This is a genomic window from Leifsonia sp. Soil_N53, assembly GCF_057655165.1.
This window is the reverse complement of sequence record NZ_JBDGMM010000060.1, coordinates 1-56169: the sequence shown is the minus strand read 5'-3', so window position 1 is coordinate 56169 and position 56169 is coordinate 1. Positions and strand designations below refer to the sequence as shown.

The following is a 56169-nucleotide window of genomic DNA, read 5'->3' as shown; positions in this document are numbered from 1 at the left end:
GGCGGCACCGCCCAGTGGCCGTTCGGCGCGCTGCTCCCCGAGGCCAACTCCCCCACCTTCTGGCACGCCTGGGGCGGGATGCAGCCCGCCGCCCTCACCGCGGCCGCGCGACAGCTCCACGACGGCGGCCTGCAGAACGCCGCGAACAGCGACCTCGCGAGCTTCACCCCGCAGCTGCTCGCCAGCGGCGGCCCCGACAACGGCTGGACGCCCACCCCCGCCGACCAGTCGCAGATCGCCTACGGCGTGGACTCCCGAGTGGAGGGCCTGGTCGCGGCGTCCGACGCCACCGGCTCCACCGGCCTCGCCACCCTGGCCGGGGCTCAGGCCGCCTGGTATTTCGGCGCCAACCCGGCCGGCGTGCCGGTCTACGACCCGGCGACCGGCGTCTGCGTGGACGGCATCGGCGGGGACGGCAGCGTCAACCGCAACTGCGGAGCCGAGTCGACCATCCACATCGAGCTGAGCATGCTCGCGCTGGACGCCCACCCGGTGATCAAGCGCGCCGCCCTGGCGCTGACGCACACCGCGGCGACCGACGGCCTCCAGGTCGTGGAGGCGGAGAAGGGCGCGCTCACCGGACCGGCGACAGTCGTCACCCCGCCCTCCGCCTGGACGGGCTCCGCCAACTGGTCGGGAGGCGCCTACGTCTCCGCGTCGACCGGCGCGACCGTGACGCTGACCCTCCCGGCCGGACACCCCGCCGCGCGGATCCTGCCGATCGAGGACCTCGGCCCCGACGGCACGCCGACCAGCGGCTCGGGAACGACCGCGTGGACCGCGACCACGGGCCAGCGCACCGTTCAGCTCGGCAGCAGCCGGAACGTGCGCCCCGGCGCGCAGGGCATCGCGCCCACTCCGGTGTTCCTGCTGCCGCAGACCCTCCCGGTCACCGCCCCCGCCGACGCCGGCACCGTCACCGCGCGGGTGAACGGCCGGGCCCGCCTCGACGCCGTGCTCGTGCAGCCGGTGATCTCGCACCTGGGCCTGACCGGCAGCAGCCGCCTCGACGTCTACGTCAACGCCACCTCCTCGACCGTGCCGCAGCACCTCAGCGACTCGGGACGGGTGCTCGCGACGCGCTACGACGCCACCGGACGCCAGGTGGGCGCGCCGATCCCGCTGAACGGGAACGGCACCGTCACGGTCGTCGCCGGCGGCTTCACCACGGTGGTGCCGCGATGACGCCGACGGATGTCACGATCAACGACGTCGCGCGGGCGGCGGGCGTGAGCAAGGGGCTGGTCTCCCTCGCCCTCAACGGCAAGCCCGGCGTGGCGGTGGAGACCCGCGACCGCATCCTCTCGGCCGCCCGGGAGCTCGGCTTCACGCCGAACCCGAGCGCCCGCGGTCTCACCACCCGGCGCGCCTACGCCCTCGGCCTGATCCTGCGCAGAGCGGCGCGCACCATCGAGGTGGACCCGTTCTTCGCGGCGTTCATCGCCGGCGTGGAGACCGTGCTCGCCGAGCGCGGCCAGGTGCTGGTGCTGACGGTCGTGCCCGACCACGAGGCCGAGGCGCGCGCCTACGAGCGGCTCGCCGTGGACAAGCGCGTGGACGGCTTCCTGCTCACCGACCTCCTGGCCGACGACCACCGCATCGGCCTCGTGCAGCGGTTCGGCTCGCAGGCCGTCTCGCTGGGCGAGCCTATCGGCGGGAGCCCGTTCCCGGTCATCACCCGCGACTACGACGCGGGCATCGACGAGCTCGTCGCCCATCTGGTCGGGCTCGGGCACACCCGCATCGCGCACGTGTCCGGCGACGAGCGGATGCTGCACGGCCTCCGCCGACGCGAGCGCTTCGAGCAGGCGATCCGGGCGGCCGGCCTCAGCCCGATCATCGTCCCCACCGACTTCTCGCCCGAACAGGGCGCGGAGGCCACCAAGGCGCTCCTCGACTCCGCGGAGCCGCCGACAGCCATCGTCTACGGCAACGACCCGATGGCGATCGCGGGGATGGGAGTCGCCCACGAGCGACGGCTCCGCCTCCCCCACGACTTGTCCATCACAGGGCTCGACGGCTCCCAGATCGGGACCTACATCTATCCGAGCCTGACGACCCTGGACAACGACCCGGCCGGCTGGGGCATCGCCGCCGCCACCGCACTGCTGCGGCTGGTGGAAGACGGCGAGCCTGCCGATGTCGCCCTGCCCCCCGCCCGACTGGTGGTGCGCGCCTCGACGGCCGCGCCATCGCGTCACTGAAATCACGAGAAAGAGCATTGATCATGCGTAAAAGCATCACCGGCTTCCGCAGACTCGCGGTCGCCGTCATCAGCGCCGGCGTCGTCGCCGGCACCCTGGCCGCGTGCGGCGCCAGCGGCGGAGGCGGACAGACCGACGCCATGAAGGCGCACGGCCCGATCACCATCTGGTACTCGAACAACGCCCAGGAGGTGCAGTGGGGCAAGGCCATGGTGTCCTCCTGGAACTCCGCGCACCCGAACGAGAAGATCAAGGCCCAGGAGGTCCCGGCCGGCAAGAGCACCGAGGAGGTCATCGGCGCCGCCATCACCGCGGGCACCACGCCGTGCCTGGTGTTCAACAACCTCCCGGCCGCGACCGGTCAGTGGGAGAAGCAGGGCGGCCTGGTCGACCTGTCGAAGTTCTCCGACGGCAACTCCTACATCGAGGGGCGCAGCGGCGCGGCGGCCGACCAGTACAAGTCCCCGAACGGCGACTACTTCCAGATGCCGTGGAAGCAGAACCCGGTGATGATCTTCTACAACAAGGCCATCTTCCAGAAGGCCGGGATCGACCCGAACAACCCGGACCTGTCGACCTATGACAAGTTCCTGGCCGCCGCCCAGAAGATCAAGTCGTCCGGCGCCGCGCCGTACGCGATCTACCCGGCCCCGACCAGCGAGTTCTTCCAGCCGAACTTCGACTACCTGCCCCTGCTGGCCGCCCAGACCGGCGGCAAGACGTTCATCGAGAACGGCAAGTCCACCATCACCAGCCAGGACTCGCTCGACGTGGCCAACTTCTGGAAGACCATCTACTCCGACGGCCTCGCCGGCAAGGAGCAGTACCAGGGCGACGCCTTCGCTGACGGCAAGGCGGCCATGGCCATCGTCGGCCCGTGGGCGATCGCGTACTACGGCGACAAGGTGCAGTGGGGCTCGGTGCCCGTCCCGACCAAGGACGGCAAGGCCGCCGACCAGACGTACACCTTCCCCGACGCCAAGAACATCGGCATGTACACGTCCTGCAAGAACCAGGGCACGGCCTGGGACGTCATCAAGTTCGCGACCTCCAAGGCCCAGGACGGCAAGCTGCTCGACGTCTCCGGCCAGATGCCGATCCGCTCCAACGTCGCGAGCGTGTACTCGAGCTACTTCGACTCGCACCCGGCCTACAAGCAGTTCGGCGACCAGAGCGAGCGCACCGCGGACGACCCGACCGGCGTGAACACGATCGGCCAGCTGCAGGCTCTGCGCGACGCCTACTCCAAGGCGGTGATCAACGGCTCCGGCACGGTCGAGGACGCCTTCAAGGCCGCATCGCAGAAGATCGATCAGCTCCAGAGCCAGAAGTAGCCATGAGCACGATCTCCGCACCCCCGGCGGCGGGCACCACGCCCGCCGCCGGGCCGGCCCGGCGGCGCCGGCCGCTGCTGCGGCGCATCCTCGGCACCAACCCGCTCGGCTGGCTGTTCGCCGCGCCGTACCTGGTCTTCGTCCTGGTGATCTTCGCGTACCCGCTGGTGTACGCGATCTACATCTCGTTCTTCGACTACTTCTTCGCGGCCCCCGGGGCACAGGTCAGCCAGCCCTTCGTCGGGTTCCAGAACTACGTGCAGGCCTTCACCGACCCGGCCGTGCTGCAGTCGTTCGCCAATGTCGGGATCTTCCTGATCATCAACGTGCCGCTCACCGTGGTGCTGTCGCTGGTGCTGGCGAGCGGGCTCAACAGCATCACCCGGTTCCGCACCTTCCTGCGCGTGAGCTACTACGTGCCGTACGTCACGGCGAGCGTCGCGATCATCGGCGTCTGGCTGTTCCTGTTCAACAGCACGGGACTCGTGAACCAGATCCTCGGCCCGCTCGCGCCGAACCCGTCGTGGTTCGTGAACCCGGTGCTCGCCATGCCGACCATCGCCATCTACGTGACCTGGAAGCAGCTCGGCCTCTACATCCTGCTGTACCTCGCCGCGCTGCAGGGCGTGCCGCGCGAGCTGTACGAGTCGGCCGCCACCGACGGCGCCGGGCGGATCCGCCAGTTCCTCTCCGTCACCGTCCCCGGCGTGCGCCCGGCCACCGTGCTCGTGCTGCTGCTCGCCACCATCACCGGGGCCAACCTGTTCACCGAGCCGTACCTCCTCACCGGAGGCGGCGGACCGGACGGGCACTCCACCTCGCCGGTGCTCCTCATCTACCAGCAGGGCATCCAGCAGGGTCACCCGGGCTACGCCTCAGCCATCGGCGTCGTCCTCGTGATCCTGGTGCTGATCATCGGCTGGCTGCAGAACCGATTCGCCGGAGGACGCGACTGATGACCACTCTCAAGACCGCACCGCGCAAGCGCCGCCGCGACATGGGCGCGGCCACCCGGCTCAGCCGGCCGCAGGCGATCCTGCAGGGCATTGTGCTGACGCTCGGCGCCATCGCCTTCCTGTTCCCCTTTTACTACATGCTGATCGGGTCGCTGCAGGCGGCGCCCGACACGACTGTGGCGGGCGCGTTCCCGAACCCGGCCAACCTCACGCTGCACAACTACGCGGCGATCGACTCCCGGATCAACCTCTGGACAGGACTCGTCAACTCGGGCATCTTCACCGGCGGCGTGCTGCTGTTCACCGTCGTGTTCGGGGTGCTCGCCGGCTACGCGCTGTCGATCCTGCAGTGGCGCGGGCGCGGGGTGACCTTCGGGCTGGCGCTGCTGGTGCAGACCATCCCGTTCCAGCTCCTGATGATCCCGCTCTACGTGCTCATCGCGCGCAACTACGGCCTGGCCGACAGCTATCTGGGGATGATCCTGCCGTTCGCCATCAACTCGGCGGCGGTGCTCATCTTCCGGCAGTACTTCCTGCAGCTTCCGCGCGAGCTGTTCGACGCCGCCCGCGTGGACGGCGCCGGAGAGTTCACGCTGCTGTGGCGGGTCGCCCTGCCCCTGGTGCGCCCGGCGCTCGTGACCGTTCTGCTGCTGACCTTCATCGGCCCCTGGAACGAGTTCCTCTGGCCGTTCCTGATCACGAAGGAGGCGAGCCTGCAGCCGCTGGCCGTCTCGCTGGCCAACTACATCAGCACGGTCGCGGCCTCCACCTCCAACCCGTACGGCGCGATCCTCGCCGGCGCGGTGGTGCTGGCCGGACCCGTCGTGGTGCTGTTCATCGTGTTCCAGCGCTACTTCACCTCCACCGACATCGGCTCGTCCGTCAAGGGCTGAGCCGCCCGCCCGCAACACACGCAAGGAGAATCGTGGACGCCGCCTACACCGACGCCCTCCGCCGCAACTACGAGGAGGCGCTGAGGCACTCCAACGCCCTCACCGACCACATCTCGACCGATCAGTTCTCGGCGGAGTACGTCGACCCGCCGGACTGGGCGATCGGGCCCTTCCAGCGGGACCCCGCGCTCACCTTCCGGCTCGACGGCCAGTGGGACGACCCCACCGGCGTCGGCTGGACCTCCAGCGCGATCTTCAACCCCACGCTGATCGAGCGCGACGGCGAGCTGCACCTCTTCTACCGCGCCTCGCCGCGGATGGAGTCGACGGCGAGCCGCATCGGGCACGCCGTGCGCCGCGACGGGGTCTGGCACGACGACCCGGCCAACCCGGTCGTGTACCCGACGCTCGACAACGAGACGCTGGGCTGCGAGGACCCCAAGGTCTACGAGGCGGACGGCCGCTACGTGCTGTTCTACAACGCGATCCGCCGCACCGACGAGGGCGAGACCGCGGTCGACATCATGGGGATGGTCTCCGACGACCTGGTGTCGTGGGAGAAGATCGGCCTCGTCGTGCCGCTGGAGGTCTCGCTGGGCTGGGCGAAGGGCGCGGTCGTCCCGCGCGACGAGTGCGGCCGCGCCGTGCGGATCGGCGGCGAGTACCTGATGTACCTCTCCGAGGGCTGCGGCGGCCGCCCGACGATCGGCCACTCCGACGACCTGGTCTCCTGGACCTTCACCGAGCAGCCCTATCTCGACCTGTCGCCGCTGCCCGGCAGCCTGTTCGAGGTCGCCTGCGCCGTGGTGCGCGGCGACGACCTCGTGCTGGACTTCTTCTACGCCGACGAGAACGGCGACTTCGCCGCCGCCCAGGCGCACTACACCGTCGACGCCCCGTTCACCCAGCTCGGCCTCCACCGCGGCGGCTCGCTCGCCTGGGGCGGCCTGCAGAAGCTCGACGGCCGCTGGTCGTTCGCGCAAGGCTGGGACGCTCCCCGCGGCGAACGCGAACTCTACATCTACAAGGAGGTCACGAAGTGACTGCCCCCTTCCCGTACACACTCTCGCGCGCCGGCGTCGTGATGACACCCGATCCAGGCGAGCCGCTGGAGGCCGAGGGCGTGCTCAACCCCGCGTCGGGCCGCACTCCCGACGGCGAGCTGTACCTGCTGCCCCGGCTGGTCGCCGACGGCAACGTGTCCCGGGTCGGCCTGGCCCGCGTCGTGATCGAGGACGGCGTACCCGTCGGCGTGGAGCGCGAGGGCGTCGTGCTGGCGCCCGACCGCGACTTCGAGCGCGGCAGGCGCAACTCCGGGGTCGAGGACCCGCGCACGACCTTCGTGCCGGCGCTCGGCCTCCACGTGATGACCTATGTCGCGTACGGCCCGCTCGGGCCGCGCACCGCCGTGGCGGTCTCCTCCGACCTGCGGTCGTGGCGGCGCCTGGGCCCGGTGACCTTCGAGTACGACGACGGGCTGGGCGTCGACCTGGCGCTGTTCCACAACAAGGACACGGTGTTCTTCCCGGAGCCCGTCACCGGGCCGGATGGGGTCGAGAGCCTGGCGGTGCTGCACCGGCCGGTGTGGGACCTCGGCGAGGTCCGCGACGGCGAGGGCGAGCATCCCCCGACCGGTCTGGAGGAGAAGCGGCCGAGCATCTGGATCGCGTTCATCCCCCTGGCCGCGGTGCGGGACGACCTGGGCGAGCTGACCCGGTGGCGGCACAACCGCTTCCTCGCGGGTCCCGAGTTCCCGTTCGAGGAGCTCAAGATCGGCGCGGGACCCGCGCCCGTGCGGGTGCCCGAGGGCTGGCTGCTGCTGCACCACGGGGTCACCGGGCGGCTGGAGCGCGGCGTCGACCAGCAGAAGCACGTCAACTACGCGGCAGGGGCGATGATCCTCGACGCCGACGAGCCGTGGAAGGTGATCCAGCGGACCGCCGAGCCGCTGCTGAGCGCCGAGACCGCGGAGGAGCGCAGCGGCATCGTGCCGAACGTCGTCTTCCCCACCGCGATCGAGCGGGTCGGCGACACCGACTGGGTGTTCTACGGGATGGCGGACTCGAAGATCGGCGTCGCGAAGCTGGAGCGGGTGGTCTGAGCCAACGCCCGGGTCTGGAACGCGGACACCGATCCGGGACATGATGTCGAGACGGCGCCCTCCCGTTCGTATGGACGGTGAGAGGAAGGAATCACCACCATGTCCCAGTACCTGCTCAGCGTCTACCAGCCCGACGGGCCCATCCCGGAGCCGGAGGCCCTCGCCGCGATCGGCGCGGACCTCGACGCCCTCAACACCGAGATGAGGGCGGCCGGAGCCTGGGTGTTCTCCAACGGGCTCCTGCCGCCGGCTTCGGCGACCGTGCTGAAGCCGACCGGCTCCGAGGTGCTCGTCACCGACGGCCCGTTCGCCGAGGGCAAGGAGCACCTCGGCGGCTTCACCATCGTCGACGTGCCCGACCTGGACGCCGCCCTCGAGTGGGGCAGACGCCTCGCCGTCGCGACGACGCTGCCGATCGAGGTGCGGCCGTTCGCGTGACCGCGGCAACGGATGGCGCGGCCGTCTCCTCCGGAACGATCGACTCGATCTTCCGCGAGGAGTACGGCCGCGCCGTCTCCGTGCTCTACCGCTCGCTCGGCGACCTCGACCGCGCCGAGGACGCCGTGCAGGAGGCCTTCGCGGTCGCCGTCGCCCGCTGGCCGCTCGACGGCGTCCCGCCCGCCCCGGCGGGCTGGCTGATCACGACCGCCCGCCGCCGCGCGATCGACCGGCTGCGCCGCGAGGCGGTCGGACGCGAGCGCGAGGCCGAGGCCACGTCGCTGCTCGCGCTGGCCTCCACCTTGGAGACGACCGACGTCGGCCCCGTCGCCGACGACCGGCTGCGGCTCATCTTCACCTGCTGCCACCCCGCGCTCGCGCCGAACGCGCGGGTGGCGCTCACCTTGCGCCTGCTCGGCGGGCTCAGCACCGCCGAGATCGCCCGCGCCTTCCTGGTCCCGGAGGCGACGCTCGCGCAGCGGATCTCCCGCGCGAAGGCGAAGATCCGCGACGCGCGCATCCCGTACCGGGTGCCGGCAGCAGCCGACCTCCCGGAACGGCTCGGCTCGGTGCTCGCGGTGCTCTATCTGATCTTCAGCGAGGGCTACACGGCGAGCGCCGGAGAACGGCTGGTGCGCGAGGAGCTGTGCGACGAGGCGATCCGCCTGGCGCGCCTCCTCACCGCGCTGCTGCCCGACGAGCCGGAGGCGCAGGGCCTGCTCGCGCTCCTGCTGCTCGTCGACGCCCGTCGCCGGGCCCGCGTCGACGCCGACGGTTCGATGGTCGCCCTCCCCGACCAGGACCGCGGTCGCTGGGACGCGGCGCTCATCGCCGAGGGCCACGCGATCGTCCGGCGCTGCCTGGTCGCCGGCCGCCCGGGCCCGTACCAGCTGCAGGCGGCCATCCAGGCGGTGCACGACGACGCGCCACGCGCCGAGGACACCGACTGGCGGCAGATCGTCGCCCTCTACGACCAGCTCCTGCGGGTGCAACCCACCCCCGTCGTCGCCCTCAACCGTGCCGTCGCCGTCGCAGAGGCGGTCGGACCGGAGGAGGCGCTCGCGGCGATCGAGCCGGTGCGCGACGAGCTCGGGTCCTTCTACCTGCTGCACGGGATCCGCGCCGGGCTGCTGCGTCGGGCCGGCCGCCCGGAGGAGGCCGCCACCGAGTACGACGCGGCCGTGCGGCTGTGCGCCAACGACAGCGAGCGGGAGTTCCTCGCCCGGCAGCGGGCGCTGCTGCCCGAGGGCTGATCCGGCGGATCCGGCTGACCCGGCGGATCCGGCGGATTCACCGGCTTCCGTCCGGGCGGCCCGCGGTGGAGAGTGGTGCCATGGACATCGCATTCCTCGGGCTCGGCCGGATGGGCCGCGAGCTCGTCCCTCATCTGATCGACGCCGGGCACAGCGTGACCGTGTGGAACCGCTCGCCGGAGCCGGCCGAGACGATCGGCCGCCGCGGCGCACATGTCGCTGCCTCCGCTGCCGACGCGGTCGCCGGAGCCGACGCCGTCGTGAGCGTGCTGTTTGGGCCGGAGGCCGTGCGCGAGACCCTGCTGGACCCGGATCTAGCCTGGCGGCGCGGCGCGCTCTGGATCGACGTGACAACGGTGTCCCCGGAGGACGCGTCCGGGTTCGCCGAGCGCGCCGCCGCGCTCGGCATCCGCTACGTCGCCTCCCCCGTCGTCGGGTCGCTCGCGCCCGCCAGGGCCGGCGCGCTCGCGGTGCTCGTCGGCGGCGAGCACGACGCCGTCATCGACGCCAAGCGGATCGTCGGGCTCTGGGCCGACCAGGCGAAGCTGCGGACGTTCGCCACGCCGGCCGCCGCCACTGCAGCGAAGCTCGTGGCCAACCTGGCGCTCGCGATCTCGATGGAGGCGCTGTCGGAGTCGTTCCGGCTCGGCCGGGCCGCCGGCCTGACCGCCGACGAGGTGCTCTCGACGCTGTCGCTGACCGCGGTCGCCCCGCTCGCCGCGACGAAGGGCCCGCTCGTCGCCGCTGGCGACTACGACGACGCGCAGTTCACCGCCGGCGCGCTGGCCAAGGACACCCGCCTGATGCTCGCGACCGCCGACGTCCCGCTCCCGGCCGTTGCGCTGGTCGCCGCCGAACTCCAGCGCGCCATCGACGCCGGACAGGGCGACCAGGACTTCTCGGTGATCGCCCGCGACCGTTGAGCGCGTCGCGCTTGTGACGCCGACTCCCGGCCCCCTACGCTCGGCGGAAGGCGTGCAACACGCCGACGACGAGAGGCGGGGGCCATGCGTTTCATCCAGTCGCCGGAGCGGCGCACGCAGACGCACGCTCCGGACACCGTCAGCGCGCCCCTCCTGAAGCGCAGCCCGCTGCTGTTCGGCTTCGTCGTCACGCTCGGCGCGCTGGGCGCGGTGGCGACGGGCTACATGCTCTACGGCCTCCGGTCGATCATCTTCTCGGTGTTCCTCGCCGCGTTCGCCACCGTCGGCCTGGACCCGCTCATCCGCTGGTTCCAGCGACACGGCATGAAGCGTGCCTGGGCGATCGTCACGGTCATCCTGCTCATCGTCGGCGTGCTCGTCGCGATCGTCTGGGTGGTCGTGCCGCTGATCGTGCAGCAGATCACGAACCTCGCGACGGCCATCCCCGCCGAGATCACCAAGCTGCGCGCCCAAGGCTGGTTCGACGGCACCAACGAGGCGAGCAACGGCGTGCTCGGGCAGGCGCTGGCCTGGATCTCCGACCAAGTGAAGAACCCGCAGACCTGGGCGAACATCGGCAACGGCCTGGTCGGCTTCGGCCTCTCGGTGCTTAACGGCTTCACCACCGGCTTCTTCATCGCCATCCTGACGATCTACTTCATCGCCTCCTACGACACCACCAAGGCGTCGCTGTACCACCTGGTGCGCCAGTCCCGCCGCGACCGGTTCGAGGGCTACTCCGAGCGCATCCTGCAGAACTTCGGCAAATACCTGAGCGGGATGGTGGTCCTCGCGTTCTTCAACGCGACCTACAGTCTCATCCTGCTGATCGTGACCGGCGTGCCCGGGGCGTTCCTCATCGCGCTCGCGGCCTTCTTCATCACGCTGATCCCGCTGATCGGAACGGTGCTCACCACCATCCTGATGACCATCCTGGCGCTGATCCACTCGCCGGTGAGCGCGGTCGTCGTGCTGATCTTCATGCTGATCTACATGCAGGTGGAGGCCTACATCCTCACCCCCCGGGTGATGGGCAAAGCGGTGCAGGTCCCCGGCTCGGTCGTTCTCATCTCGGCCCTCGCCGGGTCGACGCTGTTCGGCCTCCCCGGGGCGCTGGTCGCCATCCCGATCTCCGCCGGCATCATCCTGATCGTCAAGGAGGTCGTGATGCCGAGAAAGGACCGGACCTAGCGCTTCTCTGGGGCGACCCCGGGGGCGGTGCCGGCCGCAAGGAACGCCGTGCCGAAGCACAGTTCGTCCCAGGTCGTGTCCACGAGCCCCTCCTGCATGGCCGCCCGGATGGCCTCCCACGGCCGCCGCCCGATCCAGGCGTCGAGCGAGGCCGAGCTCCCCACCACCGCGACCCCAGCGCGGATCAGCCAGCGAGGCGTCCCGTCCGGGACCTTCAGGTCGAGCACCGCCCACCGCCCGCCGCCGGCGAGGGCCGCGGCTCCGTGCGCGACGACGCGCGCGCACTCCGGCACCTGGGTCAGCGCGTAGGTGGAGAGGATCGCGTCCACGCCGTCCGGGAAGTCGTACCCCAAAGAAGAACCTCCATCGAACGATCTTGATCCATGCCCTCCTGAATCGGGCCCGCACCTTGTTCGCTCTCGGCCGAACGCGTGGAAGAAATCTCCCTCACTATGCGCAGACGACTTCGTGCTTGGGCGGACCCGTTCAGCTGGGTGCTCATCGTTGTCGAAGCCGTCGGGGTCCTCGCGAGTATCGCGTGGCCGGCTAGCCAAATCGTGGCTGTGCCAACCTCGCTCGTCGCGTGCTTTGTGGCATTCAGCGTCAAGGGACGGCGAGCGAGCTCGTACAACCGGATATTGATCGTCCTTGGGCTCGTCGCCTTCGTGCTCTTCATCAGCCACATGCGGTCGATCTCCTCGGTGTTCTGACCGAGGCAGCTCTGGATGTCCAGCTCGCGGCGACCTGCAAACGCCAGGGCGGACGCCAATCGGATGCAGACGTGAGGGCGCTTTTCGAATAGGGCAGTCAATAGTGGATGGTGCCCACGGATTCAGCCCACACGCAAAAAGCCCGGTCAGATTTGGCATCTGACCGGGCTTTCAGTGGTGCGCCCCCAGGGACTTGAACCCTGAACCCATTGATTAAGAGTCAATTGCTCTGCCGATTGAGCTAGAGGCGCATTCGTTCCGGTTTCCCGGACCGAGGCTCAACATTAGCATCCGAGTCGGGCAGGGCGCCAATCGGGCCGCGCCCCGCGCGAAGCCCGGGCGTGTCTGCGCGCCGGGCCGCTAGGCTCCTGGCGTGACCGACGCACGCGACACCGTCCAGCAGCTCTCCGACGACCTGGCGCTCGCGCAGCGGCTCGCCGATCTCGCCGACAGCATCTCGTCCGCGCACTTCCGCGAGCGCGGGCTCCACATCGACACCAAGCCCGATCGGACGTTCGTCACGGAGGCCGACCTCGCCGTCGAGCGGGCCATCCGGGAGGCGCTCGCCGCCGAGCGGCCCGGCGACGGCATCCTCGGCGAGGAGTACGGCACCGAGGGCGACGCCGCACGGCAGTGGATCCTCGACCCGATCGACGGGACCTCAAACTACCTGCGCGGCGTCCCGGTGTGGGGCACGCTCATCGCTCTCGCCGAGAACGGCAAGCCCGTCGTCGGTGTGGTCAGCTCCCCCGCCCTCGGCAAGCGCTGGTGGGCCGCGGCCGGCGGCGGCGCGTGGACGACCGACGCGCCTGGGGCCGAGCCGCGCCGCATCCGGGTGTCCGGCGTCGACGACCTCGCGAACGCGTCGATCAGTTTCCAGAGCATCGCGCAGTGGGATCAGGCCGGCTACCTCGACCGCCTGATCGCCCTGACCCGGCGAGTGTGGCGGGACCGGGCCTACGGCGACATGTGGTCGTACATGCTGCTCGCCGAAGGCCTCCTGGACGCGGTCGGCGAGTTCGACGTGAAGACCTACGACCTCGCCGCGCTCATCCCGATCGTCGAGGAGGCCGGCGGCGTGTTCACCTCGGTGACGGGCGAGCCGGGGCCCGGCAACGGCTCCTCGCTCGCATCGAACGGGCTGCTGCACCCTGCGCTGCTCGACGCGCTCGCCTAGCGGTCGGCCGCGCAATCGGCGCCGGCTCGCGACAAGCGCAGCAACGCACCAACACACCGACCCTCGCGACGCCACTCCTGCGCACCCTCGGCCGCGCGACGCCGCACCCAATAGGCTCGAACCGTGAACACCCACACCGACGAGCCCCTCGTGCACATCGCCGGCTTCCGGATGGACTTCGGGCGGACCACCGTCATCCGCGACCTCTCGTTCGACATCGTCCGCGGCGAGACGTTCGGCTTCCTCGGCAGCAACGGCTCGGGCAAGACCACCACCATCCGCGCGCTGCTGGGCATCTACCAGCCGACCGCCGGCGTCCTGCACATCGACGGCAGGGACTTCTCTCCGGAGGCCGGTGAACGCCTCGGCTACCTCCCGGAGGAGCGCGGTCTCTACAAGAAGGAGTCCGTCATCGACGTGATGGTCTACTTCGGCCGGCTGAAAGGCCTGGGCACCGAGCAGGCGAGGCGCTGGTCGCGCGAGTACCTCGAGCGCGTCGGGATCGCCGACAAGGAGAAGGTCCGGCTCGACAAGCTCTCCGGCGGCCAGCAGCAGAAGGTGCAGCTCGGCGTCACGATCATGAACCAGCCGGAGCTGCTCATCCTGGACGAGCCGACGAAGGGCTTCGACCCGGTCAACCGCCGCCTGCTGATGGACATCATCGACGACCAGAAGCGCGCCGGCTCCACGGTCATGATGGTGACGCACCAGATGGAGGAGGTCGAGCGCCTCTGCGACCGCGTCATCCTGCTCAAGGACGGCATGTCGCGCGCCTACGGCACCGTGTCGGAGGTGCAGGAGCAGTTCGGCGGCACGGTCGTGCACGTGGATCACGACGGCACGATCCCGCCCTCCCCCGCCTACCGCATCGCATCGGACGAGCACGGGCACGCCGAGCTGGAGGTGGCGAACGACGCCGACACCGCCGCGATCCTGCACGCGCTGGTGGAGGCCGGCCTCCACCTCACGCGCTTCGCCCCCACCCGCAAATCCCTCGACGACATCTTCGTCGAGGTCTACGGCGCCGAGAGCCGCGAGGAGGACTGACCATGGCCAGACACAACCTCGCCACCGTCATCGGGTTCGAGTTCACCCGCACGATCAAGAAGCGCAGCTTCTGGGCGGTGACGCTCATCCTGCCGATCCTGGTGTTCGGGCTGGGCACGCTGATCGTCTCGGCGAACGTCTCCAGCGCGAACACGGCCGACCAGCAGAAGAACGCGCGCTTCGACTTCCTCTACGTCGACGCCTCCGGTCTGGTCGACCCCGCCATCGCGCACAGCTACGGCGGCAAGCAGATCGCCAGCAGCTCCGAGGGCGTCGAGGAGGTCCAGATCGGCGGCACGCCCGCCTTCTTCGACTACCCGGCCGACCCGTCCAAGCAGGCGATCAAGGTCTACGGGGCCGACGCCGGCGTGTTCCAGAACAGCAAGTACTCGGCCGTCGCCCAATCGCTGCTGTCGGCGAGTGTGGAGGAGAAGCTGGACAGCCCGGTGGATGTCGCGATCCTCCGCGGCGACACGAACACGACGACCACCACCTTCAAGAACGGCGCGGTCGCGCCCGGGTTCGAGGCGATCCTGCCCGCGCTGCTTTTCCTGGCCGCGTTCTTCGTCGTGATCGTCTTCCTGGGCAATCAGATGCTGAACTCGACGCTGGAGGAGAAGGAGAACCGCGTCACGGAGATGATCCTCACGACGATCAACCCGACCAACCTGCTGGTCGGCAAGGTGGTGTCGCTCTTCGCGGTGGGTCTCATCCAGATCGCCGTGTTCGCGCTGCCCGTCGTGGTCGGCTACCTGTTCTTCCGCGACCAGCTCGCCATCCCGAACTTCGACCTGAGCACGCTTGTGTTCGATCCGCAGAAGATGATCGTCGGCGCGCTCATCACCATCGGCGGGTTCGCGCTGTTCACCGGGACGCTCGTGGCCGTCGGCGCGGTCATGCCCACCGCGAAGGACGCCGCGCCGTTCTTCTCCGTCGTGGTCTTCGCGGTGGTCATCCCGATCTATGCGTCCAGCTATGCGATCAGCACCCCGGAGGCTCCGATCGTGCAGATCCTGGCCTACTTCCCGTACACGGCCCCGATCACCGCGCTCATCCTCAACGCGTTCGGCTCGCTGCCGCTGTGGCAGGCGATCATCATCATCGTCGAGCTGTTCGTCCTCTCGTACATCGTGCTGCGGCTGGCCGTGCGGCTGTTCCGGTACGGGTCGATCGAGTACTCCAGCAAGGTGCGGATCCGGGATGTGCTCAGCCGCCGGTCGAGCACGGGCTCGGCGGTCCGCTGATGCGCGCCGTCGTCGTTCCGCAGCCCGGTGACGCTGACGTCCTCGCCGTCGCCGAGGTGCCGGAGCCGCAGCCGCAGCCTGGCGAGGTCCGCATCCGTGTGACCGCAGCCGGCCTCAACGGCGCCGACCTCAGCCAGCGCCGCGGGTTCTACCCTCCGCCGCCCGGCGCGCCCGCGTGGCCGGGGCTGGAGGTGTCGGGCGTGATCGACGCCGTCGGCTCGGACGTCGCGCCCGCTCTCTGGCGCGCGGGTGACCCGGTCTGCGCGCTGCTGCCCGGCGGCGGCTACGCCGAGTACGTCACGGTGGACGCCGGTCTCGTCCTCCCGATCCCGCCCGGTGTCGACCCGGTGGAGGCCGCGGGCCTGCCCGAGGTCGCGGCGACGGTCTGGTCGAACGTCTTCGACCTCGGCGCGCTCGCCCCCGGCGAGACGCTGCTCGTCCACGGCGGTTCCAGCGGGATCGGCAGCATGGCCATCCAGCTGGCCCACGCGCTCGGGTCGCCGGTGATCGCGACCGCGGGCAGCCCGGAGAAGGCCGCGTTCTGCCGCGGGCTCGGCGCGGACGCCGCCGTCGACTACCGCACCGACGACTTCGTGGCGGCCGTGCGCGCCTTCACCGACGACCGCGGGGCCGACGTCGTCCTCGACATCGTGGGCGGCGCCTACATCGCCCGCAACCTGGATGCCCTCGCCACCGGCGGCCGGATCATGTCGATCGCCGTCCGCGACAGGACGCCCGCCGCCGTGGACATGGGCCTGCTGATGCGCAAGCGCGCCCGCATCCAGGGCACGACGCTGCGCGCCCGCCCGCTCGCCGAACGGGTCGCGATCATCGCGGCCGTCCGCGAGCACGTCTGGCCGCTGCTGGAGTCGGGCGCCGTCCGCCCGGTCATCGACTCGGTGTTCCCGCTGGAGGACGCGGCGCAGGCGCACCGGAGGATGGAGTCGTCGGCCCACCTCGGGAAGATCCTGCTGCGCGTCTCCTGAGGCGGGCGTCGACGGCCGCCGCGAGCCCGGCGCCGATCGCGTAGGCCAGCAGGTCGGTCCCCTGGAAGGTCGATCCGAGCACGAGCTCGACCCCGGGGATCGTCGCCGACAGCTGCGCAGGCACGCCGGTGAGCTGCAGCAGCTCCACGGCGGCGCAGATCGCGAAGGCCACCCCGCCGGTGACCGTGCTCGACGCCCGCGGGGCGAGCAGAGCAACCAGCACGAAGACGAGCACGGCGTAGAGCGCGTCGCCCGCGAACGCGCCGGCCGGAGTGTCGACGGTCTCGTGGACGGTGAGGCCGAGGACGATCGTGCCGACCCCCGTGAGAGTCAGGAGGGCGCGGCGGCGGGCGAGGAGAGGCACGGGTCCGAGGGTATTCCGCGATCCCCCGCCCGGGCGTCCGGCCGAGGTCGGATGCGGGGTCCGCCGCTCGGATGAGGCTCCCCAATGACTCGTGCCGCCGATGACCGGTCCGGCCGCGTTCGGTGGGAGGATCGAGGAATGACCGCGCTCCCCTCCGACGACCAGCTGCTCGCCCTGCCGAAGGCGGAGCTCCACCTGCACATCGAAGGCACCCTCGAACCCGATCTGGCGTTCGAGCTCGCCGGGCGGAACGGCGTGCAGCTGCCGTACGCCTCCGTCGACGAGCTGGCCGCGCAGTACGACTTCTCCGACCTGCAGTCGTTCCTCGACCTGTACTACGCGACCATGGCCGTGCTGCGCACCGAGGAGGACTTCGCCGAGCTCACCCGCCGCTACCTGGCGACCGCGGCCGGGCAGGGGGTCCGGCATGCCGAGCTGTTCTTCGACCCCCAGGCGCACGTGTCGCGCGGGGTGCCGATCGAGGCGGTCGTCGACGGGATCAGCGGCGCCCTGGCGGAGGCCGAGCGCGACCTCGGCATGTCCGGCGGGCTCATCCTGTGCTTCCTGCGCGACCAGCCGGTGGAGTCCGCCGACGCCGTCCTGAGCGCCGCGCTCACCCGGCCCGACCGGCTGCTCGGCGTGGGCCTCGACTCCGCGGAGGTCGGCTATCCGCCCGAGCTGTTCGCCGACGTGTTCGCCCGAGCGAAGGACGCCGGACTGCACGCCGTCGCTCACGCCGGCGAGGAGGGTCCGCCCGCCTACATCAGGCAGGCGCTCGACGTCCTCGGCGTCGAGCGGATCGACCACGGCATCCGGGCGGCCGAGGACCCGGACCTGATGGCGCGCCTGGCCGCCGACGGCATCCCGCTGACGGTGTGCCCGCTCTCCAACGTCCGCCTGCGCACGGTCCCGGACCTGGCAGCGCACCCGCTGCTGCGCCTCGACGCCGCCGGGGTCCGGGTCACGGTGAACTCGGACGACCCCGCCTACTTCGGCGGCTACATCGGCGACAACTACCGGGCGATCCGGGATGCGCTCGGGGTCACGGCCGAGCAGTCCGAACGGTTCGCGCGTACCTCCATCGACGCGTCGTTCGCGCCGGCCGGACGCAAGGCCGAGCTGCAGCGGGCGGTGGACGCATGGCGGAGCTGACCGGGGACGCGGCCGGAGGCTGGGTCGGGGGCGTCACGCGGCCGGACGGGCGCCAGGTGCGGTTCTTCGACACCGGAGGCAGCGGAGACCTCGCGGCCGACGCCCCCGTCGTCGTCTGGCACCACGGCACCCCGCAGACCGGAGCCGTCCTCCCGCCCGTCGCCGAGGCGGCCGCGGCTCGCGGGCTCCGCGTCGTCTCGGTCGCGCGTCCCGGGTACCCGGGCTCCGACGCCCTGCCCGGCCGCACCGTGGCCGACGCGGCGACGGACGTGCTCGCCGTCCTCGACACGCTCGGCGTCGAGCGTTTCGCGACGCTCGGCGCCTCCGGCGGCTCCCCGCACGCCCTCGCCGACGCCGCGCTCGCGCCGGGGCGCGTGAGCGCTGCGGTGTCGTTCGCCGGCATCGCCCCGTACTGGGGCGACGTCGACTGGTTCGCCGGGATGGCCGACCCCGGCGGGCTGCGTGCCGCGCTCGCCGGCCGCCAGGCCCGCCTGGCGCACGCCGAGACGGCCGAGTTCGACCCCGAGTCGTTCACCGCCCGGGACCACGAGACCCTGCGCGGCCCGTGGGCAACGCTCGGCGCGGACGCCGCCGCAGGCGCCGCCGAGGGACCGGCCGGCGAGGTGGACGACGACCTCGCCTACGTCGCGCCGTGGGGCGTCGAGCTGGGCGCGGTGACCGCTCCCGTCCTCCTGGTGCAGGGCGGACGCGACCGGGTCGTCCCGGCCACCCACGCCGGCTGGATGCTGGAACGGCTCCGCCGCGGCGAGCTCTGGCTGCGCCCGCGCGAAGGCCACGTCTCCGTGCTGACCGTGCTCGGCGTCGCGCTGGACTGGGTGGTCGCGACCTCCGCCCGCTGACCGGCCCCCGGCCTTCCACCTGCGAGTCGGCCGAGCCTGCGTCCCCGCGCCGCCTCCTTCGTTCTACTGTGGGGTCACGTGTCATGTCGCCAGTCGCCGAACGACCCGGGCACTGGCCGCGGGGAGGAGTACCGATGTCCGAGCTCGACCTCAACCAGCCGCTGACGCCTCCGGACGAGCCGCCGGCCGGGGTGACGCTCACGCCGCCCGCCGCGGTCCCGGAGGTCGGCGGCGACCAGGCCGTCGGGATGGTGGCAGTGCCGCCGGACAAGCGGGCCGAGCTCGCCGCGAAGGCGGACGAGTTCGTCGCCGGCCTGGCCGCCACGGAACCGGGCAGCCCCGAGTTCACCCGCCGCGTCGACGAGATCGCCCGGATGGGCGTTCAGGAGGTCCGCTCGTCGTCCGAGGTGTCCAACCGGATGTTGCAGCGGCCCGAGTCTTCGCTCGCGGCCGCACGCGGACGCGGTGGCCCGTCCGACCCGCAGACCCAGGTGGCGCAGACGCTGCAGCAGCTCCGGACGACGATCACCGACCTCGACCCCGGCCACGCCAACCTCTCCGGCTCGAAGGGCATCCTCGGGAGGCTGCCGGGCGGCAAGTCCGTCATGCGGTACTTCGAGCGCTACCAGCCCGCGCAGAAGCAGCTCGACGCGATCATCACGGCGCTCATCTCCGGCCAGGACGCCCTGTTGAAGGACAACGCGGCGATCGACCTGGAGCGCACCAACCTGTGGGCGACGATGGGCAAGCTCGGCGAGTACGCCACGCTCGCCAAGGCGCTGGACGACTCCATCGAGGCCCGCGCCGCCGAGCTCCGCCGCACCGACCCGGGCCGTGCGGACTCCCTCGTCGCCGACGCGCTCTTCCCGATCCGGCAGCGCCGGCAGGACCTGACGACGCAGATCGCGGTGTCGGTGCAGGGCTACCTCGCACTCGACGCCATCCGCAAGAACAACCTCGAGCTGATCAAGGGCGTCGAGCGGGCCAGGACGACGACCGTCGCCGCACTGCGCACGGCGATCATCGTCGCGCAGGCGCTCGGCAACCAGGAGCTGGTCCTCGACCAGATCAGCGCGCTGAACGACGCCACCAACTCGATGATCGACCGCACCGGCGAGCTGCTGCGGCAGCAGACGGCGCGCGTCCACGAGCAGGCCATCTCCACCGGCGTCAGCATCGAGACGCTGCAGCACGCGTTCGACAACGTGTTCGCCACGATGGACTCCATCGACAGCTACCGCGTGAAGGCGGTGGAGAGCATGGCCAAGACGGTGGACGCGCTGGAGCAGCAGATCTCGAGGTCGAAGAGCTACGTGGACCGGTCGCACTCGCAGAGCTGAGCCGCGGCAGGCCGCGGCCGGACTCAGGGCCGCGGCCGGACTCAGGGGAGGTCGAGCCGCGACGCGCCGAACCGCTCGGACAGGAAGCGCCCGTTGACCAGCAGCGCCGACGCGTCCTGCTCGGCGGCCGCGTCCCGCATCCGCGTGGCCGCACGTTCCAGCTCCCCGAGCTGCGCGATGAGGAGTCCCGAGGCGGTCGACCCGTCCGGCAGGACGTGATCGGCCGCCCACTCCGGCGGCAGCGTGACGTAGGAGCGGAGGGTGTCCGGGAGGTAGACGGTCGCGGTCAACCGCACCACGGCCTCCGGCTCCCCCTGCCCGGCGACCCGCCCGAGGGTCTCGACCAGCAGGTCGCATACCCGCCGGACCTGGGCGACGGCCTCCGCGGGCACCCGCTGGCCGAGACGCACCGGGAGCGTGTGCAGGTCGCCTTCGATGGTCGCGTCCCTGACCTGGATCTCTGAACCGGCCCGCTCCAGCCCGAGCGACTGCAGGGCCCGCGACGACGCGGCCGCGTCGCCCGCCGCCTCGGCCGAGAGCGCAGCCACCCGGGCCGCGAACGCGGTGAGCCAGTCGCCGAGCCGGAGCGCCCGGGTGGCGACGGTCGCTCCCCCGTACAGGCGGACGACCTCCGCCCGCCAGTGCGGCCCCGGCTCGTACTCGAGGGTGAGCATCTCCTCCGCGCCGGTCAGACTGACCCGCGCGATCGACCCGCGGCGCCCGGACACCCGGTCCGCGAGCGTGCGCCTCCGCTCGACGACGAGCACCCGGTCGGCCAGCGGCCGGGGCAGCGCCCGGCGGACGCTCTCGGCCAGTCCGGCCAGGAACGCCTGCGGGTCGGCCGCGGCCTCCGCATCCGTCGATTGCTCCACGCGCTCATCCAACCACGTCGCGCGGTCGTGGTGGGCGCGGGAGCGGGGCGGCCGCGCTCGACGCGCGGCGCGGGCTCAGCGACCGACGGCGGTGCGCAGGATCTGCGCCACCCGCTCCTTGTCCGCGTCGTCGAGCCCGGTCAGCGCGAAGCCGACCGGGAAGACGTTCCCGTCGTCGAGCGTCGCCGCCTGCTGGAACTCGATCGTCGCGTACCGGATCTTGAACTTCGACCCCGGCTTGAACGCGACGACGACCTTGCCGTCGGCGTCGGCGTAGGCCGGCATCCCGTACCAGGTCTTCGCGGCGAGGTCGGTGTTGTCCTTCACGAGCTGATGGAACGCCTCAGCGAGCTCCCGGTCGGTGCCCGTCAGCGCGGCGATCGCCTCGTCGCACTGCGCGGCGGCGTCGGCGCCGGCCTGCATCGCCTTCTTCTCGGCGACGGCCGCCTTGATCGCCGCCTTCTCCTCTTTGCTGAACGTGGTCTCGGCCATGATGTCCCCTTCGCGTGCGTGGTGCCGGTGATCTGCTGAGACTCAATCTACGGTCACGCGGGCGGACGCCGCTTCTCGATATCTGCGCGATCGGGATCTGCTCGATGGATCAGGTGCCGTCCACTTGGCGCTGCGAGAGCCCGCCGTCGATCCGCTCGCCCTCGACGCGCACGGTTATCCGCTCGATGCGGCCGATGGCCCACAGAACACGCAGTCCCTCCGGCCTTCGACCGGTCGAATCCGCCACTCGAGACTCATGATGTCCAGCTCTCGCACGTGATTCGCCAGGGCCAGAGGGAGGTCGAGGAGAATGCGTAGCGCCTCCCATGCCGTCATGCTTCCCACCATTCCGGCCACCGGCGCTATGCTGCCGCCGGCCCCGGTGCGGCCCTTGACGGTCGACATGGAGGCTCTTGCATGATCGTCACGCGTCGCGTCCCGGATGCATCGCCAGCATGTCGATTCCCCGGGAATCACGGTCACTCCGGGAGATCCGATATTCCCGCCATACGCTCCGCCGACGATATGGGGAGTACCGGCCGCGTGCGCGCTGTCGGCCACGACGTCCGAGAGCGTGAACGGATCGGGATCGTCCCCACAGCTGATGACGAGGTCGGCGCTCTCGAGGATGTCGGTCAGGTCGGAAGCCGACCGGACCGATCGTCGGTGCCCGGTCACCACAGGACCATCGTTCACCTCCGCGATTCTCGCGGCGGCGGCGGTCACCTTGGCCACTCCGACATCGGCTGTCGAATAGAGGGCCTGGCGGTTGAGGTTCGACACGTCGACGACGTCAGGATCGACGATGTCCAGCTGTCCGACTCCCGCCAGCGCCAAGCAATGCAACGCCCAGGATCCGACGCCTCCGATGCCCACGACGACGACTCGAGTGTCTCCGAGCCGGTCCTGGAGCTGTCGGGCGGAAGCCGGAAGGTGCTCGAAGGTCGCGATGAACTCTTCGAACAGGAGACCCTGACGGGCGTACCGCGGGTCGCCCGTCCATTTCTCTCCCCGGCCGAGAAGGCGCTCGCTCCGGAGGAGTTCGAGGCACTCGTCCACGATCTTGACGTCATCCTGAGTCGATGCCGCGAATGCGGCGCGAAGTTCAGCGACTGAGCGCGTCCCGTCGAGCAGAGGCATCAGCTCGATGACAGCGTCCGTCGCACGGAACTCCTTGACCCGCAGATCGCTCAGCGAGACGAATTGGAGGAGGTCCTCGCGCCGGAAGACGAGGACGCAGTTCCTGAGTCGAGGGTGAGTGTCAGTTGTGTCCACGAGAGTTCCGGCAGGCCGATGTCTCACTGGGCTGCCAGTGCGACGAGGGGGTCGACTCTGCCGGCTCGCCGCGCGGGGCCGATCGAGGCGAGCGTGAGGAACGCGAAGGTGACCACCGCGAGCAGCAGGAAGGCGGCAGGTTCCACTGAGACGCGGAGGCTCACACCCAATGACCGCGCGATTATCGTGGTCAGCAGCGCTCCTGCGGCTTGGCCCAGCGCTAGTCCGACGATGAGGGCGGCGGTGGACACGTAGATCGCATCCCACATCACCAGACCCGCGACACCGCGTCGCCGGGCCCCTATCGCGCGGAGCGCACCGAACTCGCCCTGGCGGCGGTGCACCGCGAAGGCCATCACTCCCGAAATGCCGATGGCTCCGAGCCCGAAGGCGATGAGGACGACCGAGAACGCCGACGCCGAGTATGCCGCCAGCTCCGCGATCGCTCGGTCGCGCATCGCGGCGCCGGTGATGACCGTCACTCCAGGGATGTCGCCGACCTGTTCGGCGACAGCGTCCCGGACGCTCGGCGCGGAGGCTCCCGGAGAGACGGAGACGTTCCATCCGGTCTCGCCGGTCAGCCCCAGCCCGCGGGCGATGGAGATCGGTACCAGCACCTGTGTCCCGGTGACCAACGAGTCGAAGGTTCCGACGACGGTCAGCTGCTCCGCGGCCGCGCCACGTGACAGGGTCACTCGGTCGCCCACGCCGGTCCCCGTGGATTTCGACAACGCCGCTGGAAGGACGATCCCCTCAGACTCGCGCAACCGTTGCGGCGTGGTCTGATCGTCGCCGTCGTTCCAGGGCAGCTGCGCCGTCTCGAAGTAGGTCTCCGGGTCCACCCCGAGAACGCTCACGCCGATCGCCCCTCCGGTCGCTCCGGTGAAGGTCGCCTGGTCCACGATCGTCCCCGAAACAACGTGTACGCCCGCAACTCCGGCGATCCTGCGGGCCATCCCCTCGTCCAGCGGGACCGCCGACGCGGCCTGGACATCCGCACCGAACTGCCGGGAGATCTGCTGGGTCATCGCCGCGCTGATCGCGGAGACCCCGATCACCAAGGCAAGCCCGAGACAGACGATTGCAGCGGTCATCGACGCGATCATCCCCAGCGGATTCGATCGCCGAAGGCGCTGTGCGGATGCCCGAGCCGGCCAGCTGCGCAGGGTGGGGATTCGAGCCAGCGTGCGGAGAGCTGTCGGCGCGAGGAACATCGACGCCAGGATGAGGCCCAGCAGACCGATGACCTTGACGGTGTCGTGATCGACGAAGAGAGCGCCGGCGGCAGGAAGCAGAAGCACGGTCACGACGCAGACCCGTACCCAGCCAGGCAGCCGCTTCGGATCCTCCTGAGCGATCGTGGCAATCGGCGGGTGGTGCAGCACCGCGACGATCGATCGCGCCGCCCCCGCCAGCCCGGCCGCGAGCCCGGTCGCGATCGCCAGCGCGACCTGCCAGACGCCGACCGCCATCGGGGGGAAAGGCAGGCCGTTGTTCGAGGTCAACAGCAGATTGAGAAGCGCGCTGACCCCGAATCCCGCACCGATGCCCGCGATCGCGCACAACACGCTCAGGACTGCCGCTTCCGCGAGCACCCTGCTGGCGAGCCACCGGCCGGAGGCCCCGACGGCACGCATCACGGCGTAGGTGGAGCTCCTCGTACGAATGGCGCCACCCAGGGCGACGGCGATGAGGATCGCCGACACGGCGACGGTGACGACGGAGGCGAGCACGAGGACCAGCGTGATCGTGGTCAAGAGCGGGCCGAAGGCGGACGTCACTGCGGAGGTGTCCTGCAGAACCAACCCTGCGGGCAGGTGCGCGGAATTGCCGGCTTTCCAGGTGTCCGCGGAGCCGGAGAAGGTGAGATCGACTCGGGTCACCTGGTTGGGAGCATTGAACAAGGTCTGCGCGGTCGTCAGGCTGACAAAGATGTTGTCGTAGGCGAGAACTCCGAGATCTCGAGGATTCGCGATTCCGACGACGTCGAGATCCGTGCGTCCTGTCGCTGCTGCCACGGCGATCGAATCCCCGACGGACACGCCGAGTCGTTCCGCGATATCGGCCGGGAGCAGAGCTTCCGTGCTGCCCTCGGTCGGAAGCCGGCCCTGCGACGCCAGCCTGCTGACCCTCGCGTTGAGATCGGTCGAATAGCCGGTGACCGTCAGATCCGCCTGCGCTCCGTCCTCTCCACGCACCGACGTCCCGCGGCTGAACGTCTTGATCGCAAGAGCGACTCCCGATAGGTCGGCCACCGCCGCGGCGTCGATCTCAGAGAAGGGCGCGCCGGCGGTCGCCGAGACGATGCCCGCCTGCCCGATCCCTCCGAGAGCGTCCACTCCGGCCCTGAGCGTGGCGCCCACCGAGGCCGAGGTCAGGAGGGTGCCGAACAGCAGAGCGACACCGGCCGTCAAGGCCGACGCGGCGACCGCGTATCGACGACCCTCAGCGAAGAGCTGTCGCAAGCCACGAGCGAACATGCTCGCCCCTCTCCACGTCGGATCGCCCTGCCGACCTGGACTCATGCGTCAGTTCGTCGACCACGACGCCATCGCGCAGCGCGATGACACGGTCCGCCACGCCCGCCGCCCGGAAGTCGTGGGTGACCAATACCCCGCAACGGCCCTCGGCCGCGTCGATGCCCTCGCGGATGAGGCTGAGGACGATATCGCTGTTCTTGGTATCCAGATTTCCGGTCGGCTCATCGGCGAGCAGCGCATCCGGACGACCGAAGACCGCCCGCCCCAGCGCCACGCGCTGACGCTGGCCACCCGAGAGAAGGTGAGGCATTCGGTCAGCGTGATCGATGAGGTCCAGTTCGACGAGGATGTCGAGCGCGTGGCTGTGCCAGTCCGACCGTCTCTTGTTCGCCACGATCGCGGTCAACGCGATGTTCTCGATGACGGACATGGTCGGTACGAGGTGGAACGACTGAAAGACGAACCCGATGTGATCACGGCGGAAGTCGGTGCGCTGCTTCTCGGTCAGCGTGGAGACATCACGATCGGCGAACGAGATGGTTCCTGTCGTCGCGCGGTCGAGGCCTCCGATGAGCTGAAGCAACGTGGACTTGCCCGACCCCGACGGCCCGACGATCGCGACGAGCTCGCCCTCTCGCACGGTGAGGTCCACGCCTCGGAGGGCGTGCAGCTCGTTACCCGCAGAGTCCGAGTAGGTCCGGGTGAGCCCCTTCGCGACGATGATCTGGTCGCTTCGACTCATGACGGCGCCCCGACCGGCTCGGGGTGCATCCGGTCGAATTCGTACCACATCTCCCACTCCCCGAACTCGCCGGCGAGGAGTGTTGCTTCGATGACGGACCACAGTTCCTCGAGTGCGAACGCGTCGTCGGGACTGCTGGACGGTGCACTGATCGGCTCGTGGTACTCGAGTTCGAACCGACCATCGTCAGATGACCGGAGTGAGACGGGTACCATCGGCGCCCCCGCAGCGCGGCTGATGAGAACGGGCCCGAGCGGCGCTTGCACCGTCGTCCCCAGAAACGGAACTCGTCGATGATGGTCATCGATCCCGCGCGGATCGAGTTCCGGGAAGATCGAGAACGCGCGACCTGCATGTAGCGTGTTCAGCGCACGCCGAAAGGTCGATTCGGACCCCAGTTGATGGGCCTCGATATCCAATGAGGGAAACGCCAGCTCCTGGATCGCGGCGAAGTTCATGCGATTGAACACGAGGCTCACGGGGATGTGATGGGCCATCAGGGGACCGATGGGATACGAGGGCCCGACATGGAGCGGTAGCGCGAGAACACCATCACCCTGTCGTTGCGCATGGCGCAGATGCTCCAACCCGGTGACCGAGACGACCTGCTCGAACAGGAGCCTCGGGTCGTTCAGCCACAGGCAGAGAAATGTCGACTCGAATTGAAGCTTGGGGCCGTACGTCGAGAACCGTCGCGCTTGGCGGTCGCGGTCGCGATCGTCCAACGCCGGCGCCTGGCTCATGAAGGCAAGCGTCCGCTCGAGAATGGCGTCCGGGTGCTCTACAGCCGGAACGCGTTCCAGGTATGAAGGCTTGTCGTATCCCGCAAGCTCAGCCATCATGCCCCAGGCGCGCGCAGGACCCGCTTCCTGAAGCGCTGCGAATAGGGCTGGATGGTCCGGGAGTTCGAAGAGGTTGAAGAGCGGCAGGCCCATAGAGGCGAGGTTCCTTCCGGTGCGCCGAGAGGTGGTTCAAGAGAGTGCGGCGGTGGCGCCTCCGCCGCACTCACTCGTGTCAGCTGCACATGCAGCCACTGCCACAGGCGAGCGTCGCGCCGGCCTTCAGGTCGATATCCTCGATCTTCTCCACGTTTCACCTCCTTCGAATTGATGTATCGATGAAACATTACACGATGGCGTTTGGGTATCTACAATTGATGTAATGGTGAAAACGCGGGTGCCTAACACAAGCCTTAAAGAGAAAAGGCCGCCCAACGGGCGGCCTTTCAGAACTCGAACAACGCGCGATGACGACCATCGGTGGAGATGGGGGGAATCGAACCCCCGTCCACTGCTGTGGTCATGTGCCTTCTACGGGTGTAGCCAGTTAAGTCGCTTTCTCAGCCCCGGAACTTGTCGCTGGCACCTGCTCCGACGGGCTCAGTATCAGTTGGAGTCCCTCTGCGCCCTGATGCTCAACGCAGAAGCAAGTCTTCTAGCTGACGCCAGGATCCGGGTAGAAGACAGTTCCCGGTCTGACGGTCTCTTCAGATGGCGAAGGGGAACTTACGCCGCGAGGGCGAAGTCGGCCTTGGCCGAGACAGTGCTCTTGTTATTGGCACTTATTTTTTTGCATGGATCGTTTACGAGATAACCATGCATCCTCGACCCGCTTCTCACACTCTCGCAGACAATGTCGAAACCGATCATCCCCGTGCGACGGCCGTGAGGCCGGGTCGTCATCGCGCGCTGTTGAGTTGTCCAGATACACGCCGCTCCTGGCGGCGAGCTTCTCATTCTACAACAACACCGTAGCGGCTTCTATGCCACGATCGGTGAATGGCCGACACCATCATCACCGTCCAGGGCGAATACGAGTTGAAGCATCCGGCCGAGCGGGGTGCGGTGCGGCTCAGCGTCGCGCACGAGGGCGAGCAGCGCGATGAGACACTCGCGCTCGCCACCCAGCGGCACGCGTCGCTCGCGGCGGAACTGCGCGAACTGAACAACCCGCAGACCGGGCCGGTGACGTCGTGGGCGTCCGACCAGCTGCGCGTCTGGGGCGACCGGCCGTGGAACCAGGACGGCCGCCGGCTGGCGCCCATCTACCACGCCGAGATCGGGATGGACATCACCTTCAGCGACCTGACCGCCCTGTCCGACTGGGTGGGGGTCGTGTCCATGCTCGACGGCGTCGTGATCCAGGGCGTCACCTGGACATTGACGGAGGCTCGGCGCCAGTCGATCACGCAGGAGGCGCGGCGGCGGGCGGTGGAGAACGCGGTCGCCAAAGCCACGGTGTACGCCACGAGCCTCGGCCTGACGAGCGTGAAGCCGCTCGCCCTCAGCGACCCGGGGATGCTCGGCGACGTGCCGTCGAACGGTCAGCCGGTGCAGCCGCTCATCGCGCGCGCGGTGTCGGCCGACTTCGGCGGAGCGACCCTCGCGCTGAAGCCCGAGGACATCACGGTCTCCGTGCAGGTGCACGCCCGGTTCGCCGCGTCCTGACGAACGGCGCCGGGCGCTCAGCTGCCGGGAGTCGGCGACGGGGTCGGTGAGAACGGCTGCGGACGCAGCGGCAGGTCGGCGACCTTGAGGATGCGCACCGCCGTCACGGTGGAGCCGGAGCGGGCGCCGATGACGATCACGTCGTCGCCCACCGCGAAATCGGAGGCCTGCTGGGCCTGGCCCGGCGCGCCGTACCCGGTCGACGACGAGGTGTCGACGGTGAGGGAGGCGCCGCGCTGCGTCTCGATGGTCCAGGTCGAGCCGGAGATCGCGGTCACGGTGCCGCGCACGACACCCTTGGCGATCGGGCCCTCGTCCTGACGCCCGTTGCTCTGGCCATTGCCGTTGCTCTGACCTCCGTTGCCGTTTCCCTTGCCGTTCTGGCCGGGGAGTCCGGGCGCTCCCGGCTTCATGTGCACCGGACCGTGGCCGCCGTCGTGCAGGAGCCGGGACAGCGGCGACCCGGCATGGAAGAGGATCGAGCCGACCGCGAACGCTCCGGCGCCCGCGATGCCGAACAGCAGGACGACCGCGAGGACCAGGGTCGAGATGGCGAACGCCAGCCCGTGGCGCTTGTAGAACGGCTCCCCCACCGGTTGCGCGGGCCCGCGGTACTGCGAGCTGGAGGGCGCATGGGGGTCAGCCGGCGCCGGCTGCTGCGGCGGCACGCCCGGCTGCTGCGGATGCAGCGGCTCCGTGGGCTGGTTCTCGTCCATGCTCACAAGAACACCTGATCGAACCGTAATCCGGCTGAGCGCCGGTTATGGCTTCGATGTGAACTCATGCCGGCTCGACCAGCACGGAGCGCAGCTTCGCCAGCTCCAGCTCGTCCAGCCCGGTGGCGAGCAGATACTCGCGGACGCCGCCGAACCGGCGCTCGATCGTGTCGAGCGCCTCCTCCAGGGCCTCCGGCGGGCTGCCGCCGAGGATGACGCGCAGGTCGGGCGTGACCTCCACGCCGTGGTTGCGCACCAGTTCGATCATCCCGTCGAGCCACGGGCCGCGCAGGTTGGCCTGCGTGGCCGCGTAGTCCGCGAGGACCAGCTCGCGCTCCACGCCGACGGCGAGCAGCGCGAGGGCCACGACGATACCGGTGCGGTCCTTGCCGGCCGTACAGTGGACGACCACGGCCTCGTCGCCGGTGTCGGCCACCTCGCGCAGCGCGGTCACGACCACGTCGCCGTGCTGCAGCAGGATCTTCTCGTAGAGGCCGACCAGCGTGACGCCGATCGTCGACTGTGATGCGCCGGAACCCTCGAACACCGGGAGGTGGAGGCGCTGGAGGCCGAGCCCGTCCACGTCGTCCGGCATCACCGAGACCTCGAAGTCGTCGCGGAGGTCGATGACGACGCGCACGTCGAGCTCGCGCAGGGTCTGCCGTCCCGCCTCGCCGAGGCGCGCCAGGCCGTCGGAGCGGAACAGCTTGCCCCGGCGCACGGCGCCCTCCGGCACCGGATAGCCGCCGACGTCGCGGAAGTTGTACGTGCCGTTCACCGGGATGCGCTCGGCGACGACCCCCGTCATGCCGGAGCCTCCGCCTGGTCGTTGGTGCTCATGTGCTCATCCTGCCACCCGGCGCCGACAGCGCGCCGAGCGGGCGCCGTCACTCGCCGAGATGACGCCTGCTGGACATCGCGCGTTCGGCTTCGCGGTTGTCCTGGCGCTCGCGCAGAGCCTGGCGCTTGTCGTACTCGCGCTTGCCCTTGGCGACTGCGATCTCCACCTTGGCGCGGCCGTCGTTGAAGTAGATCTGCAGCGGGACGATCGTGTAGCCGCCTTGCTTGACCTTGTTCTCGATCTTGACGATCTGCGCCTTGTGCAGCAGGAGCTTGCGCTTGCGCCGCGGGGCGTGGTTGTTCCAGGTGCCGTCGAGGTACTCGGGGATGTGCACGGCATCGAGCCAGGCCTCCCCGCCGTCGACGAACGCGTAGCCGTCGACCAGCGAGGCCCGCCCCTCGCGCAGCGACTTCACCTCGGTTCCGGTGAGCACGAGGCCCGCCTCGTAGGTGTCCTCGATGGTGTAGTCGTGGCGCGCTCGGCGATTGGTGGCCACGACCTTCTGGCCACGTTCCCTGGGCACAGCGTCTCCTGACGTCGAAGATGGTGCTGCCCGGCACGTCGCCGGGCAGCAGACCAGTCTATAGCGTCAAACCCTCAGGTACCGCTTGATCGCGAAGTTTGCGGACGCCGCGGCGAGCACGACGCCGACGACGATCAGCAACGGGATCACCAGCCAGCCCTGATCCATCCCGACGAAGTTGATCGACGGGATCTTCGGGCCGAGGAAGCCGCGCACGAAGTACTGCACCAGCAGCCAGATCACCACGCAGCTCAGGATCGACCCGATCAGCGCGGCGATCACGCCCTCGATGATGAACGGGGTCTGGATGAAGCGGTTGGACGCGCCGACCAGGCGCATGATCCCGATCTCCCTGCGCCGCGAGAACGCGGACAGCCGGATCGTGGTCGCGATCAGCAGCACCGCGGCGACGAGCATCAGGATGGCGATGCCGATGGCGGTGAGGCTGGCGGCGTTGAGGATGTTGAAGATCTGGTCGAGGTAGCTGCGCTGGTCGACCACGCTCTGCACGCCGGGCGAGCTGGACAGCGTCTCGGTCAGAACGTCCGAGCGGTTCGGGTCCTTGAGGTTCACCCAGAACGTCTGCGGGATCATGTCCGGCGTGACGTAGTCGGCGATCTGGTTGCCCTTGAACTGCTGCTTGAACTGCTCGTAGCCCTGCTTCTGGTCCTGGAAGTAGAACTTCTGGATGTAGGGCGCGATTTCGGGCGACTGCAGCTGCTTCTTGACGGCCTCCACCGACTGCGCGGTCGCGGCGCCGCCCGGGCAGTTGTCGGTCTCGGTGCACAGGTAGACGGCGACCTGGGCGCGGTCGTACCAGTACGTCTTCATCTGCGCGATCTGCAGCTGGAGCAGCGCGGCGGTGCCGACGAAGGTCAGCGAAATGAAGGTGACGAGCACGACGGAGACGACCATCGAGAGGTTGCGGCGCAGGCCGTTGCCGACCTCGGACCAGATGAGCCCGAATCTCATTTCGTGGGCCCCACATTCTGTTCGCCGTCGCGGTCGGACGCATCGCGCAGCCCGCTCAGGTCGAGGTTGGCGGTGAAGTTCAGGTGGTCCGGGAGGTCCTCGCCGCCGGCCGATGTCGGCACGGCGGACGCGGGAACGGCCACTGGCACGGGAGCGGGCACGGCCGGGGCCGGAGCCGGAGCCTGCTGAGCAGGCGAGGGCGGGGCAGGCGGCTGGTATGACGGAATCGGCTGCACCGGCCCGGTCGCGCCGACCGGCACGGGTCCGGTGGGGTTCGCGACCGGTGCGTGCGGGCGAGTCATCGGCTCGGACGGCGCAGGAGCAGCCGCAGCGGCCGACACCGGCACGGCCGGGAACGGAGCGGCGGCGGGAGCCTGAGCGGTAGGAGCCTCGAGCCCTCCCGCCGTCGGTCGCGGCAGCGGGATGGCCGACGTGACGCCGTAGCCGCCGTGACGCTCGTCGCGGACGATCTGGCCGCCGACCAGCTCGATCACGCGCTGCTTCATCTGGTCGACGATCGCCGCCTCGTGCGTCGCCATCAGCACCGTCGTGCCGCCCGCGTTGATCTGCGCGAGCACCGACATGATCCCGGCGCTGGTCGCCGGGTCGAGGTTTCCGGTCGGCTCGTCGGCGAGGAGGATCTGCGGCTTGTTGACGACCGCTCGCGCGATCGCGACGCGCTGCTGCTCACCGCCGGAGAGCTCGTGCGGCAGGCGCTGCGCCTTGCCGTCGAGCCCGACCATCGCCAGCACGTCCGGCACGGCCTCCTGGATGAAGCCCCGGGACTTGCCGATCACCTGGAGCGTGAACGCCACGTTCTGGAAGACCGTCTTGTTCGGCAGGAGCCGGAAGTCCTGGAAGACCACGCCGATGTTCCGGCGGAAGTAGGGGACCTTGCGCGAGGAGATCGTCCCGAGGTCCTGGCCCAGGACGTGGATGGCGCCCTTGGACGGCCGCTCCTCCTTGAGGATCAGCCGGAGGCAGCTCGACTTACCCGAGCCGGACGCGCCGACCAGGAAGACGAACTCGCCGCGCAGCACTTCGAGGTTGATGCCGTTCAGTGCTGGGCGCGTTGTTCCCGAGTACTGCTTGGATACGTGTTCGAACCGGATCATGACTGTTAGAGACTAAGCAACACTTCTGCGATCCACAGTAGCGACATGCCCGTGGGCCGCAACCCTGACAGTCCCCGGCGCACACGCTGTGCGCGGTCGGTGACCGGCGGTCAGTCCTCGTCCTTGGCGCCCGCGCGCCAGCGGATGCCCGCGGCGATGAAGCCGTCCAGGTCGCCGTCGAACACCGACGCCGGGTTGCCGGACTCGTAGCCGGTGCGCAGGTCCTTCACCAGCTGCTGTCCGTAGAGGAAGTAGGAGCGCATCTGATCGCCCCAGCTCGCGGTGATGGTCCCGGCGAGCTCCTTCTTCTTCGCGGCCTCCTCCTCCTTCTGGAGCAGGAGCAGGCGGGTCTGCAGCACGCGCATCGCGGCCGCGCGGTTCTGGATCTGCGACTTCTCGTTCTGCATCGACACGACGATGCCGGTCGGGAGGTGCGTGATGCGGACCGCGGAGTCGGTCGTGTTGACCGACTGGCCGCCGGGGCCGGAGGAGCGGAACACGTCGACGCGGATGTCGCCCTCTGGGACCTCGACCGCCGTGGCCTCCTCCATCAGCGGGATGACCTCCACCGCTGCGAAGGACGTCTGCCGCTTGTCCGCCGAGCCGAACGGGCTGATCCGGGCGAGCCGGTGCGTGCCGGCCTCCACCGAGAGCGTGCCGAACGCGTAGGGGGTGTCGACCTCGAAGGTCGCCGACTTGATGCCGGCGCCCTCGGCGTAGGAGGTGTCCATGACCTTGACCGGGTACTTGTGCTGCTCCGCCCAGCGCAGGTACATGCGCATCAGCATCTCGGCGAAGTCGGTGGCGTCGTCGCCGCCGGCGCCCGAGCGGATCGTGACGATCGCCGAGCGCTCGTCGTACTCGCCGCTCAGCAGCGTCTGCACCTCCAGGTCGCCCAGGGTCTTCTGCAGCGACCCGAGCTCCGCGCGCGCCTCGGCGGCGGACTCCTCGTCGTCGCCCTCGTTGGCGAGCTCGACGAGGACCTCGAGGTCGTCGAGGCGCTGCTCCACCGAGGTGATGCGCCCGAGCTCCGCCTGACGGTGGCTGAGGGCGCTGGTGACCTTCTGCGCGTTCGCCGTGTCGTCCCAGAGGTCCGGAGCACCGGCCTTCTCGCTGAGGTCGGCGATGTCGGCGCGGAGCCTGTCCACGTTCACGACCGCGACGATGTCGGCGAGGGTCGAGCGGAGCTCCGCGATCTGCGGGGAGAGGTCGAGTTCAATCATGGCGTCCTCCAGCCTACCGGCTGCCCTCGGCGGCGAGACCTGCGCGCGACAGTTGTAATGTGTTAAGCAAATGACTTCCGACGAGCGCCCGTTCTCCTTCCGCTCCGTCGCACTCGCCGCGTTCCTCCCGACGCTGCTCTTCTCCATCGGAGAGGGTGCGATCATCCCGATCATCCCGATCGCCGCAGGCAACCTCGGCGCGACGCTGGCGATGGCCGGGTTCATCGCGTCGATGCTCATGCTCGGCGAGCTCGCCGGCGACATCCCGAGCGGCTGGCTCGTGTCGCGGATCGGCGAGCGCACGGCCATGATCGGCGCCGCTGCGGTCGCCGTCGCGGGCGTCGTCGTCTGCCTGCTCGCGCCGAACTACTGGGTGCTCATGGTGGGCATCTTCGTGGTCGGGCTGGCCACCGCCGTCTTCGCCCTGGCGCGGCACGCGTTCATGACCAGCTACGTCCCCGCGCGCTTCCGCGCTCGCGCGCTCTCCACGCTCGGCGGCGTCTTCCGGGCCGGCTGGTTCGTCGGGCCGCTCATCGCCTCCATCGTGATCGCGGCCACCGGGTCGACGCAGTCGGTCTTCTGGATCTTCATCGTGAGCTGCCTCGGCTCGGTGATCGTCCTCCTCGTGCTTCCGGACCCCGAGAAGATGTTCGGCCAGGCTCCGACCTCCCCCGGGCACGACGGAGCGCCGCTGACCGCCGGCGAGGAGGAGGCCGAGGAGCGCACCCGCGGGCTCTTCGCGACGATCTGGTCCTTCCGCGGCGTGCTGGTGCGGATGGGGTCGGGTATCTCCCTCGTCGCGGCCGTCCGCTCGGCGCGCACCGTCCTGATGCCGCTGTGGGCGGTCTCGATCGGGCTGAGCGAGGCGAACACCGCGCTGATCATCGGCATCGCCGGAGCGGTCGACTTCGGGCTGTTCTACGCCAGCGGCCAGCTCATGGACCGGTTCGGCCGGATGTGGAGCGTCGTGCCCTCCATGCTCGGCCTCGGCATCGGCTTCCTCGTGCTGTCCGTCAGCCACGACCTGCCGGGCACCGTGGTGTGGTACGTGGGCGTCTCGCTGTTCCTCGCGTTCGCGAACGGCATCGGGTCGGGCATCATCATGACCCTCGGCGCCGACCTCGCCCCCAAGGAGAAGCCCGCCGCGTTCCTCGGCGCGTGGCGGTTCACCGGCGACGCCGGCCAGGCCGCGGCCCCGCTCGTCGTCTCGCTGCTGACCGCGCTGGTGTCGATCGCGTTCGCGAGCGGGGTGATGGGTGTGCTCGGCCTGATCGGCGCCGGGCTGCTGGCCCGCTTCATCCCCCGCTACGTCCCGCGCCGCGCCGCTCCGCCCGCCGCCCCGCCGGAGGCCGCGACGGAATAGGCTCGGCCCCGCCGCGGTTCCCATTCGATGCAAACGCATCGACCTGGTGCGCACGCGACGAGCAGGAGGACGGGCATGGCCGCGAAGCTGGAGATCGGGATCGACACGTTCGGCGACATCACGCTGGACGCGGACGGGACGCCGCTCCCGCACGCGCAGGTGCTGCGCAACGTCGTGGCGGAGGGCGTGCAGGCCGACCAGGCCGGGCTGGACTTCATCGGCATCGGCGAGCACCACCGCAAGGACTTCTCGGTGGCCGCTCTGGAGGTCGTTCTCGCAGCGATCGCGGGCCAGACCGAGCGCATCCACCTCGGCTCGGCGGTCACCGTGCTGAGCTCGGACGACCCGGTGCGCGTGTTCCAGCGCTTCGCCACGCTCGACGGCGTGTCGAACGGCCGCGCGGAGGTCATCCTCGGGCGCGGATCGTTCATCGAGTCGTTCCCGCTGTTCGGCTTCGATCTGGCGCAGTACGAGGAGCTCTTCGACGAGAAGCTCGACCTGTTCGCCGCCGTCCGGCAGCAGGAGCCGGTGACCTGGAGCGGCACGCTGCGGCCGCCGCTCACCGAGCAGTCCGTCTACCCGCCCGTCGAGCACGGCCTCCTGAAGACCTGGATCGGCGTCGGCGGCAGCCCGGAGTCCGTGGTCCGCGCCGCGCGCTACGGCCTCCCGCTCATGGTCGCGATCATCGGCGGCGGCCCGATGCGGTTCCAGCCGCTGACCGAGCTCTACCGCACGGCGCTGGAGCAGTTCGGCCAGGACACCGCCCTGCCGATCGGGGTGCACTCCCCCGGCTTCGTCGCCGAGACCGACCAGGAGGCCAAGGACCTGCTCTGGCCGCACTGGGAGGCCATGACCAACCGGATCGGTCGCGAGCGCGGCTGGCCGCCGGCCACGCGTGCGCGCTTCGAGCACGAGGCGGCGGAGGACGGCGCGCTGGTCGTCGGCTCGCCGGAGACCGTCGCGCAGAAGATCGCGTACGCCGCACAGGGCCTCGGCCTGACCCGCTTCGACGTCAAGCTCAGCAACGGCACCCTCGGCCACGAGCACATCATGCGCGCCATCGACCTCCTCGGCCGCGAGGTCGCGCCGCGCGTGGATGAGCTATTGTCGTAGCCGCGCGCAGCGCGACCGCGGGAGTGGTGAAACTGGCAGACACGCAGGATTTAGGTTCCTGTGCTTCACGGCGTGAGGGTTCGAGTCCCTTCTCCCGCACCGCATCGTCCGCCCATGGGATGACCATGGGCGGCATTCAGTGGGCCCACAGGGTGAGGTTCGGGCCCAGTGCCGGGATTCGCACGGTTCATGGAGGTTGCGCCCACTAAACTCGGGGCTGAATCCGCCACCCGAGCCGACCCGGAGCCCGGGCGGCCACGAACCCTGGAGACACGTGATCCACGCCGGCCTCATTCCCTGGCTCGACCCGCACACGATCATCAGCGCCGCGGGCCCCTGGGCTCTGCTGGTGGTCTGCGGCATCGTGTTCGCCGAGACCGGCCTGCTGGTCGGCTTCCTGCTTCCGGGTGACACCCTGCTGGTGATCTCCGGCCTGCTGACCCACACCGCCCTCGTGTTCGGCGTCGACATCTGGTGGGTGTGCCTGGCCATCGCGTTCGCCGCGTTCCTCGGCGGCGAGGTCGGCTATCTGATCGGCCACAAGGCCGGGCCGCGCGTGTTCGAACGCAAGGAGACCGGGCTGTTCAGCATGGAGAACGTGCGGCGCACCAATGCGTTCTTCGACCGGTTCGGCGCGCTCGCGGTCATCCTGGCCCGGTTCGTCCCGATCGTCCGCACCTTCGCCCCGGTCGCCGCCGGCGTCGGGCACATGAACTACAAGAAGTACTCGCTCTACAACGCGATCGGCGCGCTGATCTGGGGCGCGGGCCTCACCCTGTTCGGCTACGTGATCGGGTACATCCCGCCGGTCGCGACGTTCGTGTCCAACTACATCGACGTCATCCTGATCGGAGCGGTGGTCGTCACCCTCATCCCGACGCTGTTCCACTATTTCCAGTCGCTGCGCAAGGCCAAGCGGAAGCGCCTGGAGGCCGCCGCGAACGCCGAGGCCACCACACCCGACCCGCACCCGACCCCGGACATCTGACCCCGAGGGTCCCGCCGCCGGGTGCGTCTGCTCGTCAGCGGTGGAACTCGTCCTCGTGGGCGGCATGCTCGGCCGGTTCGAGCTGGAACGTCGAGTGCTCGACGTCGAAGTGCTTCGCCAGGCAGCCGGAGAGCTCGTCCAGGAGCTCCCCGGTCGCGCCGGAGCGGAAGACCCCGGCGTCGACCACCACGTGCGCTGTGAACACCGGCGCACCCGAGGTGATCGCCCAGACATGCACGTCGTGCACGGCGACCACGCCGGGGGTGCCGAGGATGTGGTCGCGGATCTCGGCCACGTCGGTGTCCGCCGGGGCCGACTCGCTGAGCACCCGGACGACGTCGCGCAGCAGCAGCACGGCGCGCGGGACGATGAAGGCCGCGATCAGCAGCGACGCGATCGCGTCGGCCGGGGCGAAGCCGGTGAACATGATCACCAGCGCCGCGACGATGACGGTCAGCGAGCCGATCAGGTCGCCGAACACCTCCAGGTACGCGCCGCGCATGTTGATCGAGTGGCCGGCGGCGGGACGCAGCAGCAGCAGCGCGCCGAGGTTCGCGACCAGGCCGATCACAGCCACGACGAGCATCGGCCCGGACTGGACCTCCGTCTCCCCCGTCACGAGCCGGCCGATCGCGCCGACGGTCACGAACACCGCGACCACGACGAGGATCAGCCCGTTGATGAGCGCACCGAAGACCTCGGCCCTGCGGTAGCCGAACGTCTGCCGGTCCGTCGGCGGCCGCGCCGCGACGATCGTCGCCATGAGTGCGACGACCAGGCCGGTCAGATCGCTCAGCATGTGCCCGGCGTCCGCCAGCAGGGCGAGCGAACCGCTCAGCCACGCGCCCACGACCTGGACGACGAAGACCGCGGCGACGATCCCGATGGCGATCAGGAGCCGGTTGCGGTTGGCCGAGTGGCCGTGGTCGTGACTCATGGTTCTTCTACGGTATGTCGAAGTCGAGCGGGCACGCCAGCGCTGCCGCTAGATAGGAATGAGTGCCGTTCTCATTCTCACCACAGCTCCTCAGCGCGCGCCGGCGACCAGCTCGCGCAGTGCGGGGACGATGGCGGTGAAGGCCCGCGCTCGGTGGCTCTCGGCGTTCTTGACCTCGGGACCGAGCTCCGCCGCCGTGGCGTCGTGCCCGGCCGGGACGAAGATCGGGTCGTAGCCGTGGCCGTGCTCGCCGCGCGCCTCGTGCGCGATGCTGCCGGGCCAGATCCCCGCCACGACGCTCTCCTGGCCGTCCGGCGACACCAGTGCCAGCGTCGCGGTGAAGTGGGCTGCGCGCGAACCGTCCGGGAGGTCGGCGAGCTGATCGAGCAGCAGCCTGAGGTTGGCCTGCGCGTCACCGTGCCTTCCGGCCCAGCGCGCCGAGAAGATCCCCGGCGCACCGCCCATCGCGTCCACGCAGATGCCGGAGTCGTCGGCGAGGGCGGGGAGCCCGGTGTGCGCCGCGGCGGCCCGCGCCTTGATCAGCGCGTTCGCCTCGAACGTCAGGCCGTCCTCGACCGGCTCGGGACCGTCGTAGCCGACGATCTCCAGGCCCGGGACGGCGTCGCCGAGGATCTGCTGGAACTCGCGCGCCTTATGCGCGTTGTGCGTGGCGAGGACGACGCGGACCATCAGCCCTCGATGCCGAGCGCGGACGACTCGAGCGCGGCGCGCTGCACCTCGGCCAGCTCGGTCGTGCCGCCGAGCGCCAGGTCGAGCAGCGCGTTCAGCTCGCTGCGGTCGAAGGGCGCGCCCTCCGCCGTGCCCTGCACCTCCACGAACAGGCCGCGGCCCGTCACGACCACGTTCATGTCGGTCTCGGCGCGGACATCCTCGACGTACGCAAGGTCCAGCATCGGCGAGCCGTCGATGATGCCGACGGAGACCGCGGACACCGAGTCGATCAGCGGCGTGGCCTTCTGGCCGATGAAGCGGTGCTGCCGGCCCCACTCCAGCGCGTCGGCGAGGGCGACGTACGCGCCGGTGATCGCGGCGGTGCGGGTGCCGCCGTCCGCCTGGAGCACGTCGCAGTCGATGACGATGGTGTTCTCGCCGAGCGCCTTCATGTCGACCACCGCGCGCAGGCTGCGGCCGATCAGGCGGCTGATCTCGTGCGTGCGGCCGCCGATCCGGCCCTTCACGGACTCCCGGTCCATGCGCTCGTTCGTGGAGCGCGGCAGCATGGCGTACTCGGCCGTGACCCAGCCCTTGCCCTTGCCCGTCATCCAGCGCGGGACGCCGTTCGTGAAGGACGCCGTGCAGAGCACGCGGGTGTTGCCGAACGAGACGAGCGCGGAACCCTCGGCCTGGCGGCTCCAGCCGCGCTCGATCGTGACCGGCCGGAGCTGGTCGGGGGTGCGGCCGTCGGCGCGGGTGGTGTCGGTCACGGTTCTCTCCTCGAGGTGGGGGCGTTGGCGATTGATGTGCGCTGGGCTGGCGGCGGGCCGGGCTCAGAGCGGGAGGTCGATGACGCCGGTCTGCACCAGGTCGACCCGGGAGACCTCCGGGCCGATGAACCGGTGCGCCAGGCGCAGGAAGTAGTCGGCATCCAGACCGGTGGCCTCGTAGCGGATCGTGGGCGGGGTGGTCTCCCGGCGCTCCAGGCCGCCGCTCACGAGCGTGCGGTAGACGTCCTTGGCGGTCTCGGTGTCGCTGGAGACGAGGGAGACGCCCTCGCCCATGACGTAGGAGATGGCGCCCTTCAGGAACGGGTAGTGCGTGCAGCCGAGGACGAGCGTGTCCACGTCCGCCTCGCGCAGCGGCTCCAGGTACTCGGCCGTGACGCGCAGCACCTCCTCGCCGCTGGTGATCCCGGCCTCCACGAACTCGACGAACCGCGGGCAGGCCTGTGTGAACAGCTCCAGCGACGGCGCGGCGGCGAAGGCGTCCTCGTAGGCGCGGGAGGCGATCGTGCCCGCCGTGCCGATGACGCCGACGCGTCCCGTCCTGGTCGCGGACACGGCGCGGCGCACGGCCGGCTGGATGACCTCGATCACCGGCACCGAGTAGCGCTCGCGGGCATCGCGCAGCATCGCGGACGACGCCGTGTTGCAGGCGATCACGATCAGCTTGACGCCCTGGTCGACCAGGAAGTCGAGGACCTCCAGCGAATAGCGCCGCACGTCCGCGATCGACTTCGGGCCGTAGGGCGAGTGCGCCGTGTCGCCGACGTACAGCAGCGACTCGTTCGGAAGCTGGTCGCGGATGGCCCGCGCGACGGTGAGCCCGCCGACCCCCGAGTCGAAGATCCCAATCGGCGCATCCGTCACAGCAGTCCAGCCTACCCGCCCGCGCCGTCGCTAAGGTGGGAGCCGTGACCGAGTCCTCCGCGCTCCTGACCGACCGCTACGAGCTCACGATGCTCGACGCCGCGCTGCTGCGGGGCACCCACGATCGGGAGAGCGTGTTCGAGGCCTTCACCCGGCGCCTGCCCGCCGGCCGACGCTACGGCGTCATCGCCGGCACCGGGCGCCTGCTGGAGCTGATCGAGCGCTTCCGGTTCGGCGATGCCGAGCTGGACTACCTGCGCGACAACGCGGTGGTGCGGCAGGAGACGCTCGACTGGCTCGCCGACTTCCGGTTCTCCGGCACGATACGCGGCTACCGGGAGGGCGAGGTCTTCTTCCCCGGCTCGCCGTTCCTGATCGTCGATGCGCCGTTCGCCGAGGGGGTCATCCTGGAGACCCTCATCCTCAGCGTCTTCAACTACGACTCGGCGGTGGCGTCCGCCGCCGCGCGCATGGTCACGGCGGCCGTGGGCCGCCCGCTCGCCGAAATGGGCTCGCGCCGCGCGAACGAGCGCAGCGCCGTCGCGGCGGCGCGCGCCGCGTACATCGCGGGGTTCGGCGCGACCTCCAACCTGGAGGCGGGCCGCACCTGGGGCGTGCCGACCATGGGGACGGCGGCGCACGCGTTCACCCTGCTGCACGACAGCGAGGAGGACGCCTTCCGGGCGCAGGTCGCCGCCCTCGGCCCCGGCACGACGCTGCTGGTCGATACCTTCGACGTGGAGCGCGCGATCGAGACGGCGGTCCGGGTCGCCGGACCGGAGCTCGGCGCCGTCCGTCTCGACTCGGGCGACCTCCCGAAGCTCGTGCGGAAGGTGCGCGACCAGCTCGACCGGCTCGGCGCGACCCGCACGCGGATCACGGTGACCAACGACCTCGACGAGTTCACCATCGCAGCGCTGTCGTCCTCGCCCGTCGACTCGTACGGCGTCGGGACCGCCGTCGTCACCGGCTCGGGCTCGCCCGCCTCCGGGATGGTCTACAAGCTCGTCGCGCACCGCGACGACGCCGGGGAGTGGGTGCCCGTGGCCAAGAAGTCGGACGGCAAGCCGAGCATCCCGGGCCGCAAGCACCCGGTCCGCCGGCTCGACGCGTCCGGGCGCGCGGTCGCGGAGGTCGTGCACATCGTGGAGTCCGGCGACGTGCCGGACGACACCGGTCGCGACCTCCTCGTCCCGCTGATCACGGACGGCGAGCTCCACCGCGAGCACCTCGGCGCAGCGGGCACCAAGCAGGCTCGTGAGCACCGTGCGAGCGCCATGAAGGAGCTGCCGGACGAGGCGTTCCGGCTGAGCCGGGGCGACCCCGTCCTGCCGACGATCTTCGGCTGAGCGCGCGGCCTACTCGTCGCGCAGCTTCTCGTAGATCTCCTTGCAGGTGGGGCAGACCGGGAACTTCTCCGGGTCGCGCCCCGGGGTCCACATGAGGCGACGGCGGTCGAGATCCGCGACGCCAGGATGCAGGTGGGCACGACGAGCAGCGCCGAGAGCACGGCGAGAACCGCGTGCAGGTCGGCGACGTACGGCGCGAGGCGCGCCGCCACCAGGGCGCCGAACACCACGACGACCGTCCACGATGCCGTAGACCAGCGCCAGCACCAGGTAAGGCACGCAAGATCGCCTTTTTGGTCACGCAATCCGGCACCTCAGCACGCAGTGTAGCCCCTGTGGCGTACGCAATTTGCCCAGTTGGCATATCGCCGCACGGGTCTCAGCACATTTACTGAGGGGGCGCACCGGCGGCGAGCAGCCGGCGCATATCGGTGGCATTGGCGCCGCCGAGAAGGAGGCAAGGTGAGCAATTGCAAGGCGAATCACCGATTCCGTGGAGGACGGAGAACATCGTTCGGGTTGGGGGCGGTGCTGACAGTGGCCGTGACGGTCGCGCTTTCGGTGGTGACTCCCGCCGAAGCCGCGAATTGGTGGACGTGGCGGTCGAGTTCCGCCAACAGCGCCAACGGAACCTGGTACGGGGTGAACACGGGCGCTCAGTACAACCAGGCACGGGTTCGCACCTACACCGACCAAGCCAACGCGGAGGTGTTCACGGCTGGAGTGGGGACCTCTTCGGCTCCTGCCCAGGTGATTCAAACGTTCGGCGGATATCGCACGGTGTCGGCCCAATGCCGATGGGTCACCGGACTTGTACCACAGGGAACGCGCTACGGGATGGTCGACTGCGCGCTTGGCTTCTGACCGAAAGGACCACAAAGCATGAACAAGACAGCTTTCATTTCAACTCTCGCAGCCGGGACCTTGGCTTTGGGCCTGGGATTCGTGATCGTGACCAACACCAGTCAGCCGAAGGCGGTTGCCGCCGACGCAATCGACCCGGCAATGACCCAAGCGCTCTCGCCACGACTCCAGCAGTCGCAGGCAACCACCGACGCGCTACCGAAGTTCCTTCAGGCCGGTACCCAAGAGCTGCCCGGTATCCAAGCCAGCAGCGTGCGACAGCTCGGTGAGACCGACGACGCTCAATTCTGGCTTGGCATCAACGAAGATGGCGAGACCTGCCTCATCAACCTGCTCTCAGGTCCTGACCAGCTTGCCTCGATGACCTGCCAGACCGCAGCCGTGGTCTGGAAGCAGGGCCTGGCGCTCCAGGTCGACACCAAGGCCGGAAGTGTGCGGGCATATTTCCTGCCGACCGGATACGCCACCGAGATCGACGGTTACGTCAAAGTCGGCGACCAGCTGCTCGTGGGTCACCCGAGCCAAGCGTCCAAGACGATCACCGTAGCCCCCACAGGGAAGTCGCGAGCGATGCGGTCGGCTGACGGCGTGAGCTTCGGTAGCGCCCCGCTCGAACTGCCGTGGATGCCGGCTCCGCAATACGGGAACGGCAACTGATGTCGGCGTCTGCGCAGACCACAACACACGGAAACAGGTGGCGTCCCGCGCTGCTGTCAGCTCTCGCCGTGCCGGTGGTGTTCCTGTTGGTGCTCGGCCACCCGTTGGACGTGAGCGCCGCGGGCACCAGCTACTACAAGGGTGACAGCGCCCACGGGGTCTGGCGCGGTAGCCCCACCGTCTCCACCACCGGAAACGCGGCACAGGCCCAATTGAACGCGGCAACCGTCACCGTCGACAACGCGCATCAGCCACCAGCGGGCAGAGCGCCGCAACCCAGACCTACAGCAGGCGCTCCGTCCCGGTGCACTGCCGATGGACACACCCAGCATTCACCAAAAACACCGCCCCACTGAGGTGCCAGATCACCAAGTGACACCCGCTGGGGCGCCTTACCCTGGTAATAGCGTCCGGACTTCTTTCACAGCTCCGGGCCTCATCCGATCGACGGTTGGAGAACGATGATCTGGAAGCGAATCGGGCACGCGCTCCTCACTACCGGCCGTATTCTTTTGATCGTCCTCGGCCGAATCGGAACGGTACTCATGATCCTCGGCAGTGGGCTCAAAGGCGGCCACAGCGCAGACGAACAAGCCCGGGCGCTCTACATGCCCCGCAAAGATTACCGCCCCTGACCGCCCCGCCGAAGCGGCGGCTGGGCGGCTGGCGTTGCGCCCCGCGCGCTTCCCGGCATCGGCGTAGTGACCAGAACTGCCCGGACGAGGCGTTCCGGCTGAGCCGGGGCGACCCCGTCCTGCCGACGATCTTCGGCTGAGCGCGCGGCCTACTCGTCGCGCAGCTTCTCGTAGATCTCCTTGCAGGTGGGGCAGACCGGGAACTTCTCCGGGTCGCGGCCCGGGGTCCACATCTTGCCGCACAGCGCCTTCACCGGCTTGCCGGTCATCGCCGACTCCAGGATCTGCTCCTTCTTCACGTAGTGCGAGAAGCGCTCGTGGTCGCCGGGCTCGGAGATCTGGGGAGTCTCCAGGAGCTCGCGCTCGAGCGTCGTCGCGCCGCCGCCTGCCGGCTCTCCACCGGGTTCGAGGATGCTGGAGTCGTTCATCACCCCAGTCTAACGACGTGAGCTGGGCGCACGGCCGGGCTCAGTCGTTGCGGTTCGCGAACGCCATCAGCTCCGGCCCGCGCCGGTCGAACGCGCGCGCGCCGGCCCACAGGCCGCCGCCGAGCACGGCGAAGCCGACCAGCACGGACGCGATCGGCGAGATGCCGAGCCAGAACGGGCTGACCGTCAGGCCCAGGACGAGGAAGACGACCGCCGGCGACGCCAGGATGATGATCAGGAAGAAGCTGAGCGCCTGCGCGAGCGCCGCCGAGGCGCCGGAGCTCTGCGGCTGCGTGAACGCGCTGTCGCCCGGTTTGGTCGCCGGGTACGGGAACAGCACCGAGAACACGCTGGACAGGCCGAGGCCGATCACCAGGATGGAGCCGCACAGCGCGGCGACCGCGGGCAGCACCGCCCAGTCGCCGAAGACCGCGGCCGTCACCACCGAGCCCACCGCGATCACGGGGATCCCGATCAGGACGGGCGGGAACATCCGCCCGAGCCGGTCGGCGATGCCGCGCGTGCCGGACACCAGGTGCAGCCAGATGGCCGTGCTGTCGAAGGCGACGTCGTTGTGGATGGTCCAGCCGAGGAACAGGCACACCAGCGGCAGCGGCACCAGCGAGGCGAAGTGGATCGGGAGGCCGCCGAGGGCCAGCGCCACGATCACGAACACCGGGATGACCGGGATCATCACCAGCGCCACCCAGTAGCGCGCGTCCCGCCCCCAGTAGGTCATCGAGCGCGCGGCGATCGCCGCCGTCGGCCCGCCGGGGAGCCGGGAGAACCAGCCGAGACCGTGGCGGTCGCGCACATGCGCCTCCCGCTCCGGCGCGACGAGCACCAGCGACACGAGGGAACGCCAGACCAGCCAGAGCACGCCGAGAGTTGCGACGGCGATCAGGAACTGCGCGAAGGCCGCACCCCCGTCGCCCTCGGCGGCCGCGCCCGGCATGCTCCAGACCGCGCCGAGCGGGGTCCACTGCAGCCAGCCGGCCAGGCCGTTCAGCGTGCCGAGGCCGTCGCGGCCCCAGTCGACGGTGAGCAGCAGGAGCAGCAGCGGGGCGACCAGCACCAGGGCCAGGATCGCGATGACGCCGCCGGCCTCCTTGGAGCGGCGCGGCGGGACGAGGAGCGATGCGATCGCGGTGGAGACCCGAGACGCCAGCACGCAGGTGGGCACGACCAGCAGCGTCGAGAGCACCGCGAGCACCATCGCGCCGGGATCGCGGGACCAGGTGATCACCGTGCCCAGCGAGCAGACGAACAGCACGAGGGCGGGGACGCCGACCAGCGCGGCGAGCGCCAGCGCACGGGCGAGCTCGCGGTCGGGGATGCCGAACAGCGCCAGCTTGCGCGGGTCGAGCGCGTCGTCCACGCCGAACAGCAGCGGCAGCAGGAGGAAGGCGGCGACCACGATCGAGCCGATCACCACCAGCACCCCGTGCACGTCGGCGACATCCGGCGCGAGCCGCGCCGCCACGAGGGCGCCGAGCACCAGGACGACGGTCACGATCCCGTAGGCCAGCCCCAGCGCCAGGCCGAAGACCTGCCACGGGCTGCGCCGGAACGCGTTGCCGAGGAGCCTGAGCCTCAGTCCGAGAAGCTGTGCAACCACTCCATGCCCTCCGCCGCCTTGCGTCCGCCCGCCAGGTCGACGAACCGCTCCTCCAGGGTCTGCTCGCCGCGCACCTCGTCGATGGTCCCGGCCGCGAGCACCTGCCCGCGCACGATGATCGCGACGCTGTCGCAGACGCGCTCGATCATGTCCATGCCGTGGCTGGAGAGCACGACGGTGCCGCCCGCCGCGGTGTAACGCTGCAGGATGTCCACGACGTTCGCGGCGGAGACCGGATCGACGGACTCGAAGGGCTCGTCGAGCACCAGGAGGCGCGGCGAGTGGATCATGGCTGCGGCGAGGGCGATCTTCTTGGTCATGCCGGCCGAGTAGTCGGCGACGAGCCGGTCGAGTGCGTCCTCGATGCCGAAGGCGTTCGCGAGGTCGGCGGTGCGCGCGTGGACGGTCTTGGCGGACAGGCCGCGCAGCGTTCCGGCGTAGTGCAGGAACTGCGCGCCCGTGAGGCGATCGAACAGGCGCAGCTTGTCGGGGAGGACGCCGATGACGTGCTTGGCGCGCACCGGCTCCGTCCAGACGTCCACGCCGTGCACGACGATCCGGCCCTCGTCGGGGCGCAGCAGGCCGGTGACCATCGAGAGCGTCGTGGTCTTTCCCGCGCCGTTCGGCCCGACGATGCCGTAGAACGAGCCCTCGCGCACGTCGAGGGAGACGCCGTCGACGGCGACGATCGAGCCGTAGCGCTTGCTCAGCCCGTGGACGGTGAGGACGCTCGGGCGCGTGTCGACGGCGGGTGCGGGCCGCACGGGCTCCGGCGTCACCGTCTGCTGGACCGCCGTCTTCGCCTCGGTCGACTTCTGCCTCGGCTGGCGCTTGCGCGGCGTGGGCGTGCGCGTGCTCGGCGCCGCCGCTGCGGCGGCCGTCTTGGGCTGCGTGCGCTTGGCAGCGGGGCGTGCGACAGGCGCCGCCTGCTCCGTCTCCGTCTGCGTGATCTCGGACATCCGCTCCCCCTCGCCGTCCCCCCGGGTATCGGGCTCGCTCGACGCCGGGTGGGTGCTGCTGCCGGGTCGTGCGTGCTCGGAACTCACCACGCAACCGTACCAAGACGGAACCCCTTGCGTACCCCCCGACGGGTGACCTCGCAGACTGGCCCTCAGCGTTCTCAGCGCGCCCAGGAAACGTCCTCAGCGCGCCTAGGAAAGTCCTGTGAGGAACATAACGACCCAGCAACGACCGCCGTCAACCCCTGCCCCCGGACGAGGGTCGCCGGTATTCTGGTGCAGGCATGAAGGCGTGTCGAAACACGTAAAGCGTGAATGAACTCCCGGTGACATCCGGGAGTGGCAGGCGCCCGAAGCGCCGCCGGAACACTCCCTCGACGGGGTTCGCGCGGAATCAAGGAGACGATTGTGACGACCCAGGTAGTGATCCTCGCGGCTGGCATGGGCAGCCGGCTCGGCCGCAGCCTCCCCAAGCCGCTGACGGAACTGAGCGACGGCCGCACCATCATGCAGCAGCAGTTCGACAACATCCACGCCGCGTTCGGCAAGGACGTGACCGTGACCATCGTCGTGGGCTACAAGCTCGAGCACATCATCGAGGCGTTCCCCGACGCCGAGTTCGTCTACAACGAGCAGTACGACCAGACCAACACCTCCAAGAGCCTCATGCGCGCGCTCCAGGCCTCCGGCCCCGGCGGCGTGCTGTGGATGAACGGCGACGTCGTGTTCGACCCGGCCGTCCTCGTCCGTGCCGCCGCCATGGTGGCGCGCGACCAGACCTTCGTGACCGTCAACACCTCGTCGGTCGCCGACGAGGAGGTCAAGTACACCACCGGCCCGGAGGGCTACATCCACGAGCTGTCCAAGACCGTCAAGGGCGGCCTGGGCGAGGCCGTCGGCATCAACTACATCTCGAGCAAGGAGAAGGCCGCCCTGCTGCGCCAGCTCCAGCGCGTCGCCGACCAGGACTACTTCGAGCGCGGCCTCGAGCTCGCGATCGAGCAGGACCGCCTGCTGGTCGAGCCGGTGGACATCTCCGACCTGTACGCCGTCGAGGTCGACTTCCAGGAGGACCTGGAGCGCGCGAATCTTTTCGTATAGTCGAAGGGCCGCGTGACGCGAACACGCAGCCTGCGATCAATACGATAGGTTCCCGTGACCAGTACCTCCGCCGAACTGCGCCCTGCGCAGCGGACGCGCTTCGCCCGTTACCGCCACTCGCTGTGGCTGCTGACGGTGCGAGACCTGCGCGTCCGCTACTCGACCAGCGCGCTGGGCTACCTGTGGTCGATCCTCGATCCGCTCGTCATGAGCGCGATCTACTGGTTCGTCTTCACGGTGATCTTCCACCGCAGCGTCGGTGAGAACCCCTACATCGTGTTCCTGCTCGCGGCGCTCCTGCCGTGGATGTGGTTCAACGGCGCGGTGTCCGACAGCACGCGGGCGTACATCCGCGAGGCGAAGCTCATCCGCTCCACGACGATCCCGCGCACGATCTGGGTGAATCGGATCGTGACCGCGAAGGGCATCGAGTTCCTGCTGTCGCTGCCGGTGCTCGCGATCTTCGCGATCGCGACCGGCGCGCGGGTGAACATCGACATCCTGCTCTTCCCGTTGGCGGTGCTCATCCAGATCGTCCTCACCGTCGGGGTCGGCCTGATCGTCGCCCCGCTCGTCGTGTTCTTCCGCGACCTGGAGCGCGCGGTGAAGCTGGCCCTGCGGTTCCTCTTCTACGCGTCGCCGATCATCTACAGCGCCCGCGACCTCCCGGGCGGCTGCGGCCCGGGCGTGGCAGCCAAGCACTGCGCCGCGTACGTCGCGGCCAACCCGGGCGCCCAGACCGAGACGCTGTTCTCGCTGCACTTCTGGTCGGCGTTCAACCCGCTCACCGGCATCTTCAGCCTCTACCGGTCGGCGTTCTTCCCCGAGGAGCTGGACTGGTACCTGGTCATCGTGGCGGCGCTGATGTCGCTGCTGCTGCTCGGGATCGGCTGGCTCGTGTTCAAGCGCTTCGAGCGCGACATCCTGAAGGAGATCTAGGTGTCCGCCGTCATCGACGTCTCCGGCCTCGGCGTGCGGTTCAAACGCAACCGCGGCGCACGCCGCTCGTTCAAGGATCTGTTCGGCGGGCGCCAGCGCCGTGCGCGCCCGGACGACTTCTGGCCGCTGCGGAACGTCTCGTTCCGCGTGCAGGCCGGTGAGGCCATCGGTGTGGTCGGCCGCAACGGCCAGGGCAAGTCGACCCTGCTGAAGCTCGTCGCCGGCGTCATGCTGCCCGACGAGGGCACGGTCACGGTCACGGAGGGCGTGGCCCCCCTCATCGAGATCACCGGCGGGTTCGTCGACGACCTGACCGTCCGCGACAACGTCTACCTGACGGCCGGCCTGCACGGGATGACCAAGTCGCAGATCGACGCCCGGTTCGACGAGATCATCGCGTTCGCCGAGATCGGCGACTTCGTGGACACCCCGTACAAGCACCTCTCGAGCGGCATGAAGGTCCGGATCGCCTTCTCGGTGATCGCCCAGCTGGAGGAGCCGGTGCTGCTGGTGGACGAAGTGCTCGCGGTCGGCGACCGGGGCTTCAAGGAGAAGTGCTACGCGAAGATCGAGGAGCTCCTCGATGGCGGTCGCACCCTGTTCTTCGTCTCGCACAACGAGAAGGATCTGCGCCGGTTCTGCGCGCGCGGACTCTATCTGGACAAGGGCAAGCTCGTGCTGGACGGCCCGATCGACGACGTGCTCGACCTCTACAACCAGGACTACGGGTCGTAGAAAACCCCTGGTCAGGGCCGGTTTGCCCGGGCATGGTCGTCCTCCACAGAAAGAAATCGGCGCGGGTTGTCCACAGATCGGGTCTTCATGCCCGATTTCGGCCTTCGAACGTCGGAGGGGGTCCTTACCGTGGCTGCATGAGACACGTTCGGAACCTTCGCCAGCCCCTCGCCCCGCTCCGGGACAAGCGCTTCGCCTATCCCGTCCCCTGGACCGTCGACCGCAGCGGCGACCCGCATTACCGCCTCGTCAACACCAGCTCGGAAGAGCTGCGCGGCGTCACCGTGAGCATCGCGGGCAGCTCGTCCGTGCGCGTGAGCTCGCCCTCCCTCATCCGGCCGGGCGAGGCCGTGCGCGCCAGCCTCAGCGGCGGCGATCCCGCCCGGGACACCCTGCTCGTGGTGCGGTGGTTCCCGCCCGACGGCCGGGAGTACCTCTGGCAGGTGAGCTTCTGAGAGTCGCGGCCGGCCGCACGATGCGGCCGGCCGCGATTACCTGCATTTTCCGATGTCCAGGCCTCGGGCGCGAATGCCGACGGGGCGAGCACTCTGGTTCGCGAATCCCGCTCCGGATATGCATAAGACATGAATCATTCGAGGTCGCCTGCCGCCACGCACTTCGGGAACAAGGTGCGCCGAGCGCGGATCGACCTCGGCCTCAGTCAGGAGAGCATCGCCGAGCTCGCGGAGATGCACGTCACGAACTACGGCAAGATCGAGCGGGGCATCGCGAACCCCAGCCTGGTCACGATGCTGCGCATCGCCAGCGTGCTCGGCACGGACGTGGCGACTCTGACGGACGGTCTGTCGCGGGACGACCTGCCCGCCGAGTACGACGTCCTGACTGCGGCCGACTTCCTCCGGGAGCGCGACAGACGCAGCTGAGCGCCGCGCTCCTCGGGGGCCCTGGTCCTGCCGGAGTGTCGGCATACACTCGGTAGGGATGACCAAGCATCCCGATCCCTTCGTCTCCCCGACCGGCGGCCCGCCACGCGGCGGCGACACCCCGCGTGCCGTGGACGCCACGCTCGACCGTTTCCTCGGCATCCAGCGACCCGTGATCCTCGCGCACCTGCGCGGACTGCGGCGGCGGCACCCCGAGGCGACGGCCGCCGAGCTGGCGGGGATCCTGGAACGGCGGTACCTCGCGGCAGTCACCACGGGAGGCGCCGCGGTCGGAGCCACCGCCGTGATCCCGGCCATCGGCACCGGCGTGACACTCGCCCTCTCCGGGCTCGAGACGGCCGCGTTCCTGGAGGCCACCGCCCTCTACGCGCAGTCGCTCAGCGAACTGCACGGCGTCGCGGTGGACGACCCCGCCCGGGCGCGAGCCCTGGTCCTCACGATGATGCTCGGCCGTGAGGGCTCCGACCTGGTGCGCCAGCTCGCCGGTCAGGTGTCCGGGGCGGGTGTGACGCGAACGGCGTACTGGGGAGAGCTCGTCACGACGACGCTGCCCTCGATGGTCGTGGGGCCGCTGGTTGACCGGCTTCGGAACGTCTTCATCCGGCAGTTCGCGGTTCGGGGCGGCGCGTCGATCGTCGCGCGGGCGATCCCCTTCGGCATCGGCGCGGTGGTCGGCGGCACGGGCAACCACATCCTCGGCCGCCGGGTGGTGATGAACTCGCGGCTCGCCTTCGGTCCGCCCCCGGTCGTCATCCCGGAGGCGCTCACGCCGGTGGAGGGTCCCGGCGCCCTGCGGCGCTTCGGCGCGAGCACGGGCGGCCGCGTGCGGCAGGCCGGCGTGGTGCTGCGCGCGGCGGTTCCGGCGCGGGTGCTGCGGCGTGGACGAGCCGCGGACGGTCCGGCCGCCCTGGAGGCGGGCGGAGGGCCCGACACGCCCACCGCGCTCGAGCGCTAGACGATCGGCGGGCGGCCGGCGGCTGTCATGCGCAGCACGGTGCGCCAGCTGATCGGGCGGCGTTCGCCCGGGTCGGTGCGCCATCCTTCGCGCCAGCCGCCGAACCAGGCGCGCAGTACGTCGGGCGTGCGGTACCAGCGCAGCAGCTGGATGCCCGTCCACGAGCCGACGTACAGCGGCACCAGCGCGGCCGGCAGGTTGCGCCGAGCCAGCCAGACCCGGTTGCGGGCGTTCAGCCGGTAGTAGTACGAGTGCCGGGTCGGCGAGACGGCCGGGTGCTCAGCGATCAGGTCGCCCGCGTACCAGACGCGCTTGCCCTGGTCCCAGACCCGCCAGGCCAGCTCGATGCCCTCGTGCGCGTAGAAGAACGGGTCCGCCCAGCCGCCGGCGCGCTCGAACACGTCGCGCGGGATCACGATGACCGCCTCCAGCACCGAGAACACGGCGGACGACTGCTCCGGGTCGCCCTTGCGGATCCGCGGGATCCACCGGCGCGGGGACGGCGCTCCGTCGCGCGCCCGCAGCCGGGGCTGGATCATCCCGATGCCGGTGTCGCTCCGCAGCAGCGCGATCGCGTCGCGCAGGAACGCCGGCGACGGGATGTCGGCGTCGTCGTCGAGGAACAGCAGGTACTCCCCCGCCACCGACGCGACGCCCCGGTTGCGCCCGGCCGGGATGCCGAGGTTGTCGGGAAGCGCAAGTGCCGCCACCCCGGCCGGCAGCGGAGGCTGCGCCGAGGCCGGGTCCCAGCCGTTGCCGACCACGACGATGTCGGTGACCACGCCCTGCTGTGCGAGGACGGACTCCACGCCGCGGACGAGGTCCTCCGGCCGCGTGCCCTGCGTGAGCACGACGACGCCGACCGTGGGGTCAGCCACGGACCCGCTTGGACGACATGATGGCGACGAAGTGGCCGATCGCCGCGAGCAGGGCCAGCGGCACGAGCGCCGACAGCAGGATGCGGTCGGCGAGGGTCGCGCCGATGAACAGGCCGACGATCGAGAACACGAAGATCATGATGGTGAGCTCGACCGAGTGGTACAGCCGGTGGAACGGGAGGAACTTGGCGGCCTTGCGCAGGGTGGCGACCACGCCGTGCGTCGGCGCGTACGCGGCCTCCGTGTCGGCCAGTTTGGGGAGGCCGGCGCTCGCCCGCGCGACCCGCACCATGTCGTTGAGCGCCTTGTTCAGCACGATGATGAGCGCGAGCAGCGTGCCGAGGTTCGTCCACAGGAAGTCCTGCGGCGCCTCGAACGGGAAGCCGGCCGCGCGCACGCCGAGCACGATCGCGATCAGCGTCTCGGTCGTGTAGTGCCCGACATTGTCCAGGAACATCCCGGCCGGCGAGGAGGTCTTGCGCCAGCGCGCCACCTCGCCGTCGCAGCAGTCCACCAGCATCTGGACCTGGCCGAGGACGAGCGCCAGCGCCGCTCCGCCGATCCCCGGGATGAGGAGGCTCGCCGCCGTCGCCCAGCCGGTCAGGATCATCAGGCCGGTGACGCCGTTGGCCGAGATGGAGGTCTTGAGCAGGAACCAGGTCAGGTACGGCGACAGGTTGCGCAGGTACAGCGACGCCGTCCAGTGCTCGGCGTTGCGCCGGCCGCGCACCTCGGGAGGCTGCGCCACCGCCTTGAGCTCGGCGATCGACGACGGCCGCGCTCCGTGCGCTGCGGGTCCCGGTGCTGTCATGCCTACCTTCCCGTGTGGGCCGTGATGTTCCGCGTGAGGGACAGGTATCCGAGGATGAACCCGACGCCCCAGCTGAAATGGATGCACGGCAAGACTACGAGAAACCAGAGGAACGACGAAAAGCCGTCGCGGCGTCCCCAGAGCAGCGCAGAGGCCACGACGATGACGAGGTACACCGCCGGGATGAGGAACGCCCAGAGCAGCCAGGGGGTCGCGCCGAGCAGCGCCTGCAGCACCCCGCCCAGGCCGAGCAGGACGCCGAGGGCGACGCCGAGCACCATCACGGGCGGGGCGAAGTAGCGCACGCCGTTGGCTGCCGGGTAGCGCCGGGCGAGCTCGCCGCGCCAGATGCCGGTCGAGAAGAACTGCCGGGCGAGCCGGTACAGGTTGGGGCGCGGCCGGTAGACGACACGCAGGCGCGGCGTGAACCAGACGGTCCCCCCGGACTGCCGGATGCGCCGGTTGAGCTCCCAGTCCTGGCCGCGCTTGATCTCCTCGTCGAAGAGCCCGACCTCCAGGAGCCGGTCGCGGCGGAACACGCCGAGGTAGACCGTCTCGGCGGGGCCGGCGGCGCCGCCGACGTGGAGCTTGGTGCCGCCGAGCCCGATCCGGCTGCCGTAGGCGCGCGCGACGGCGCGCTCGAAGGAGGTCGTGCCCTGCGCGTCCATCAGCCCGCCGACGTTGTCCGCGCCGGTCTCCAGGATGGTCTCCACGGCGATGCGGGCGTAGTCCGGCGGCAGGACGCTGTGCGCGTCGACGCGGATGACGACGGGGTACTTCGAGCCGCGGATCGCCAGGTTCAGACCGGCGGGAGTGGAGCCCACCTCGTTGTCGACGACGCGGATGCGGGAGTCGACGGCCGCGAGCTCCTCGACCAGCTCGGTGGTGCCGTCGATGCTCGGCCCGAGGGCGATGGTGACCTCGAACGGCCCGGTGTAGTCCTGCGCCAGCAGGCTGTCGACCGCCGCCCGCACGTGGGTCGCCTCGTTGAGGACGGGCATCACGTAGGACACACCGGGGAGGGTGTTCACGTTGTCGTCCGGCATCTGATCCATTCGTCGTTCGGGTCGCGCCGAGCTTACCAGCCGGCGCCTGGGCGGCCCGTGGGACGGAACGACGGCGGAAAGCCGCCCCGCAGTGCGGGACGGCCTTCCGTTACCGGCTCGGATCAGTTCGCCGGGAGCGAGCCCAGGGTGACCGAGGCGGTCTTGGTCTCGCCGCCGCGGAGGTAGGTGATGTCGGCCTTGGCGCCGGCGGCCAGTGCGCGCACCTGTGCGGTCAGGTCCGTGGCGTCCGTGATCGGCAGCCCGTTGAAGTTGACCACGACATCGCCGGCCTGCAGGCCCGCGCTCGCCGCGGCGCCGCCCGAGGTGACCGACTTGATCGACGCGCCGACCGTGGTGGCCTTGCTGTCGGAGCTCGCGTCGCCGACCGATGCGCCGAGGAGGCCGTGGGTCGCCTTGCCGTTCTTGATCAGCTCGTCGGAGACCCGCTTCGCCAGGTTGGACGGGATCGAGAAGCCGACGCCGATGCTGCCCGACTGGCTGCCGCTCGAGCTGCTGCCGCCGGCGCTCGCGATGGCGACGTTGATGCCGATCAGCTCGCCCTTGCTGTTGAGCAGGGCGCCGCCCGAGTTGCCCGGGTTGATCGACGCGTCCGTCTGGATGACGGGGAGCGAGATCGTGCCCTGGCTGCCGCTCTGCTGGGAGCCGCCGCCCTGGTTCGGGAAGTCGAAGTTGAACGGGTTCTGCGAGCTGCCGTCGCCGTTGCCGCCGGTACCGCCGTCGCTCGACTTGGGAGCTGCGGAGGACGCGATGCTGATCGACCGGTTCAGTGCGCTGACGATGCCGTCGGTGACGGTGCCGGACAGACCGAGCGGGGCGCCGATGGCGACCGTGGTGGCCCCCACGTTCAGCTTACTGGAGTCGGCCCAGGTCATCGGCGTCATCCCGCTGGCGCCGTCGAGCTTGATGACGGCGAGGTCGGTCGTCGGGTCGGTGCCGACGATCTTGGCGGTGTAGATCTTGCCGTTGTTGTCCGTGACGCTGACGCTGACGTCCGACGCGGCGCCGTCGAGGGTGACGACGTGGGTGTTGGTGAGGACGTAGCCGTCGGAGCTCAGCACGACGCCGGAGCCGGTACCGCCTTCGCTGGAGGCGCTGACGGAGATGGTGACGACGCTCGGCGACGCCTTGGCGGCGACAGCGGTCACCGTGGTGGCGTTGTTGGTGTCGTTGACGGTGATGTTCTGCGGACCGGAGACGGTCTTGATGGTCGCATTGCTGCCGGTGGCGGAGTAGAGGCCGATGCCGGCGCCCGCTCCGGCGATGCCGCCGATCAGCGCACCGATGGCGAGCGTGGCGATGATGAGGCCGGTGTTGCGCTTGCGCGGCGCCTTGTCGGCGCCCGGGGTGCCCGGTGCGGTCGCGTAGCCCTGCTGGTGGGCGCCCGGCTGCTGGCCGTAGGGGGCCTGCGCGTAGGCGGGCTGGCCGAACGCGCCGTTGCCGTAGTTCGGCTGCGGCTGCGGCTGCGGCTGCGCGCCGGCGACCGGCTGGCCGTAGGGCTGCTGCGGGGCGAGCGGCTGGGTCGGCTGGGTGTGCGCCACGGGGACGGGTCCCTGGGGTGCCGTCGGCTGCTGCGCGGTCGGCTGCTGCGCCGTCGGCTGCTCGGCGGTCGGCTGCTGCGCCGTGGGCTGAGCGGCCGGGGCGGTCCAGCCGTGGTCCGCGACGGGTGCGG

Annotated in this window: 56 protein-coding genes, 2 tRNA genes, 1 other RNA gene and 1 pseudogene (1 of these 60 only partly in view); 32 read left to right on the top strand and 28 right to left on the bottom strand. The window is 70.0% G+C overall.

Translation table 11 applies throughout. The features are described from left to right. The 11 genes from AC3A3H_RS10605 to AC3A3H_RS10555 all read left to right on the top strand — a co-directional run. On the top strand, window positions 1-1185 hold the 3' portion of the coding sequence (locus AC3A3H_RS10605) for a hypothetical protein (RefSeq protein WP_487614524.1). 897 nt of this gene lie to the left of the window's left edge; 1185 of the gene's 2082 nt are visible here — the last part of the coding sequence; its start codon lies beyond the left edge, outside the window; the stop codon is at window positions 1183-1185. Further along, window positions 1182-2204 carry a LacI family DNA-binding transcriptional regulator gene (locus AC3A3H_RS10600; protein ID WP_487614523.1) on the top strand — a complete coding sequence of 341 codons (1023 nt, stop codon included), beginning with the start codon at window positions 1182-1184 and terminating at the stop codon, window positions 2202-2204. Before AC3A3H_RS10605 ends, AC3A3H_RS10600 begins: the two co-directional genes overlap by 4 nt. Before the next feature lie 23 nt (window positions 2205-2227). Continuing rightward, window positions 2228-3538: an ABC transporter substrate-binding protein gene (locus AC3A3H_RS10595; RefSeq protein ID WP_487614522.1), complete on the top strand. Its 1311-nt coding sequence runs from the start codon at window positions 2228-2230 to the stop codon at window positions 3536-3538. A gap of 2 nt (window positions 3539-3540) precedes the next feature. Then, the gene (locus AC3A3H_RS10590) at window positions 3541-4494 is read left to right on the top strand and encodes a carbohydrate ABC transporter permease (RefSeq protein ID WP_487614521.1); all 954 of its coding nucleotides are present in this window, start codon (window positions 3541-3543) and stop codon (window positions 4492-4494) included. 41 nt (window positions 4495-4535) lie between these two features. Then, the gene (locus AC3A3H_RS10585) at window positions 4536-5387 is read left to right on the top strand and encodes a carbohydrate ABC transporter permease (protein WP_487614611.1); all 852 of its coding nucleotides are present in this window, start codon (window positions 4536-4538) and stop codon (window positions 5385-5387) included. Window positions 5388-5419: 32 nt separating this feature from the next. After that, window positions 5420-6430, top strand: a complete 1011-nt coding sequence (locus AC3A3H_RS10580) for a glycoside hydrolase family 130 protein (RefSeq protein WP_487614520.1) — start codon at window positions 5420-5422, stop codon at window positions 6428-6430. A 41-nt stretch (window positions 6431-6471) separates the two neighbouring features. Next, complete coding sequence (locus AC3A3H_RS10575; RefSeq protein WP_487614610.1) at window positions 6472-7488, top strand: glycoside hydrolase family 130 protein; 1017 nt, start codon at window positions 6472-6474, stop codon at window positions 7486-7488. Window positions 7489-7587: 99 nt separating this feature from the next. Further along, a complete protein-coding gene (locus AC3A3H_RS10570; RefSeq protein WP_487614519.1) occupies window positions 7588-7926 on the top strand; it encodes a YciI family protein in 339 nt (112 codons plus the stop codon). Further along, window positions 7923-9179: an RNA polymerase sigma factor gene (locus AC3A3H_RS10565; RefSeq protein WP_487614518.1), complete on the top strand. Its 1257-nt coding sequence runs from the start codon at window positions 7923-7925 to the stop codon at window positions 9177-9179. The genes AC3A3H_RS10570 and AC3A3H_RS10565 overlap by 4 nt, the downstream gene beginning before the upstream one ends. Before the next feature lie 80 nt (window positions 9180-9259). After that, on the top strand, window positions 9260-10102 hold the full coding sequence (locus tag AC3A3H_RS10560) for an NAD(P)-dependent oxidoreductase (protein WP_487614517.1): 843 nt from the start codon (window positions 9260-9262) through the stop codon (window positions 10100-10102). An 84-nt stretch (window positions 10103-10186) separates the two neighbouring features. Further along, entirely contained in the window at window positions 10187-11293 is a 1107-nt protein-coding gene (locus AC3A3H_RS10555) for an AI-2E family transporter (RefSeq protein ID WP_487614516.1), read from the top strand. On the opposite strand, the gene AC3A3H_RS10550 is transcribed toward AC3A3H_RS10555, so the two are convergent. Together AC3A3H_RS10550 and AC3A3H_RS10545 are read right to left on the bottom strand one after the other, a co-directional pair. Next, a complete protein-coding gene (locus AC3A3H_RS10550; RefSeq protein WP_487614515.1) occupies window positions 11290-11646 on the bottom strand; it encodes a hypothetical protein in 357 nt (118 codons plus the stop codon). The genes AC3A3H_RS10555 and AC3A3H_RS10550 overlap by 4 nt on opposite strands. 532 nt (window positions 11647-12178) lie before the next feature. After that, window positions 12179-12254 (bottom strand) — tRNA-Lys (locus AC3A3H_RS10545). Between the two features lie 122 nt (window positions 12255-12376). Between AC3A3H_RS10545 and AC3A3H_RS10540 the strand changes: the two genes are divergently transcribed. The 4 genes from AC3A3H_RS10540 (at window position 12377) to AC3A3H_RS10525 (ending at window position 16457) form a co-directional block, all read left to right on the top strand. Beyond that, window positions 12377-13180: an inositol monophosphatase family protein gene (locus AC3A3H_RS10540; protein ID WP_487614514.1), complete on the top strand. Its 804-nt coding sequence runs from the start codon at window positions 12377-12379 to the stop codon at window positions 13178-13180. A gap of 171 nt (window positions 13181-13351) precedes the next feature. Beyond that, window positions 13352-14227 (top strand): ABC transporter ATP-binding protein, encoded by an 876-nt coding sequence (locus AC3A3H_RS10535; RefSeq protein ID WP_487614609.1) that lies wholly within the window; start codon window positions 13352-13354, stop codon window positions 14225-14227. A gap of 2 nt (window positions 14228-14229) precedes the next feature. Next, window positions 14230-15471 carry an ABC transporter permease gene (locus AC3A3H_RS10530; protein ID WP_487614513.1) on the top strand — a complete coding sequence of 414 codons (1242 nt, stop codon included), beginning with the start codon at window positions 14230-14232 and terminating at the stop codon, window positions 15469-15471. Continuing rightward, on the top strand, window positions 15471-16457 hold the full coding sequence (locus AC3A3H_RS10525; RefSeq protein ID WP_487614512.1) for an NAD(P)H-quinone oxidoreductase: 987 nt from the start codon (window positions 15471-15473) through the stop codon (window positions 16455-16457). Before AC3A3H_RS10530 ends, AC3A3H_RS10525 begins: the two co-directional genes overlap by 1 nt. Here the strand turns inward: AC3A3H_RS10525 and AC3A3H_RS10520 are convergent. Continuing rightward, complete coding sequence (locus tag AC3A3H_RS10520) at window positions 16360-16821, bottom strand: ribosomal maturation YjgA family protein (protein ID WP_487614511.1); 462 nt, start codon at window positions 16819-16821, stop codon at window positions 16360-16362. The genes AC3A3H_RS10525 and AC3A3H_RS10520 overlap by 98 nt on opposite strands. Window positions 16822-16959: 138 nt before the next feature. Here AC3A3H_RS10520 and AC3A3H_RS10515 point away from each other — a divergent pair, with 138 nt between their 5' ends. From AC3A3H_RS10515 to AC3A3H_RS10505, 3 genes are all read left to right on the top strand, one after another. Next, on the top strand, window positions 16960-17973 hold the full coding sequence (locus AC3A3H_RS10515; protein WP_487614510.1) for an adenosine deaminase: 1014 nt from the start codon (window positions 16960-16962) through the stop codon (window positions 17971-17973). Next, complete coding sequence (locus AC3A3H_RS10510) at window positions 17961-18833, top strand: alpha/beta fold hydrolase (RefSeq protein ID WP_487614509.1); 873 nt, start codon at window positions 17961-17963, stop codon at window positions 18831-18833. Before AC3A3H_RS10515 ends, AC3A3H_RS10510 begins: the two co-directional genes overlap by 13 nt. A gap of 134 nt (window positions 18834-18967) precedes the next feature. Beyond that, window positions 18968-20173 (top strand): toxic anion resistance protein, encoded by a 1206-nt coding sequence (locus AC3A3H_RS10505; RefSeq protein WP_487614508.1) that lies wholly within the window; start codon window positions 18968-18970, stop codon window positions 20171-20173. A 41-nt stretch (window positions 20174-20214) separates the two neighbouring features. Here AC3A3H_RS10505 and AC3A3H_RS10500 read toward each other — a convergent pair whose 3' ends face one another. The 7 genes from AC3A3H_RS10500 to ssrA form a co-directional block, all read right to left on the bottom strand. Beyond that, on the bottom strand, window positions 20215-21045 hold the full coding sequence (locus tag AC3A3H_RS10500) for a hypothetical protein (protein WP_487614507.1): 831 nt from the start codon (window positions 21043-21045) through the stop codon (window positions 20215-20217). A gap of 75 nt (window positions 21046-21120) precedes the next feature. Next, the gene (locus AC3A3H_RS10495) at window positions 21121-21537 is read right to left on the bottom strand and encodes a hypothetical protein (protein ID WP_487614506.1); all 417 of its coding nucleotides are present in this window, start codon (window positions 21535-21537) and stop codon (window positions 21121-21123) included. 174 nt (window positions 21538-21711) lie between these two features. Then, window positions 21712-22812, bottom strand: a complete 1101-nt coding sequence (locus AC3A3H_RS10490; protein WP_487614505.1) for a HesA/MoeB/ThiF family protein — start codon at window positions 22810-22812, stop codon at window positions 21712-21714. Between the two features lie 23 nt (window positions 22813-22835). Further along, complete coding sequence (locus tag AC3A3H_RS10485) at window positions 22836-25175, bottom strand: ABC transporter permease (protein WP_487614504.1); 2340 nt, start codon at window positions 25173-25175, stop codon at window positions 22836-22838. A gap of 82 nt (window positions 25176-25257) precedes the next feature. Then, complete coding sequence (locus tag AC3A3H_RS10480; protein ID WP_487614503.1) at window positions 25258-26034, bottom strand: ABC transporter ATP-binding protein; 777 nt, start codon at window positions 26032-26034, stop codon at window positions 25258-25260. Next, on the bottom strand, window positions 26031-26969 hold the full coding sequence (locus tag AC3A3H_RS10475; RefSeq protein ID WP_487614502.1) for a lysophospholipid acyltransferase family protein: 939 nt from the start codon (window positions 26967-26969) through the stop codon (window positions 26031-26033). Before AC3A3H_RS10475 ends, AC3A3H_RS10480 begins: the two co-directional genes overlap by 4 nt. A 322-nt stretch (window positions 26970-27291) precedes the next feature. Continuing rightward, window positions 27292-27687: a transfer-messenger RNA gene (gene ssrA / locus AC3A3H_RS10470) on the bottom strand. A gap of 125 nt (window positions 27688-27812) precedes the next feature. Here ssrA and AC3A3H_RS10465 point away from each other — a divergent pair. Next, window positions 27813-28481 (top strand): SIMPL domain-containing protein, encoded by a 669-nt coding sequence (locus AC3A3H_RS10465; RefSeq protein WP_487614501.1) that lies wholly within the window; start codon window positions 27813-27815, stop codon window positions 28479-28481. A gap of 17 nt (window positions 28482-28498) precedes the next feature. Here AC3A3H_RS10465 and AC3A3H_RS10460 read toward each other — a convergent pair whose 3' ends face one another. From AC3A3H_RS10460 to prfB, 6 genes are all read right to left on the bottom strand, one after another. Beyond that, window positions 28499-29197, bottom strand: coding sequence for a DUF5666 domain-containing protein (locus AC3A3H_RS10460; protein ID WP_487614500.1), 699 nt, complete (start codon window positions 29195-29197; stop codon window positions 28499-28501). A 64-nt stretch (window positions 29198-29261) separates the two neighbouring features. Continuing rightward, window positions 29262-30005 (bottom strand): tyrosine-protein phosphatase, encoded by a 744-nt coding sequence (locus tag AC3A3H_RS10455; protein WP_487614499.1) that lies wholly within the window; start codon window positions 30003-30005, stop codon window positions 29262-29264. Between the two features lie 79 nt (window positions 30006-30084). Further along, entirely contained in the window at window positions 30085-30561 is a 477-nt protein-coding gene (smpB, locus tag AC3A3H_RS10450; RefSeq protein WP_487614498.1) for an SsrA-binding protein SmpB, read from the bottom strand. 66 nt (window positions 30562-30627) lie between these two features. Next, window positions 30628-31533: a permease-like cell division protein FtsX gene (gene ftsX / locus AC3A3H_RS10445; protein ID WP_487614497.1), complete on the bottom strand. Its 906-nt coding sequence runs from the start codon at window positions 31531-31533 to the stop codon at window positions 30628-30630. Further along, entirely contained in the window at window positions 31530-32648 is a 1119-nt protein-coding gene (gene ftsE, locus AC3A3H_RS10440; RefSeq protein ID WP_487614496.1) for a cell division ATP-binding protein FtsE, read from the bottom strand. Before ftsE ends, ftsX begins: the two co-directional genes overlap by 4 nt. A gap of 110 nt (window positions 32649-32758) precedes the next feature. Continuing rightward, window positions 32759-33871 carry a peptide chain release factor 2 gene (gene prfB, locus AC3A3H_RS10435; protein ID WP_487614495.1) on the bottom strand — a complete coding sequence of 371 codons (1113 nt, stop codon included), beginning with the start codon at window positions 33869-33871 and terminating at the stop codon, window positions 32759-32761. Between the two features lie 70 nt (window positions 33872-33941). Between prfB and AC3A3H_RS10430 the strand changes: the two genes are divergently transcribed. The 4 genes from AC3A3H_RS10430 to AC3A3H_RS10415 all read left to right on the top strand — a co-directional run bounded on the left by AC3A3H_RS10430 (window position 33942) and on the right by AC3A3H_RS10415 (window position 37335). Then, window positions 33942-35234, top strand: coding sequence for an MFS transporter (locus tag AC3A3H_RS10430; protein WP_487614494.1), 1293 nt, complete (start codon window positions 33942-33944; stop codon window positions 35232-35234). Between the two features lie 75 nt (window positions 35235-35309). Further along, window positions 35310-36347 (top strand): LLM class flavin-dependent oxidoreductase, encoded by a 1038-nt coding sequence (locus AC3A3H_RS10425; protein WP_487614493.1) that lies wholly within the window; start codon window positions 35310-35312, stop codon window positions 36345-36347. Window positions 36348-36364: 17 nt separating this feature from the next. Beyond that, window positions 36365-36446 (top strand) — tRNA-Leu (locus tag AC3A3H_RS10420). Window positions 36447-36624: 178 nt separating this feature from the next. Beyond that, window positions 36625-37335 (top strand): DedA family protein, encoded by a 711-nt coding sequence (locus AC3A3H_RS10415; RefSeq protein ID WP_487614608.1) that lies wholly within the window; start codon window positions 36625-36627, stop codon window positions 37333-37335. Window positions 37336-37369: 34 nt separating this feature from the next. On the opposite strand, the gene AC3A3H_RS10410 is transcribed toward AC3A3H_RS10415, so the two are convergent. The 4 genes from AC3A3H_RS10410 to murI all read right to left on the bottom strand — a co-directional run bounded on the left by AC3A3H_RS10410 (window position 37370) and on the right by murI (window position 40599). Next, entirely contained in the window at window positions 37370-38272 is a 903-nt protein-coding gene (locus AC3A3H_RS10410) for a cation diffusion facilitator family transporter (RefSeq protein ID WP_487614492.1), read from the bottom strand. A 90-nt stretch (window positions 38273-38362) separates the two neighbouring features. Continuing rightward, complete coding sequence (gene rdgB, locus AC3A3H_RS10405; protein WP_487614491.1) at window positions 38363-38962, bottom strand: RdgB/HAM1 family non-canonical purine NTP pyrophosphatase; 600 nt, start codon at window positions 38960-38962, stop codon at window positions 38363-38365. Continuing rightward, on the bottom strand, window positions 38962-39717 hold the full coding sequence (rph, locus tag AC3A3H_RS10400) for a ribonuclease PH (protein WP_487614490.1): 756 nt from the start codon (window positions 39715-39717) through the stop codon (window positions 38962-38964). Before rph ends, rdgB begins: the two co-directional genes overlap by 1 nt. 63 nt (window positions 39718-39780) lie before the next feature. After that, window positions 39781-40599: a glutamate racemase gene (gene murI, locus AC3A3H_RS10395; protein ID WP_487614489.1), complete on the bottom strand. Its 819-nt coding sequence runs from the start codon at window positions 40597-40599 to the stop codon at window positions 39781-39783. Between the two features lie 44 nt (window positions 40600-40643). Here murI and AC3A3H_RS10390 point away from each other — a divergent pair, with 44 nt between their 5' ends. Next, window positions 40644-41948 carry a nicotinate phosphoribosyltransferase gene (locus tag AC3A3H_RS10390; protein WP_487614488.1) on the top strand — a complete coding sequence of 435 codons (1305 nt, stop codon included), beginning with the start codon at window positions 40644-40646 and terminating at the stop codon, window positions 41946-41948. A 9-nt stretch (window positions 41949-41957) separates the two neighbouring features. Here the strand turns inward: AC3A3H_RS10390 and AC3A3H_RS10385 are convergent. After that, a pseudogene (locus AC3A3H_RS10385) lies at window positions 41958-42041 on the bottom strand (DUF3039 domain-containing protein); the annotation flags it as partial. Window positions 42042-42410: 369 nt separating this feature from the next. Between AC3A3H_RS10385 and AC3A3H_RS10380 the strand changes: the two are divergent. Both AC3A3H_RS10380 and AC3A3H_RS10375 read left to right on the top strand, forming a co-directional pair. Continuing rightward, window positions 42411-42812, top strand: coding sequence for a hypothetical protein (locus AC3A3H_RS10380; RefSeq protein WP_487614487.1), 402 nt, complete (start codon window positions 42411-42413; stop codon window positions 42810-42812). Between the two features lie 18 nt (window positions 42813-42830). Next, the gene (locus tag AC3A3H_RS10375; RefSeq protein WP_487614486.1) at window positions 42831-43469 is read left to right on the top strand and encodes a hypothetical protein; all 639 of its coding nucleotides are present in this window, start codon (window positions 42831-42833) and stop codon (window positions 43467-43469) included. A gap of 784 nt (window positions 43470-44253) precedes the next feature. On the opposite strand, the gene AC3A3H_RS10370 is transcribed toward AC3A3H_RS10375, so the two are convergent. The 3 genes from AC3A3H_RS10370 to AC3A3H_RS10360 are packed head-to-tail and all read right to left on the bottom strand — an operon-like array spanning window position 44254 to window position 47109. Next, entirely contained in the window at window positions 44254-44532 is a 279-nt protein-coding gene (locus AC3A3H_RS10370; RefSeq protein WP_487614485.1) for a DUF3039 domain-containing protein, read from the bottom strand. A 40-nt stretch (window positions 44533-44572) separates the two neighbouring features. Further along, window positions 44573-46150, bottom strand: a complete 1578-nt coding sequence (locus AC3A3H_RS10365) for a hypothetical protein (protein WP_487614484.1) — start codon at window positions 46148-46150, stop codon at window positions 44573-44575. Then, window positions 46126-47109, bottom strand: coding sequence for an ABC transporter ATP-binding protein (locus AC3A3H_RS10360; RefSeq protein ID WP_487614483.1), 984 nt, complete (start codon window positions 47107-47109; stop codon window positions 46126-46128). The genes AC3A3H_RS10365 and AC3A3H_RS10360 overlap by 25 nt, the downstream gene beginning before the upstream one ends. Before the next feature lie 408 nt (window positions 47110-47517). On the opposite strand from AC3A3H_RS10360, the gene AC3A3H_RS10355 reads away from it, so the two are divergent. The 6 genes from AC3A3H_RS10355 (at window position 47518) to AC3A3H_RS10330 (ending at window position 51744) form a co-directional block, all read left to right on the top strand. After that, entirely contained in the window at window positions 47518-48210 is a 693-nt protein-coding gene (locus AC3A3H_RS10355; protein ID WP_487614482.1) for a phosphocholine cytidylyltransferase family protein, read from the top strand. Between the two features lie 54 nt (window positions 48211-48264). Continuing rightward, complete coding sequence (locus AC3A3H_RS10350; protein WP_487614481.1) at window positions 48265-49149, top strand: ABC transporter permease; 885 nt, start codon at window positions 48265-48267, stop codon at window positions 49147-49149. Beyond that, window positions 49150-49884 carry an ABC transporter ATP-binding protein gene (locus AC3A3H_RS10345; RefSeq protein WP_487614480.1) on the top strand — a complete coding sequence of 245 codons (735 nt, stop codon included), beginning with the start codon at window positions 49150-49152 and terminating at the stop codon, window positions 49882-49884. Window positions 49885-50021: 137 nt separating this feature from the next. Beyond that, window positions 50022-50339: a hypothetical protein gene (locus AC3A3H_RS10340; RefSeq protein ID WP_487614479.1), complete on the top strand. Its 318-nt coding sequence runs from the start codon at window positions 50022-50024 to the stop codon at window positions 50337-50339. A gap of 129 nt (window positions 50340-50468) precedes the next feature. Continuing rightward, on the top strand, window positions 50469-50768 hold the full coding sequence (locus AC3A3H_RS10335; protein WP_487614478.1) for a helix-turn-helix domain-containing protein: 300 nt from the start codon (window positions 50469-50471) through the stop codon (window positions 50766-50768). A gap of 58 nt (window positions 50769-50826) precedes the next feature. Then, on the top strand, window positions 50827-51744 hold the full coding sequence (locus AC3A3H_RS10330; RefSeq protein ID WP_487614477.1) for a hypothetical protein: 918 nt from the start codon (window positions 50827-50829) through the stop codon (window positions 51742-51744). On the opposite strand, the gene AC3A3H_RS10325 is transcribed toward AC3A3H_RS10330, so the two are convergent. From AC3A3H_RS10325 to AC3A3H_RS10310, 4 genes are all read right to left on the bottom strand, one after another. Beyond that, complete coding sequence (locus tag AC3A3H_RS10325) at window positions 51741-52622, bottom strand: glycosyltransferase family 2 protein (protein ID WP_487614476.1); 882 nt, start codon at window positions 52620-52622, stop codon at window positions 51741-51743. The two genes, AC3A3H_RS10330 and AC3A3H_RS10325, sit on opposite strands and share 4 nt — an antisense overlap. Continuing rightward, on the bottom strand, window positions 52615-53433 hold the full coding sequence (locus AC3A3H_RS10320) for a CDP-alcohol phosphatidyltransferase family protein (protein WP_487614475.1): 819 nt from the start codon (window positions 53431-53433) through the stop codon (window positions 52615-52617). Before AC3A3H_RS10320 ends, AC3A3H_RS10325 begins: the two co-directional genes overlap by 8 nt. A 2-nt stretch (window positions 53434-53435) precedes the next feature. Further along, entirely contained in the window at window positions 53436-54479 is a 1044-nt protein-coding gene (locus AC3A3H_RS10315; RefSeq protein ID WP_487614474.1) for a glycosyltransferase family 2 protein, read from the bottom strand. A 122-nt stretch (window positions 54480-54601) separates the two neighbouring features. Further along, a partial coding sequence (locus AC3A3H_RS10310; protein ID WP_487614473.1) for a S1C family serine protease occupies window positions 54602-56169 on the bottom strand: 1568 nt, incomplete at its 5' end.

Coding starts and splice junctions, on each gene's coding strand:
- AC3A3H_RS10600 (WP_487614523.1), top strand. CDS start 1,182: ATGACGCCGACGGATGTCACGATCAACGACGTCGCGCGGGCGGCGGGC.
- AC3A3H_RS10595 (WP_487614522.1), top strand. CDS start 2,228: ATGCGTAAAAGCATCACCGGCTTCCGCAGACTCGCGGTCGCCGTCATC.
- AC3A3H_RS10590 (WP_487614521.1), top strand. CDS start 3,541: ATGAGCACGATCTCCGCACCCCCGGCGGCGGGCACCACGCCCGCCGCC.
- AC3A3H_RS10585 (WP_487614611.1), top strand. CDS start 4,536: ATGGGCGCGGCCACCCGGCTCAGCCGGCCGCAGGCGATCCTGCAGGGC.
- AC3A3H_RS10575 (WP_487614610.1), top strand. CDS start 6,472: ATGACACCCGATCCAGGCGAGCCGCTGGAGGCCGAGGGCGTGCTCAAC.
- AC3A3H_RS10570 (WP_487614519.1), top strand. CDS start 7,588: ATGTCCCAGTACCTGCTCAGCGTCTACCAGCCCGACGGGCCCATCCCG.
- AC3A3H_RS10560 (WP_487614517.1), top strand. CDS start 9,260: ATGGACATCGCATTCCTCGGGCTCGGCCGGATGGGCCGCGAGCTCGTC.
- AC3A3H_RS10555 (WP_487614516.1), top strand. CDS start 10,187: ATGCGTTTCATCCAGTCGCCGGAGCGGCGCACGCAGACGCACGCTCCG.
- AC3A3H_RS10535 (WP_487614609.1), top strand. CDS start 13,352: ATGGACTTCGGGCGGACCACCGTCATCCGCGACCTCTCGTTCGACATC.
- AC3A3H_RS10530 (WP_487614513.1), top strand. CDS start 14,230: ATGGCCAGACACAACCTCGCCACCGTCATCGGGTTCGAGTTCACCCGC.
- AC3A3H_RS10525 (WP_487614512.1), top strand. CDS start 15,471: ATGCGCGCCGTCGTCGTTCCGCAGCCCGGTGACGCTGACGTCCTCGCC.
- AC3A3H_RS10515 (WP_487614510.1), top strand. CDS start 16,960: ATGACCGCGCTCCCCTCCGACGACCAGCTGCTCGCCCTGCCGAAGGCG.
- AC3A3H_RS10510 (WP_487614509.1), top strand. CDS start 17,961: ATGGCGGAGCTGACCGGGGACGCGGCCGGAGGCTGGGTCGGGGGCGTC.
- AC3A3H_RS10505 (WP_487614508.1), top strand. CDS start 18,968: ATGTCCGAGCTCGACCTCAACCAGCCGCTGACGCCTCCGGACGAGCCG.
- AC3A3H_RS10495 (WP_487614506.1), bottom strand. CDS start 21,537: ATGGCCGAGACCACGTTCAGCAAAGAGGAGAAGGCGGCGATCAAGGCG.
- AC3A3H_RS10480 (WP_487614503.1), bottom strand. CDS start 26,034: ATGAGTCGAAGCGACCAGATCATCGTCGCGAAGGGGCTCACCCGGACC.
- AC3A3H_RS10475 (WP_487614502.1), bottom strand. CDS start 26,969: ATGGGCCTGCCGCTCTTCAACCTCTTCGAACTCCCGGACCATCCAGCC.
- AC3A3H_RS10465 (WP_487614501.1), top strand. CDS start 27,813: ATGGCCGACACCATCATCACCGTCCAGGGCGAATACGAGTTGAAGCAT.
- AC3A3H_RS10460 (WP_487614500.1), bottom strand. CDS start 29,197: ATGGACGAGAACCAGCCCACGGAGCCGCTGCATCCGCAGCAGCCGGGC.
- AC3A3H_RS10455 (WP_487614499.1), bottom strand. CDS start 30,005: ATGACGGGGGTCGTCGCCGAGCGCATCCCGGTGAACGGCACGTACAAC.
- ftsX (WP_487614497.1), bottom strand. CDS start 31,533: ATGAGATTCGGGCTCATCTGGTCCGAGGTCGGCAACGGCCTGCGCCGC.
- ftsE (WP_487614496.1), bottom strand. CDS start 32,648: ATGATCCGGTTCGAACACGTATCCAAGCAGTACTCGGGAACAACGCGC.
- prfB (WP_487614495.1), bottom strand. CDS start 33,871: ATGATTGAACTCGACCTCTCCCCGCAGATCGCGGAGCTCCGCTCGACC.
- AC3A3H_RS10430 (WP_487614494.1), top strand. CDS start 33,942: ATGACTTCCGACGAGCGCCCGTTCTCCTTCCGCTCCGTCGCACTCGCC.
- AC3A3H_RS10425 (WP_487614493.1), top strand. CDS start 35,310: ATGGCCGCGAAGCTGGAGATCGGGATCGACACGTTCGGCGACATCACG.
- AC3A3H_RS10410 (WP_487614492.1), bottom strand. CDS start 38,272: ATGAGTCACGACCACGGCCACTCGGCCAACCGCAACCGGCTCCTGATC.
- rdgB (WP_487614491.1), bottom strand. CDS start 38,962: ATGGTCCGCGTCGTCCTCGCCACGCACAACGCGCATAAGGCGCGCGAG.
- AC3A3H_RS10375 (WP_487614486.1), top strand. CDS start 42,831: ATGAACAAGACAGCTTTCATTTCAACTCTCGCAGCCGGGACCTTGGCT.
- AC3A3H_RS10370 (WP_487614485.1), bottom strand. CDS start 44,532: ATGAACGACTCCAGCATCCTCGAACCCGGTGGAGAGCCGGCAGGCGGC.
- AC3A3H_RS10360 (WP_487614483.1), bottom strand. CDS start 47,109: ATGTCCGAGATCACGCAGACGGAGACGGAGCAGGCGGCGCCTGTCGCA.
- AC3A3H_RS10340 (WP_487614479.1), top strand. CDS start 50,022: ATGAGACACGTTCGGAACCTTCGCCAGCCCCTCGCCCCGCTCCGGGAC.
- AC3A3H_RS10335 (WP_487614478.1), top strand. CDS start 50,469: ATGAATCATTCGAGGTCGCCTGCCGCCACGCACTTCGGGAACAAGGTG.
- AC3A3H_RS10330 (WP_487614477.1), top strand. CDS start 50,827: ATGACCAAGCATCCCGATCCCTTCGTCTCCCCGACCGGCGGCCCGCCA.
- AC3A3H_RS10320 (WP_487614475.1), bottom strand. CDS start 53,433: ATGACAGCACCGGGACCCGCAGCGCACGGAGCGCGGCCGTCGTCGATC.
- AC3A3H_RS10315 (WP_487614474.1), bottom strand. CDS start 54,479: ATGCCGGACGACAACGTGAACACCCTCCCCGGTGTGTCCTACGTGATG.